We start from the raw sequence: 52,442 nt of genomic DNA, 5'->3' as shown, positions 1-52,442 counted from the left end.
GAGAAAAGCCGCTGTGCGGCTTTTCTCATGATACAGCAGTAGAGAGCTGATTAAGTGGAACGGAAAATAAGAATGATTTGTGCTCTTTTGGTGAGAAGTAAGCAATGAGTAATGATGGGCGATCTGTTGAACCATTCTGTCTCAAGTCAAAAGGGATCACCTCAACCATCGTATGTTTGTGTAAATCCTTTTCGTGTAGCTTCAAAGCTTCGAATTCAGCAGAGACAATAGTAGGATGATCAGCGAGCAGAGATAAATAGTGTGACTGTTCTTTCTTCGTTAAGGAGAACGTCCACCATGTTTTTCGTGGCTTGTGCTTTTGATTCTTAAAGAAATCAACAATCATAAGACTCTGAATGTAAGTGAGCTCAGCCTTTGTTCCATAATGTTCAAGAAATTCATATAAACGCTTGAATAAGTCTTCAAGCTGATGACCGATCTTAGCCCAGCCCTTCGCATCCCAATAATCACCAAAAATCTGGAAAAAATCAAATGGAGAGTCAAACTCGTGTGTGACAAGGTACTCAATTGTACGATCCATTCGGTGATCGTTCCAATATTTTTCTAGTACATCTTCTACTCGTTTTATGCGAATGATTTCATCAAAGGTTAGTACATTATTTTCTAAAATTTCGTACGGAGCATGATCCATATAGACATAGTTATGATCTTTAGCACGAATACGTAAGCCTGTCCCACGTAGCATTTTCAAGAAGCCGAGCTGTAATTCTTCTGGTCGCATCGCAAATACGTCATTAAACGTTCGTCTGAAAGAGTTGTAATCTTCCTCGGGCAATCCAGCAATTAAGTCAAGATGCTGGTCAATTTTTCCACCTTCCTTCACCATTGTTACCGTTCTTGAAAGCTTCTTGAAGTTTTGTCGACGCTGAACAAGCTCGTTCGTTGCATCGTTTGTTGACTGCACACCAATTTCAAAACGGAAAATGCCAGGAGGTGCATGTTTATTTAAGTATTCAAGAACCTCTGGACGCATAATATCTGCCGTTATTTCAAATTGGAAGACACATTGCTTATGATGTTCAATGAGAAATTGAAAGATCTCTAGTGCATAATCACGTTTAATATTAAATGTTCGATCGACAAATTTAATCAGCTTTGCTCCGTTATCAATTAAATAGAGTAAATCGCTTTTAACACGCTCAATATTCACATACCGGACGCCGACTTCAATAGAGGAAAGGCAAAATTGACAGCTATAAGGACAGCCACGACTCGTTTCAAAATAGGTGACCCGTTTAGAGAGCCCGTCTACATCCTCTGGGAAACGATAGGGAGAAGGAAGGTCGTCTAACTTTAATTTCGGTCGAGGTGCGTTAATAAGGATGTCTTCCTCTTTGCGATAAGCAACCCCAAAAACCATATGGTATTTCTGAGTAGTGGTCATTTCTTCAAGCAAATGCTTAAAGGTTTCTTCACCTTCACCGATAATAATAAAGTCAACAGCAAAAAGCTCCTCCATCCATTTCTTCGTATCATAAGAAACTTCTGGACCACCAAGGACGATCTTTGTTTGTGGTAAAACTTTTCTTAGCATATTGATGACTTTGATTGTTTCTTCAATGTTCCAAATGTAACAGCTAAAGCCAATCACATCTGGCTTACGTGCATATAAATCAGAGACGATGTTCATCGTCGGATCTTTAATCGTATATTCTACCATTTCAATGGGAAAATCAGGCTCTGCATAAGCCTTTAAACATCTAAGTGCTAGACAAGTGTGAATGTATTTCGCATTTAACGTCGTAACGACGGTTTTCATGATTCAATCCCTCAATTCTATTCATGTTTGCTCCTAGTGATCATACCATAGAACTGTGTTTGTAAAAAAGGTTGTTCAAGAATGGTGAAAATGATATTTTTCTGTTTCTTACAAAGGAGAGCAGGAAAGTCATCGTGTCTGTCGAAATGGAAAATAGAAGATAGCGAATGGTTGCAAGAGGTAGGAAGTAGGTGAAACAGTGAAAAGTATTTACATCATTACAGGACCAGCTGGTGTAGGAAAGTCCACTATATCAAAGAGATTAGTAGAACAGTTTAACGAGAGCGCATATATAGAAGGTGATTTGATTAATCATATGATTGTTGGGGGTTACCTTCCACCGTGGGAAAGTGAAGAGTTGCTTACATTAACGTGGGAAAATATCGCGAGCTTAGCAACGAATTTTTTACGAGCTAATAAAGACGTCGTCATAGATTATATTGCTTATCCAGAAGATGTGGAAAAAGTCATACAAAAGGTTCGAAGTGAAGGGTGTCTAGCTAAGATTTTCTACGTTGTCCTTTGGGTCGATCATGCTGAATTGTTAAGAAGAGATCAATTACGAGATGAACAATACCAAATGGGGCAACGTTGCCTAGAGCTAGTAGAAGAATTCAAAAGCAAGCAAATCAGTGAACGCTATTATTATCATACTACTGATGTTACGGCTACAGAGGTGGTGGAGAAGATAAGAGAGAAAGACGAATTTATCGTAAATGAAAAAATAGAAAGAACAGATTAATCAATTGGAGATGACATGATGTTGTTGAGAGACTAGTCGAATTGAGTTTGCATGGCTAGATTATAAATTGAATAGTGAAAAGGGGTAAAATGTGTTGAAAGGAGAGAAATATAATTCGACAATATTTACTAGGGGCTGTAACGGTTTTATTATTAGTAGGCTGTGGTGATGATCATCAAGAAAAAGACAGAGGAAGTGAATCTGATCCGCCATTTTCAGTTGAGCGGTATGAGGAGTTTGTTGAACATCTGATGGAGAATGGTGGAATGTCATTTGAACATGCTCAAGAGGAATCTTATCTTGTTCAGTTAGAGGAATTGGCTATCCTAACTCGTGCAAATGAAGTTGGGATTCGTGTTTCTGAAGAAGAAGCACAGGTAGTCATTAATCAAACTAAAGAAGCAATTGAATCAAAGAATGTAGATAATTGGCAAGAAACGAAGGAAAGCATTGATGAACAGATTCAAGAGCTAGGCATTTCAGAAGAAGAATATTGGAATGAATTTCTTATTGAGCCTTATCAACAAACGTTAATGAGGCAGCATTTGATGGAATACGAACAAAAGGAATATCCAAAATTGTCATGGAATGAACGGAGAGAGCAATTGATTGAACAGTTTAAACAGAGAGAAGCAGAGCAAATTGCCGAGTTTAAGGAAGAGGCTGGGCTGTAAGTAATATAATAGAGAAAAAGCACACTTTCAGGCTACGCATTGTAAGTGTGCTTTTTGTTTGGAAGGATCTTTATTTTTAGTTTAGCTCAACCATATATAGCGATCTTACACGAAGGATTTAAGAAACGGCTACATTTTTTTCCTGTCTTTTTCCGACAAAGGCCATTTCTCGCCATTTTCCACTGCGCCAACGTAGATACATTAAAAATCCACGTAACCATTCATCAGCAACCATTCCAAGCCATATACCGACTAAGCCCATATCTAAGTATATACCGAAAAAGTAGGCGACAGGAATACTCACACCCCACATTGAGATAACGCCTAAGTAGACAGGGAACTTCACATCGCCAGCCGCTCGTAAACAGTTAATGACTACGAGATTAAAGGAACGGCCAGGTTCCATAATGACATGAAGTAACAAGAGAATACTTCCTAACGCAATAATATCAGGGTTGTCTGTGAATATGCTTAAAATGGGATTACTTAAGATATAAAAGATTGCTGACATGCCAAGAGAAATCAAAATGGCTAGCTTCAAACTGCGAATACAACGTTTATATGCTGCATCGAGCTGTTTTGCTCCGACCTGATAGCCGACGATAATTTGCGTCCCCTGTCCAACGGCTAATCCGAAAAGGAGAGCAAACATCGTTACATTTTGCACGTATACACGTGTCGTTAACTCTTCAGCTCCAAACATGAGAATAAAGTACATAATGACAAGCTGGGAACCATTATAAAACATATGCTCACCAGCCGTTGGGATACCAATTTTTAATAAATTGCGCAGCTCAACCTTTGGAACACCTTTTAGTAGATAAGGAAAAGGTAAATCGTTAGGAATTCTACGGTATAGTAAGTAAGCAACGATCGCAAGTCCGATACAACGACTGACCGCTGTTGAAATGGCCACACCAGTTACACCTAGAACAGGCATTCCGAAAGCCCCGAAAATGAACAAATAGTTTCCGATAATATTCAAAATATTCATACCGATAGTGACGTACATGACGTCCTTCGTGAATTGATAACTTCTCAAAATCGCACTAACTGTCATCAACAGTGCTTGCACAAATGAAAAGCCTCCGACAATAACCATATACATCGTTGCTTCTTGTAGTAGCTCTTCAGGTAAACCCATCATCATAAGTAAAGGAGCACCAAAAAAGATCAATCCGATACTAAGTAGAAGGCCAATTGCCAAGTTTGCACAAATAGATACGACAGCGACTTGACCAGCTTCTTTTTGTTGTTTTGCTCCTAAGTGTTGTGCCACAAGGACGCTTGTTCCAGTTGCAATAAATCCAAACATGACGATCACAAACATGAAGATTTGATTGGCAACTCCGACGGCTGCAACCGCATCATCTGAATATTGGCTAAGCATTAATGTATCAGCATTACCCATAATCATATGGAGCATAATTTCAATGAAAATTGGCCAGGTCAAGGCGAAAAGGGAAAGCTGTTGAATTTTCTTTTTGTTGTTCTGTTGAATGTCCATTTTCTCACCTCAGGAATAATCATTTGAAGATTATACTTCATAATGATTGATTTGTATGTAAAAAGTTTGAAAATTGTTAAGAAGTTCAATGAAACCTCTAAAAAGTACAGTTTTACTTAGCGGAAAATGCTATAATACAGGTATATAATGTCAGAGAGGGGTACATAAATGCCGCAAAGCAAGTCATTTCGCATTATGTATGCGTTCATCTTAATTTTATTAATCATTTATTTAGGAACGTTAGTAGAGTGGATCTTCAAACCCATTGTCGTTCTAGTACAAACACTGTTTGCTCCTATCGCTTTAGCAGGGGTCTTGTTTTATTTATTGCGACCTTTTGTAAATCTCTTATCAAAAAAAATCCCTCGTGGAATGTCGATTCTCATTTTATATTTAACAGGTGTTTCTCTTGTTACGCTGTTGATTTTGTTAATAGGTCCAGAATTACAGAAGCAGTTTTATAGCTTAGTTGAAACACTTCCGGCATTTACGCGCGAAGTACAAGGCATGTATAATGCCTTGCAAGATAATGAATACATAGCTCGTTTCCAACAAGGAAATGAATTTTCGTTTGAAAATATCATTGCTGATTTTGGTGAATATTTAAATAATTTTGTCACAGCTTTAGGCTCTAACATTGCTAGCTTTCTTGGATTCATTGCTAATGTCGTGATTATATTAGTTGTCATTCCGTTTATCCTTTTTTATATGTTAAAAGAAGGTGAGAAAGCACCGAAGCAAGTGTTACGGTTATTACCTAGTAAGCAACAGCAGGAAGGACGCCGTATTCTAAAGGATATGGACTTTGCCTTAAGCTCCTATATTCAAGGGCAAATTATTGTCAGTATTTGTGTCGGGGTTCTAATGTATATAGGCTATTTGATTATTGGCGTCGAGTATTCGCTTGTGTTAGCTCTAGTGGCGATGTTTACGAATGTCATTCCGTTCGTTGGACCATGGATTGGTACAATCCCAGCAGTAATTGTTGGATTAATTGAATCGCCATTTATGGCTTTACTTGTCATTATCGTTGTTGTCGTAGTACAGCAAATTGAAAGTAATCTCATTTCTCCGCAAGTAATGGGAAGGAAATTAGATATTCACCCGTTAACAATTATTTTGTTGTTATTAGTAGCAGCAAGATTTGCCGGCTTCTTTGGATTATTACTAGCCGTTCCTACTTATGCGGTAGGTAAGGTTATCGTTTCTCATACGTATCGCTTGTGGCGTTTAAGAAGTAAGCCTGTTGATTGACAATTGACTCGTAAACGGGTATCGTATCGTTAACTTATATATGAACTGTGATGAAAGAGGTGCTTGGTAGTTGAGTTATGTAGTTGATGGGATTGAGCAGGTTGATGTAGAGGAATTGGCGTCATTGTTAAAGGAAGAGACGGATACACTTGTCATTGATGTTCGTGAATATGACGAATATGATCAGGGTCATATTCCCGGTATCCCACTTATTCCGATGCAGACGATTCCGCAATATACGGATAAGCTTGATAAAGACCTTTCTTATATTTTTATTTGTCGTAGTGGAGCAAGAAGTCAAAATGTCGCTCTTTATTTGAAGGAACAAGGCTTTGATCACGTAAAGAATTTTGCTGGTGGCATGCTTACGTGGGATAAAGAAGTTGAAACAGGGCTGGAATGGGTTGTCAAAGACGTGAAGGAGTTAAAGAAATCATGAGTGAAAAAACGGATCACCTTAACCTATAGGTGATCCGTTTCTTTTGAATAGGAATGCTCTCCTGCGCGCCTGTTCTTTAATTCTTGTCGATTTTTTTGTTGATTTCTTGCATTGTTGTCTTTTTTCTTTTTGTTGTTATCACCTGTTTGTGACATATTGTTCACCTCATTAAAGTAAGAGTAAGTTATGCTTTATTTTAGCGTAACCAATTGTCAGCGAATTATGAACATACACTTACGATGATGTTTAAAAATTAAACAGAGAGGGAAAGTAAGAACTAATCACAATATATGGGGTGATAGAAATGAAACGAAGGAAAGCATGGTTATTGTTAGCTGGGGCAGCTGGAACGACAACATTGCTTATGAGAAATGAAGAATTTCGCTCGAAGGTAAGAAGAAGCTACGGACAACTAAGAAGCTATTTCAAAGACAGCTCAGTTATGAATAAAGTAAAGGATCGACGCATTGGTCATTCCCATCCACATGATTACGATGATCATAATATGGTCGAAGAAGGGGCTATGACAAGTATTAACTACTATAACAAAGCACAGCAAAAGGATCACCAGTAGGTGGTCTTTTTTGCTATTAGATCAGAGCGTGTGACAGAAGTACACAATTCTTAGAAGACTAATTATAAGGAATAGTGAAAATGAATGAAAAAATCATCATTTTTCTCAATAAGATTGGGAAATGCTATAATTAGGAAAAAGGATGGATAGGAAGTGATTTGAATGATTTTCATTAATAATGAAACGATTGCGGGAGTTCCTACGTTACATGTAGTAGATAGAGAAAAGGAACTAGAGAAGCTCCCAACGGTTTTCTTCTTGCATGGATATACAAGTGCGAAGGAGCACAATTTGCATATTGCTTATATATTAGCAACAAAAGGCTTCCGTGTGCTGTTACCAGATGCTGTTTATCATGGCGAACGTCAAAAAACGGAACAGAACCGTGATTTGAAATTTTGGGAAATTGTTTTAACGTCTATTCATGAACTTGAGCTATTGAAGGAGCATATGGTCAAGAATGGATTAGGAAATGACCAAATTGGTGTGATTGGAACGTCTATGGGAGCGATTACGATGTATGGAGCATTAGCTCGTTATCCCTGGATTACATCAGCTGTGTCATTTATGGGAACGGCCTATTATCAAGTTTTTTTGGAGGAGCAGCTTAAGGCGCTTGAGACAAAGGGAGTTGATTTACACGATCTTCGTCATGAAGTGCTTCATCAAATCAAGCCGTATGATCTGACTGCACAGCTTGAACGCCTAAATGGACGACCACTGATGATTTGGCATGGTAAAGAAGACCAGGTCGTACCGTATCCTTTTTCAGAAAAGCTATTTGGTGAATTAGAGAGGCATTATGAGGAGCATCCTCATCGTTTGAAATTTGTTGCAGAGGATCGTGTCGATCATAAAGTATCTAGAAAAGCGGTCTTATCATCTGTCGAATGGTTTGAACAACATTTGTTAAAGGATCAAATTTCATAATGTCGATTAGAAAAGAGGCAGAAAAAACGGTCGTTATTATTCTCGGGGCACTTATTATAGCCATTGCGTTAAATTTCTTTTTAATACCAGCTAACGTATTTGCGAGTGGCTTTACAGGAGTGGCACAACTTATTGCCGTTGTGCTCCCGTTATCAACGGGAATTATCCTGTTCGTATTAAATATTCCTGTGGCCATTCTTGGGTGGTTAAAGGTAGGGAAGAGCTTTACGTTGTATAGCTTTTTAAACGTTGTTCTTACAACATTCTTTTTAGAAGTCGTGCCAATTAGGCATTTTTCACCGGATATTCTATTGAATGCTGTGTTTGGTGGTGTATTATTAGCAGTTGGTGCTGGTATCACCTTAAAATGGGGAGCTTCTTCCGGAGGACTTGATATCATTGCTCTAATTTTATCGAGAGTGAGTGATCGACCGGTTGGTGTTTATTTCTTTCTTTTAAACAGCATCATTGTCATTACGTCAGGATTTCTATTTGACCCTGAAAAAGCGCTCTATACACTTGTTACTCTCTATGTTTCATCACGTGTGATTGATGCTATTTATACGCGTCACGTGAAGGTAACGGCGATGATTGTCACGAAAAAAGCAGATGATGTCTCTAAAGCGATATATGATTCTATGGTAAGAGGAATTACTCGAATTCCAGCAAAAGGTGGGTATTCTTCAGAAGATAAAGAAGTACTTATGATTGTCCTTACCCGTTACGAACTATATGAACTAAGGGAAGTGATTCAAGGAGTTGACCCAGAAGCGTTTACGAATGTGCTGCAAACCTCAGGAATATTTGGGTTATTTCGAAAAGATTAAGTGAGAGGGGATTCAAATGAAAAAGATATATATATGGGTAGGAATGGTATTATTGCTGATCCTGTCAGCGTGTGGACAAGGCTCAAATTCGCCAACGACAGGTATCGGAGGTGAAGAAGAAGTGAGTGATTGGTCATATGATGTTGAAGTCGATCAAAGAGATGATGAGCTTGATGTGACGATGACGGTGACAAATCATCAAGAAAATGAAAGCAACCTTGACTTTTCATCTGGACAAAAGTATGAAATCACTTTAAGAGATGAGAGTGGAGAAGAGGTCTATCGTTATTCTGAAGGGAAAATGTTTACGATGGCGATCGTCATTGAAACGGTTTCTCCAGGAGAATCATTGTCATTTACGGAAAAGGTTTCTTTAGAAGGATTAGAGGAAGGAGAATATGAGTTAGAGGCTGAATTGCTCATTATCGCGATTGATGGGAAAGAGCTTGAAGATCGTGACATGTTTAAAGAAGTTTTAAAGATTGGAATCGAATAATGTAAGAGGAGAGCACGGGGGAAGTTCGCTTTTAACTTTTTCAATGCTCTCTTTCTTTTAAAAAGCAATAAAGTTATTTCATTAGTAATGAAAATGTATAAAAGTTATATCTGTGCTAAATTGTAGGCGTTAGCATAAGATGATCTATTTTGATGAGGGGAATTGGTCTGTATTAAATGAGACGTCTCAAGCTATTTTTAGTGGACTTTCTCGTGAGGATCGCACCTGCTTTTTTTGAAGGGTATATATGATAGGATAGAAGAAAAGGTAAATCGATAGGTTAGGAGAATACGATGAGCACAAATCAAATGAAACGGAAATGGATGATTCAAGCAGGCATCTGGTTAAATGCAGTGGGATGGGCCTTTATTTTAATTGAGGAAATGCCTACATGGCTTTCGAATGTAGGCATTCCCTTTGCAGTGGGCGGTTGTAGCTTGCTATTGCTATCTAATCTCTTTAGAAGGGAACGTGCTTCCAATTAAGGATAGTGAAAAAGATTAACGATCAAGGTGTTTTTTTTTCACCTCGTCTTGTATGGCTTTTTTTAACGTGTAAAAAGGATGATTTTTTTTTGTAGAATCATTGTTTTTTTTAGGCTGTGCGATATCAATGTCCTTTCCTGTCCAAAAGGTATTGAAAGGTTCCTCTAGCTTCGTCAAAAGTATCACTCCTTATTTGTTTAAATGGATTACGAAAGTTTAACAAGCTCAAGTATTTCATCATTCGAAAGCTCAGTAATTCGTTGCTCACCAGCTGCAAGGATATGATTGGCAAGCTCTTGCTTTTGTGATAACAATCGGTCAATTCGCTCTTCTAATGTGCCAGTTGTCATTAATTTATGAACTGTCACATCTTTTGTTTGGCCTATTCGATATGCGCGATCTGTCGCTTGGTTCTCAACCGCAGGGTTCCACCATCGGTCGTAATGGATAACATGAGAAGCAGCTGTTAAGTTTAATCCCACTCCACCAGCCTTCAAAGATAAAACAAAAAATGGGGTTTTCGCATCTTGCTGAAATAATTCAATCACCTCTGTTCGCTTCGCACGTGTTAAGCTCCCATGTAAAAAAGGTACCTCTTTCGTATAACGTTTCTCTAGCTCCTCCACGATTAAACGTCCCATTTCTTTATATTGAGTAAAAATAAGCACCTTCTCGTTATTGTCATACATATCTTCCACGAGTGAAAGCAAATGATCCCACTTTCCAGATTGATGCTCCTTCGTTGGTTCCTTAAGAAAATGAGCAGGGTGATTACAAATTTGCTTAAGCTTCGTTAAGGTTTGCAAAATATGAGCTCGTCTTTCTAAAGCACTGTCCTCGTTTAGTCGTGTTACCATATCCTCGACCACAGCTTGATAGAGACTAGCTTGTTCTACGCTTAAATAGACAGGATGAACGATTTCATTCTTAGCTGGAAGATTTAAAGCAAGGCTCTCATCTGCCTTTGTCCTTCTTAACAGAAAGGGACGGATTAAAGCTTGTAATTTATGGAGCTGTTCTTGATTTTGTTCCTGCTCAATTGGTTTCATAAAGTTCGATTGAAAGGAGTAATACGATCCTAAAAAGGACGGATTTAGGACGTCTAATAATGACCAAAGCTCTCGCAAGCGGTTTTCGATCGGTGTCCCTGTTAAAGCGATGCGATGAATCGCATCGATTTTTTTGATTGCTCTTCTTTGTTTAGTTTCAATATTTTTAATATGCTGCGCTTCATCTAGCACGAGACCATTCCAACGGATGCTCGCAAATAAATCTTCATCCTTTACCATTAATTGATACGTGGATATGATCAAATCCCATTTCTCTAAATTCTCAATATCTGAGATGCGAGTGGAGCCGTGATGAATGAGAATGGTAAGAGATGGAGCAAATCGTTGACATTCCTCTATCCAATTTTGTAGAAGCGAAGTTGGACAGATTAATAAAAAAGGAGTTCGATTCAATGATTGTTGCTCTTGTTGGTCAATAACATGAAGAAAATAGGCAATCGTTTGAATTGATTTTCCTAAACCCATATCATCGGCTAAACACCCTCCGAATCCGATATGTCGTAAATGGACAAGCCATGATACGCCATCGTGCTGATATGGACGGAGTTCACCGTGTAATCCATCCGAAAGTGAAACCGATGGAGGAGAGTTTGTATATAGCTGATTTAACGCTTTTTCGAGCTCTTTCTGCCATTCAATTTGAACGTCAACATGATCAAATTGGTCATTTAACTCATTCGTTTGGTCGAGCTTCCATGCTTCCAAATATGATGTACGTTGCTTCATTTCCTCCAAGTTCGATTTTAGGGTTTCGGCGAGTGAGCGATCCCATGCGATCCATTCTCCATTTATATAGACAAACGGCTTTTGTTCTTCAACGATTTGTTTAAATTGCTTTTCATCTATTTGTTCATTACCGATCGCTACTTGATACGTAAAGGACGCCACGCTTTGCCAATTAAGGAGAGGCTCTGCGGAGGACTTTTCGATAAGGTCATGGTCTAGAGAAATAGATACTTTTGGTTTTGGACGCTCGCTCATCCACTTTGGAATAATTAGGTGGAAGCCTAATTCTTGTAACATCTCATCCTCATTTGTAAAGAGGTAAAAAGCCTCTTCTGCCGAAAGTGTTAGTGTCGGAGATGAAAGACGTAGAGAATGCAGTAATGGAATACGCTCTCTAAGATTGTGTACATCTTGCTTTAGCTGAGCAATTGGATTCTCATGCCAAGGATGCTCACCTAATTCGAGTTGTTGCATCTTGACCATCCGTGTAGGATGCTTTCGGTCGATCATACAAAGAGAGACTGTCCACTCACCATCCTCTGTCTTAGGTTGTTCAAGTACGAGGCCAGAAAGAAACGGTTTAGCCGTTGTAATTCCTGCTTTCACATTGAAATCTTGTACGGTGATCGTTGACGGTTTCTCTCTATTTGTTTGTAGCTGCTTAATCGACTGTTCAATCGATGGATCTACGATATTAAGCCATTGCAGAAAATAAGGAGCAATCGATGTTCTCTGGACAATCGAACGAATCCACGAGTCGCTAAGCTGTCGAATGAGCTTTTGAAAATCGGTATATGTAAGTCCTTCATGATTGGATTGAATATGAAGGCTAGCGGGTCGAACAGATTTAGCGGCATCAGGTAAGGCATCGTACCATTCCTCAAATGGAAATTGAATAAGTTGCCATTTTCCATTTGGGTCCGGTTCAAAATGACCATCTGCAATCATTTGTTCTACATAAGAAAATAATCGCAGCCATTTTTGAATATCAGGTGTTAGCGTAATGGCACGATCGTGTTGCCAACGCTTAAAAAGCGAAAGATAGAGATAAATCGATTCAAGTGATAGGAGTAGTCCTTCAATGGGAAATGGGTACTCCTTCATTGCAGAGGTAGCCTGATAGATCGTTGTCTCCCCAGCAAATGATTGATACTGTCTTTCCTTAATGGGTACTTTTATGACCGCTTTTCCTTCTTCGATAAATGTTCCATAATAGGAGATCTTATCATTCCGAAAAAGACGTAGCTTTAATTCAAATGGTGAGTATAGAAAAGGGTATTGGAAGTTCCCTTTTTGCTCAAAACGAGAGTTTGGTGAGCACTCTCCCCATATGAAGAAGGTGTTCTCGATCCAACCTCCGTGGACAAAACAGTTAGAGTTCAAATGACTTCAACTCCTCAATGAACGCTTTGTACGTTCGATATTGCTTTTTTAACCGCGTGAGAAATGGTTCGAATTTCTCCGAGGTATTTACTGTTGTATATAATTTCTTTAAATGTGAAACGGCTAATGCAGCATGCTGATAATGCACTCTTGATTTCTTTTCTACTAAGCGAATGATTAATTGATGGTAAATAGGAATAGCTAAATCAGGCCTTTCTTTCTTCATTGCTTCTAATAAGGCTTTTTTTTCTGGGCGAATTTTCACTGGATCAAATTCGTTTAAAAGAAAATGCTCCTGTGCCTGTTCATATTCTTGTGCATATAAGAGTAATTGTTCATATGCTCTAACTGATTCTGTTTGATAAAGTTGATTCTTTAATTTTATTAATAAATGGGCTATTCGTATTTGTTTCTCTTCTTTTGTTAAGTGCTGACTTAATTGAAGGAAGCGTTGGAAATTAGGAGTAACGAGCCAACGCCTCCAAACTACATCCTGTTCTTTTGCCGTTTTGGCGTGCACTGCCTTGTATTCCTCCCAGATCGGTTGAAGAGATCCAAATGTTTGTCTTTGTTTTATAAATAACGTATCAAACCATTGTTTGATCGCAAACCAACGTTGTCGCTCCTGCAATAGTTGAAAATGCGGATAAATGTCAAGTTCAATTAATTGATGTCTTCGAGCTGATAACAAGGAAAGAGCTTGATCCTCTTTTCCATTTAATAAAGAAATATATGAATAAAGAAGAGCAAATGAATACGATATTTCTTCAGCCACATTTGAAAAAGCTTCATATATATACTCAATCTGCCTAGGCTCTAATCGTTTCGTATGTATTTGAAACAGGCGTGGCCAAGGAGAATCGGGAACAGCTGCCTGCTCTACTAGAAGTTTTGTGAATGTAGCCATTGCTTCTTCTGTTAGGTAGGTTTCTTCATTAAAGGAGTCTCGATATAGACCATCAAAAATGAAAAGAAACCTTCTTTCGTATAAATCATAGGTCTTGTCTGCTTGAGAATATTTAGCTAATTGATCAATATAAAATATGGTTAGTAACCATTTTGGTTGAAAGTCAGCTGAATCAATGGTTTGTATCGCTTCTTGTGTGAGCACTTCTAAAGAGCGATTCGTCACATAGCGAGTTGCTGTTAGCTTATTATATAAACGATAAATAGACGAATTTAGTTGTGCTGAATTTATTTCATTCAGTACGTAAGAATGAATCAATGTATGTCACCTCTTCAATGAGTCCATTCTTATATTGTATCGCTTCTTGTGTCAGAAAGAAAGGTGAGAAGGTTGTACGGGGGAAATGGGAAGTGGCTTCCGAAAAAATGCAAGCACAGCTTGTGCTTGCGGTTAGACCTATCAAGTTGAAGGTTAACGCGTGAAGTCTGTCTAATTAAAGGAGTTGCTGCACTTGTTCGCGCCTAGATAATAATCGTCGTAATTTTCGTTTATGTGTCTCGACCATTGATTCATCCGAAGATTCTAATGCTTCGTGTAACTCCATTAAGACATAATCAATTTCAAGGTTCATGACATTATAAATCGTCTTGGCATTTAATGACTTGTCGTTTCCTTTATACTGGATCATCGAGCCATTTTGATTCATCATCACCTTTTCACTCCCATCAATTTCAATCATCGATTCAATATCACCTGACTGATATGAAGTAATATAAAGAGGCCCATCAGTCGAACGTTTGACAATTCCATTTCCCTTTTCATGTTGTAGCAGGCTTTCCAAGGCGCTTGCTAATCCTTCATCATAAATATAAATGGATTCTGCAGACAGCGTAAGGAATTCCGTGTTGCGTAAAAATGGGAGTTCGTGAACAGATTCATCACGTTCGATCATGAGATAAATCGTTTTGGCGTCATAACGCCAATAAAGAGAATAGTGTTGATTCATCATTCTTTTAATAAACTGATGTAGGGAAGCCTTAGATAGTTTGATATAAATATCCGAGAATTCTACATCGATAAAAGAATTTCTCATGATATACACGCTCCTTTAACGCCTTAACATCCTATTCAGTTGGATTGCTATATCTTATGAAGAAGAGGTGAAAAAAAGAAGCGAAATGCCTACTTTCTATGGAATTTGGGTGAGGAAAAAATTATAGGTTATGAAGTAGGGGGGAGTGATGATGTTTTTTATTATTAGGAGTAGTATGAAAGGGGCTTTGGAGTCGATTAGCAATGGATTAACAAGTTACGTGCTTGATACGAGTGGTTTTTCTCATATCAAGCTTTTTTTATGCAATGATGCGCAAAGTGCCCCTATGGATGTATGATGTTGTAATTGAATCTTATGATAAACGGAGAGCGTCTTCTAAATAATGCCCAATCCCATCCTCTTCATTCGAACTCGTAACCTCATTTGCGATCGATTTAAGCGGGGTGATAGCATTGGACATTGCCACTCCTTGCCCTGCGTATTCAATCATTTCAAAATCATTATCCTCATCACCAAAGGCAATAATTCGTTCCTTAGGAATGTTATAATAATCGGCTGCTTTCTTGATTCCGATTGCTTTGTTCATACCGGCACGAATGATTTCAATGATGTGCCAAGGTGCGCCCCACATTCGTTGGTCAATGACTTCAGCGTGTGCATCCTTTAACAATTGACGAAGTTCATCGACATGATGCTCTTCAGGATGAACGAGAATACTCGTTGGGTCATCCTTTAATTGCTTGAGGAGATTTCCGTGTTCAACTGGGTTTTGGCCAGCTAGAAATTCTTTAATAATCACTTCATCAAACGAATGTAAGTAAAAATCATCAATGACCTCAACCATAATATTACTCACTTTAAAGGCTTCACATGTTTGTATAATCGTCTTTGCTGTTTCTAATTTTAACGGATGATGATACGTGCCAAACTTTTTATCGCGCGGGTGATGGACAAAGGCTCCGTTAAAATTGACGATCGCTGTATCTAATTGAAGCTCTTGATAGTAGGCGGCACTTGCACGATAAGGTCTGCCTGTTGCAATCATGACAAGATGTCCATTTTGCCTTGCTTTTGTTAATATTTGTTTCGTGTACGGTGATATCGTTTTATCATCTTTTAACAATGTGCCATCCAGGTCAAGAACGATTAAATGTTGATTTGGATTCATGGAATCTCCCTTTCTGAATTTGTTATAGAGCTGTTCAAAAAGGGGATTTTCCCCTCTGTTGAATGATTTTTTGAACGAGTACTTATAGCAAGTTTATGTAAAGACACCTTATTTTATCATATTAGAGAGAATAGAGACGTATGTAAAGAGCGATAGATGTTATCGAAATTTTGTCCGAATTCGTTCAAATTCTTATAAGACAAGTTATGATATGATACGTGTATGGACATAACTATAGTTTGATGATGTTCCTACTTGAGGAGGAGATCGTGTGTCTTTATTATTTGATACGTTTGGCTTTCGGGCATTGTGGACGCCAGAATTAATCATTCTACTTGCTATTGTTGGATTACTATACATGCTCCTCGTTACGAAATGGCTAGGGCGTTTTGCTGGGGCGAAGCCTGTTCGGGTGAGGCAGAAAGTGTATTTCTTTCTTGGTCTTTTTGCTTTGTACTTAGGGTGGGGAAGTCCGTTATATATTACGGGACATTTGATGATAAGCTTTCACATGCTCCAAATGGTGTTTGCTTATTTTATCGCAACACCGCTTTTTTTATTAGGCTTACCGAAGTGGTTTCTTGAAGCAATCATAAGAAAAGCAAGTAATCCGTTTACCGTTCGCATCTTTCGTGTCATATGGAGTCCAATCATTGCCTTGTTTTTATTTAATGGCTTATTTTCTTTTTATCATGTACCGCTCATGTTTGATTCACTAATGCAAGCACCTGTTTTGCATAGCGTGTATGAATATGCGTTGTTATTTGCTTCCTTTTTAATGTGGTGGCATATGCTAGCGCCATTACCAGTGTTAACTCAGTTACCGCATTTAAAGAGAATCGGTTATATTTTTGGAAATGGTTTATTAATTACACCGGCCTGTGCATTAATTATATTTGCCGGATCAGCGATGTACAGCACGTATACGGATCCGCTCGTTTGGGCGAATGTGATGGCCTATTGCTTACCAAATGGTGTTAGTGTTCCGACTGAAATATTTGCTGGACCGACCTCCTTTTCATTTTTAGAGGCGAGAACAGATCAGCAATTAGCTGGTGTAATGATGAAAGTATTCCAAGAGATTGTGTATGGAATTGCGATTGGTTTTGCGTTTAAGCAATGGCTTGTAAAAGAAAAGCAGCAGGATGGAAAATTAACGATCAGTGATGCCCCGACTGTAAGACCGTAAGTTAAAAGGTGAGGAGATTTTTTTATGAAAAGAATGATGACAATTGTGTTGTGTATGAGTATTCTAACAGGCTGTGGCTGGGTGTATGAAATAGGTGTAAATGGGGAAGAGTCAGGTAGTACGACAGATATGACGGAAGCAGGAAATGAGGTTGAAACGTTTCAGTTTGTTAACGAAACAGGAGAACCATTCGGAACGGAGCAGTTAGCAGGAGGATATTGGGTTGCTAATTTCATCTTCGCGAATTGCCCATCGGTTTGTCCATTAATGACACCGAATATGCTTAGTTTGCAGGATGAAATGATTGCTGCTGATGTTCCTGTTACATTCATTTCATTTACGGTTGATCCAGAGAGAGATACTCCCGAGATATTGCAGGCTTATGGAAGAAATGTTGGAGCGGATTTAGATTCTTGGCATTTTTTAACAGGGTATGATGAAGCTGAAATTTCAGAATTTGCATTAGATAGCTTTTTATCCGTTGTGCAGCCTTCCGAGGATGATATTATCCACCCAACTTATTTCTTTCTTATTGATCCTGATGGATTAATCATCCGAAAATACGATGGATTAACGACTAATCAAGATGCAATCATTGCCGATCTAAAAGAAACTATTCAATAGGACATTCATGACTAGGCTTGCAGCACGTGTGAATAGTTCAAGGGAAGCTATATAATATGCAGTTATATTAATAAGCACGAATGATAAGTAGACTCTTATCATTCGTGCTTATTTTTGTTGTGAAAGTTTCAAAGTGTCTTCTTTTACTTGAGGCAGGCACTTTATTAAAAACAGATTCATACGTTATTTCAGAAAAATAAAGAAGTTTTAAAAATACAGTTGAATTAATTTTTATACATATATATAATGAGTACCAAGAAGAAAGAAGAGAGAAAACAGAAAGAGGGAGAGATTAGGATGAGAGTTGGTATTATTGGAGCGACAGGATATGGTGGAGCGGAATTGCTTCGGTTACTAAACCATCATCCACACGTAACAGATGTTGTATTATACAGTTCATCAAAAGAAGGTATGAATATACATGAGACGTACCCGCATCTTGCATCGGTATATGAGAAATCATTAAAATCATTAACAATTGAAAGCTTGAATGAGGAAGTAGATGCAGTCTTTTTAGCGACACCACCAGGAGTGTCTGCCGAATGGTCGAAGGCGATTCTTGAGTCGAACTGTCAAGTTATTGATCTATCAGGTGATCTACGTTTGAATAGTCGCAAAACGTATTCAGAGTGGTATAAGCGTGAGGCGGCATCAGAGGATTTATTAGAAGAAGCTGTATACGGTTTAACGGAGTGGAACCGTGAGCAAATATCTAAGGCGAAGTTAATTGCCAACCCCGGCTGTTATCCGACGGCAACCTTATTAGGATTAGCACCGCTAGTGAAGGAAGGCTTAGTTGACGTTCATTCAATTATTGTTGATGCGAAGTCAGGTACATCGGGAGCAGGGCGTTCAGCTAGTATGCTGACCCATTATAGTGAGATGAATGAAAATTTCAAAATATATCAAATTAACCAACATAAGCATGTACCAGAAATTGAACAGCAATTACGTGAGTGGGACACAAATGTCGATGCCGTTACCTTTCAACCTCATCTCGTTCCGATGGTTAGAGGAATTATGTCAACGATGTATATGACGGCAAAACGAGAAATGAGTGAGAAGGAATTAAAGGATCTGTATAAGACAGCTTATGCTCATGAACCTTTTGTACGAATTAGGCCAGAAGGACAATTCCCCGCAACAAAAGAAGTGTATGGAAGCAACTTTTGTGATATTGGCTTAACTTATGATGCGAGAACAGGGCGTATCACCGTTGTATCTGTGATCGATAATGTTGTCAAAGGTGCAGCAGGGCAAGCAATTCAAAATTTTAATGTTATGAATGGATTTGAAGAAGGAACGGCGTTAATGAACGTTCCGATGTATCCATAGAGAAAGGTGGAGCAGCATGAAAGATATAGCAACAACTTCAGTAGTAGAAGTAGAGCAAGGAAGCATTGTCACTCCCAAGGGATTTGCGGCGAATGGCATTCATACAGGAATGAAGCGTAAGCGATTTGACCTTGGAGCGATTGTTTGTTCCGTTCCTGCTTCATCTGCTGCTGTTTATACAACAAATCGAATTCAGGCAGCTCCTCTGAAAGTAACGAAGGAGAGCCTAGCTAAGGAAGGGAAGATCCAGGCACTTGTTGTCAATAGTGGAAATGCCAATGCATGTACGGGAGAAAGAGGGCTTGCTGATGCATATGCAATGAGAAAGCAAGGAGCGAGCCATTTTAATGTAGCTGAGCACCATGTAGCTGTCACGTCTACAGGTGTGATTGGTGAATTTTTGGATATGGATAAGTTATTGACTGGAATTGAGCAGCTACAGCCAGTCCAAACAAATGATGGTGCAGAAGCATTTAATCAAGCGATTTTGACAACTGATACGATTAATAAGAAAGCCTGTTTTAAAACGGTTGTGAATGGTGAGACGATTACCGTAGGCGGAGTGGCGAAAGGGTCTGGAATGATTAATCCACAAATGGCCACGATGCTCTCATTTGTCACGACGGATGCTGTCATTGAATCAGAGGTTCTTCAACAAGCGTTAGCGACGATTACGAACGAAACATTTAATCAAATTACAGTTGATGGAGATACGTCGACCAATGACATGGTTGTTGTGATGGCTTCAGGCTTAGCCGAGCATGAACCATTAACTCCTGCTCATCCAGATTGGGAAGGATTCTATGAAGCACTTAAGCTAACGTGTCAGTCACTAGCTAAGCAAATTGCTCGTGATGGAGAAGGAGCGACGAAGCTAATCGAAGTACATGTGAACGGTGCTCTGACGGATGAGGATGCTAGTAAAGTAGCAAAGAAAATTGTCGGTTCGGATCTTGTGAAATCGGCGATTTACGGCACAGACGCAAATTGGGGACGAATTATTTGTGCGATAGGCTATAGTGGCTGTGAAATTGATCCTAATACGATTGATATTGCGATTGGTCCTATTCAAACATTAGAGAAGAGTCAGCCTGTTACGTTTTCGGAGGAAGAGGCGAAGGCTTATATGGAAGAGAATGACACAATCATGATTGAGGTTCATTTGCATGTAGGAGAAGGGAAAGGAAAGGCTTGGGGTTGTGATCTTTCATATGATTATGTGCGAATTAATGCAGGCTATCGAACATAAGCGAATGATCGGAGGAGATGACATAAAAGTGAAAGATATAGTAGTCATAAAATGTGGTGGCAGTACAATTTCTGAGCTATCAGATGCTTTTTTCAAAAGCGTAGTACAAATGAAGAACTCTGGAAAGTATCCAATTGTCGTACACGGTGGCGGTCCGATGATTAATCAATTGCTACAGAAGCTTGAAATAAAGTCTGAGTTTGTTGATGGCTTACGAAAAACAACTGAAGATGTCTTAGAAACGGCAGAGATGGTTCTTTGTGGGAGGGTAAACAAGCAGCTTGTAACGAATATTCAATTAGCAGGGGGGCTGGCAATCGGTCTATCTGGCTGTGACGCTAAGTTAATTGAGGTAAAGCCTATTAACGAAGGAATGCTTGGCTTTGTTGGAGAACCGATTGCTGTTAATACAAGTCTATTAAACTCGTTATTAGAACAGGATATGATTCCGGTTATTGCTCCTATCGGGATCAACAAATTAGGCAAGCATTATAATGTGAATGCTGACAGTGCTGCTGGAGCGATTGCTAAGGCGCTTCAAGCGGATCAACTCGTATTTGTCACCGATGTTGATGGCATTTTGAAAGACGGGGAGTGCTTGCAAACAGTCGTTGCTGAGGAGATTGAAGAGATGGTGATCGATGGAACGATTTATGGCGGGATGATTCCGAAGGTGAATGCAGCAATCGCAACCTTAGCGGATGTCGAATCTGTTATGATTATGAATGGAAAAGATACGACGATTCAAGAGGATGGATCGATTAAAGGTACTGTGATTACGAAATCACACGTACAAACACATGTTTAAAAAGGAGGAATGACAAAATGAGTGCTCTTTTTCCAACATATGCAAAATGGGAAATTCAAGCAAATTCAGGCAATGGTGCAATTTTAAAAGATCAAAATCATAAGGAATATTTGGATTTTATGGCAGGGATTGCTGTTTGTAATTTAGGACACTGTCATCCACGAGTGAATGAGGTTGTTAAGAAGCAATTGGATAAAGTATGGCACGTTTCGAACTTGTTTCATATTGAAGCCCAAGAAAAAGTAGCGCAACTCCTTGTTAACCATAGTGTCGGTGATTATGTCTTTTTTACGAATAGTGGGGCAGAAGCAAATGAAGCTGCAATTAAGCTTGCACGTAAAGCGACTGGTAAGCATCATATTGTTACGTTGAAGCAATCGTTTCATGGTCGCACGCTTGGGACATTAGCAGCTACTGGACAAGAAAAAGTACAAGAAGGCTTTGGTCCATTACTTTCTTCTTTTTCATATGTTGAGTTAAATGATGAAAAAGCTTTGCAACAAGAAGTATCAGATGAAACAGCTGCGATTATGGTTGAAGTGATCCAAGGTGAAGGCGGCGTTCACTTAATGGATGAGTCCTTTAGTGAACAACTTAAAGCGATTTGCCATGAAAAAGGCTGTCTGCTTATTGTTGATGAGGTTCAGACGGGTATAGGACGAACAGGGACGGCTTTTGGCTATGAGCAATGGAATTTATCTCCTGATATTTTCACTCTTGCTAAAGGGTTAGGAAATGGTTTCCCTGTTGGTGCTATGGTCGGCAAAGCTTCATTAAAGAATGCTTTTGGTGCTGGGAGTCATGGCTCAACCTTTGGAGGCAACCCACTTGCTATGGCAGCAGCAGAGGCCGTACTTCAAGAAGTGTTCTTAGAAGAGACGCTTGCTCAAGTGCAGGTTAAAGGCCAGCTGTTGCAGAATGAATTAAAAGATCAGTTAAGTCCTTTAGGAATTGTTAAGGACATTCGTGGTAAAGGCTTAATGATTGGAATTGAATGTAATATTGAAGTGGCTGATATGTTGTATGCTTGTCGGAAGCAAGGGCTACTCGTTTTACCAGCCGGAGCAAAAGTCATTCGTTTGCTACCACCGTTTGTCGTAACGAATGAGCAAATTCGTCAAGCGGTATCAACGTTAGTAGCCGTTTTGAATGAAGCCGATGAAAAACAAAGGGTTAATGTATAGATTGAAATATGGGTGTCACAATGACACCCTGATTTAAAAGTTAAAATGTATAAAAATCAGTACGACAGTATAAGTATTCGTTTGTGGGGTGGAGAAATGAAAGGGTATATTGTATTAGAAAATGGAGCGATATTTGAAGGCACCCTTCAAGGTCAACAAGAAGATGTGCATGCAGAAATAGTATTCTTTACTGGAATGACAGGATATCAAGAGGTAATGACAGATCCTTCCTTCAAGGGACAGATGGTTGTATTTACGTATCCGTTAATTGGGAACTACGGAATCAATGCGAACGATTTTGAAAGTGGTTGTCCACAAGTTGAAGCGGTGATTGTTCGGACGTTGTCAGATGCTGGTTATCATTATGAATCAGAGAAATCATTAACTGAATATTGTCAAGATCATTCTATTCCGTTATTAGCTGATGTTGATACGAGAGCGATTGTGAAACAAATTCGAGAGCATGGAGATATGCGCGCAATTTTGACGACTAAACCAGAGAATGTACAATTTGATGATTATATTTCCTTGGAGCATATGGATGTCATTCCCGATGTGTCGATTAAAGAACATGAAACATATGGAAGTGGAGAGAATCACATTGTCGTTGTCGATTTTGGCTATAAAAAATCCATTGTTAATGCACTTGCCGCACATGGTTGTCGAGTAACAGTGGTCCCTTTTGATACGACATCTGAAGAAATCGATCAGCTCAAACCAGATGGCGTCCTATATTCCAATGGCCCAGGAAATCCAAAGCGTGTACAAGAGCTACTCCCATCGATTAAGCAAGTCGCAAAAACGTATCCAACGATGGGGATTTGTCTTGGACACCAGCTGCTTGCCTTAGCGTTTGGTGCTAATACGGAAAAATTAATATTTGGTCATCGTGGTGCGAATCAGCCTGTTATTGATTTAGAAACGAAGCAAGTATATTTGACTTCACAAAACCATAGTTACGTCGTACAGGAGGATTCGTTAGTCAATACGGGCTTCAAGGCACGTTACATGAACATCAATGATCGCTCGATTGAAGGGCTAAGTCATACCGTTTATCCGATTTTCACAGTACAATTCCATCCAGAAGCACATCCTGGTCCGTCTGATAGTGATCAGCTCTTTCAAGTATTTATCGGAATGCTTCAACATAAAGGGAGAGAGAAAGCTTATGCCTAAATATACACATATTAAAAAAGTACTCGTCATTGGTTCAGGCCCGATTGTCATTGGGCAAGCAGCCGAATTTGATTATGCAGGAACTCAAGCTTGTTTAGCGTTAAAGGAAGAGGGAGTCGAAGTCGTTCTCATCAATAACAATCCAGCAACTGTGATGACAGATGAATCTTGTGCGGATCGTGTTTACTTTGAACCATTAACCGTTGACAGTGTGGAAGCCATTTTACAGAAGGAAAAGCCTGATGGTATCCTAGCAACGTTAGGTGGTCAAACGGGCTTAAACCTTGCAATGGATCTATATGATCATGGTTTGCTAGAAAAATATGATGTTGAGTTACTTGGTACACCGATTGATTCGATTCGAAAAGGCGAAGACCGAGAAGCATTTAGAGCGTTAATGCAAGAGCTAAATGAGCCTGTTCCAGATAGTGATATTGTGACGACTGAGAAGGCGGCTTTAAGCTTTGCAGCGGAAGTTGGTTACCCGATTATCGTTCGACCTGCTTACACATTAGGAGGAGCAGGTGGCGGTATTGCTGATTCAGAGACAGAGCTAAAAAGAATTATTAAAGCAGGCCTATCGCTTAGTCCGATAAGTCAATGCTTAGTCGAAAAGAGTATTGCTGGCTTTAAAGAAATTGAATATGAAGTGATGCGTGATAGTAATGACACGTGTATCACCGTTTGTAATATGGAGAATATTGATCCAGTTGGTGTGCACACGGGGGATTCGATTGTCGTAGCACCTTCGCAAACCTTATCTGATGTGGAATATCAAATGTTACGAACGGTATCGATTAAAATCATCCGTGCACTAGGCATCGTTGGTGGATGTAACATCCAATTCGCGTTGGATCCTAACAGTAAGCAATATTATTTAATTGAGGTCAATCCTCGCGTGAGTCGTTCTTCTGCACTTGCTTCCAAAGCAACAGGCTATCCGATTGCACGTATGGCAGCAAAGGTTAGTATGGGGTATCATTTGCATGAGTTAATTAATCCTGTAACGGGACATACGTATGCGAGCTTTGAGCCAGCTCTTGATTATGTTGTTGTAAAGTTTCCTCGTTGGCCGTTTGATAAGTTTGTTCATGCTGAACGTCAGCTTGGTACACAAATGAAAGCAACAGGCGAAGTCATGGCGATTGAACGTAATTTGGAAGCCGCAATTCAAAAGGCAGTCCGTTCATTGGAGTTGAAGGTAGAAGGTCTACATGTTCCAATTCTTCAACAAAAATCGACGGAGGCGCTATGGGAGCTAGCTAAGCAGCCTGATGATCGCCGATTTTTTGTGTTATTGGAGCTATTAAGACGAGGAGTTAGTAGTGAACAGTTGCATACAGAAACGAAAATTAATTTATTTTTTCTCCATGCATTTGCACGTCTCGTCTCGATTGAGGATGAAATTAAGGCGACATCCTTTACTAAATTAGATCCAAGCTTCCTAAAGAAGATAAAAGAATTAGGTTTTGCTGATCAATGGCTAGCCAATGTTTGGGGTATTAAGGAAAAGGACATTCGTTCGAAACGTAAAGAGCTTTCACTATCGCCTTCCTATAAGATGGTTGATACGTGTGCAGGGGAGTTTTTAGCTTCAACGGCTTACTTCTATTCGAGCTGGCAAGGTGAATCAGATGTACAGCCTGCTTCTGATAAGAAAAAAATACTCTTGCTTGGTTCTGGTCCAATCCGGATTGGGCAAGGAATTGAATTTGATTATTGTTCGGTGCAAGGGATTCAAAGCTTACATCAGCTAGGCTACGAAGCGATTATGATGAACAATAATCCTGAGACGGTGAGTACTGACTATGCAACAGCTGACCGATTATATTTTGAACCACTAACAGTAGAGGATGTCCTGCACGTTGTTGAGCTTGAACAAGTAGAAGGGGTTATTGTCCAGCTTGGTGGTCAAACGGCTATTTCATTAGTGGAAGGGCTTGAGGAAGCGGGTGTGAAGCTGTATGGGACGAACCAAGATACGATTGATCAGCTTGAGGATCGTGGACGCTTCTACTCATTTATGCAGTCAGTAGACGTTCCCCATATCCCTGGTGTTACTGCGTATGAAGAGAAGGATGCATTAAATAAGGCAAATGACATTGGCTATCCTGTTTTAATCCGTCCATCTTACGTCATTGGTGGGCAAGGAATGATGTTATTTGAATCGGAAACGGAATTTGTTGAGTATTTAGAAGATGCAGAGCAAACGATCTCCTTTCCATTATTAATCGATGCGTATTATCCAGGAATAGAGTTAGAAATCGATGCCTTAACAGATGGGAAAGATATTACGATTGCAGGTATGTTTGAGCATGTCGAACGTGCAGGTGTTCATTCAGGTGATAGTATGGCTGTTGTCCCTCCATTTAGTTTGAAAAAAAATGTGAAGGAGCTTGTTTATTCTTATACGAAGAAGATTGCTCAAGGCATGAATTTTACCGGGATCTTTAATATTCAATTTGTGCTATATGAAGGAAGCCTATATGTTATTGAAATTAATCCACGTGCATCACGGACAATTCCAATCTTAAGTAAAATCTCGAATGAACCATTTATTAAGCATACGATTCGCTTGTTATTAGGTGAAAGCTTGCAATCATTGAGCTTGCAAGATGGTCAGGTGTTTGAGCCAAACTTCTATACGGTAAAAGCACCGGTCTTTTCCTATCAAAAGCTTGCTGGTCTCGACCCGTTACTCGAAGCTGAAATGAAATCGACAGGCGAATTAATGAGCATGAGTGATCGTTTAGATGAAGCATTTTTAAAAGCATTCGTATGGTCACAAGCAAAGCCTAAATTCTTTACGCAAAAGGGTTCTATTTTTGTTGATGTAGAGGTGGAGCATGAAGAAGCATTTGCACCGTATCAAACGGAGTTGGAGCAGTTAGGCTTTACAATTACATCCGAGTCATTTACTGAATGGGTACAAAGAGAGGATGCTATTGCGTTAATTAGTTTACCGAAGCTTGGAACGAAGGATGGAAAGCAAAAGCGTCAAGAAGCGTTAAAGCAACGTTGTGCCGTTGTTTCTGAATTAACAACTCTAGAGTGGATGATTAAAGCGATGGCTGTTCAGAAACAACAATATTATGCGATTCAGGATTGGTGGGTTAAAGAAAAAGACCTGATTTCTTAAGGAGTGATTTTCGTGGCAAATGTCGATTTATCATTATTAAGTGGAAAAAGTTTTTTAACATTACTTGATTTTTCACCGTTAGAAATTGATCAGCTGCTTCAGCATTCATTAATGCTGAAGCAAGAAACAAAGGATGGAAAGCAATCAGATTTGCTAAAAGGAAAGTCATTAGGAATGATTTTTGAAAATGCTTCGACAAGAACGCGCGTTTCATTTGAAGTTGGAATGACTCAATTAGGTGGACATGCTTTATTTTTAAGTCCACGTGATATGCAAATCGGTCGAGGCGAGCCTATTAAGGACACGGCTAATGTTCTTTCACGTTATGTCGATGCGATTATGATTCGTACGAATTCCCATGAACTTGTTGAGGAGCTAGCTGAGCATGCGTCCGTTCCTGTAATTAATGCATTAACGGATGGTTATCATCCGTGTCAGGCAATGGCAGATGCATTGACAATCTTAGAGTATAAAGGGAAATTAAAAGGGTTAAAGCTTACGTATATTGGCGATGGCAATAATGTTGCTCATTCATTGCTTGCAGTTGGGGCGAAGGTTGGGATGGACGTGTCGATTGCTACTCCAGAAGGCTATGAGGTTGATCAAGCAATTTTTGCGAAGGCGCAAGAAGCGGCACAAGAAACGGGTGCCACTCTGACACAAACTCATGATCCGAAAGAAGCTGTGCGTGATGCTGATGCTATTTATACAGACGTATGGGCAAGTATGGGATATGAAGCAGAACAGGATGAGCGAACGAACAAATTTTTAGCTTATCAAGTAGATGAATCATTAGCAGAATTAGCAAAAGATGATTATGTCTTTCTGCATTGTTTACCTGCGCATCGTGGGGAAGAGGTTTCAGAAGGTGTAATCGATGGACCTCATTCAGCTATTTATGATCAAGCTGAAAATCGTCTTCATGCTCAGAAGTCCATTCTCGTAGCTTTAATGACCCATTCATGATTCACTCTTCACTTGGCAATACTACCAAGTGAAGGAGGGATATGATTATGGGACAAAATAAGCAATTTGAGCCTGGTCAAAAAGCGCCAAACAATGGTATCTATGTCGAGATTGGTGAAACGGGTAGTATGGTTCAAGATCCAAAGTCTTTGAAAATGGAAGCAGGTGACGTATTTCCTGATACTTCAAACCATGACCGGAAATGGGCACCAAAAAGTAAAAGGAGATCAGGAAATTAAATGAAACTGCTAGTAGTTAAAGCCTTAAAGGTTCTTAAACCTTTGAGGCTTTTTTTCTTTGGAAATATTCAAGTTTCACTCATAGTAATTTTTCAGAAAACGGCTCACATTGATGAAAGGTTACCGAAAAATGATCAAAACAAACTTTTTCAGTGCCCTTGGTGACACGCCCCTTCCGTTTTCATGATTCTTTGCATATGGTAGTAACGATAGAAGGAGAACAATGAAGATAGGAGTAGCTTAGTGATGAGGGATGCACGTTATCAACAAATAGCTCAAAAATGGGGTGTGACCTACCTTCCTGAAAGACCTAATGGATTTGCTGTCTTTCTTTTAGGTGATAACGGTATAATCACGAGAGAAGACGACAGTGACTGGGAGATTCACCCTGAAAAGTCTTTATTTCTAACAGGATTACTTCAACGTGGCTATACCGTTGTTGTACCCCCACTCCATCCATCACATTGGGGCAGTGAAGAGGATTTTAGAATAGTGCTTCACATGTATCATCAGGTGTTAAAGCAGGAAATTTTAAATAGCCGAATTCATTTATTGGCAGAAGGAACAGGTGCTTTATTAGCATTAAGGTGGATAGCTGAGGAGAAGGAATGGCTACGATCCTGTTACCTTATTAATCCATGTTTAGATTTACAAGCCTTTTACCGACAAGAACAAGAGAATAAATGGTTTTTTAAGCGATTGGAAAAGGAATTAGCTGAAGTATATCAGGAAGATAAAAGACGAATAACAAATGACTGGATTAAATTGATTGCACCTTCATATACATTTGACGATGTCCCTCCATTATCCATTCATTGTGATATAAATGAAAAACGCTTTCCTCTTCATATTCATAGTCGACCATTTTTACAGAAGCTAGCTGAATTAAATACGTATGTCAATCTTCGAATTCATGGTAATGAGCAATCATTTTATCGAACAGCACAAGCAGCGTATCCTTTCTTTAAAAAGTATGAAGTAAAGCTTTAAATCTATTTAAATGATTGGCAATAAAACGCCATTCAATATTCCTATAATATTTGGTCGTTATGAACATAAAGTGAAGTTATGGAGGAGGTTACAATGGGTAGAGCACTTGTCACTGGCGGATTAGGTTTTATTGGTTTTCATTTGTGTGAACGATTGTTAAACGAAGGATATGAAGTGATTCTAGTCGATTCAATGAGAGATGATATAGATGTTGAGAAAGAAGAGAAATGGATGAGAATTGGACGGAATGCATCTTTAACCTTTCATAATGAGATGATCGAGAACATGGATTTGAAAAAAATGATGAAAAAAGTTGATATTGTTTTTCACTTAGCTGCTTTAACGCATGCAGATAGTAAGTGGCCAAGATTAACAGAAGTAATTGAAAAAAACGTAACAGTAACGGAACGACTGATTCATGCAAGCACAAGTGAAACAAGATTTGTTTACGCTTCGACTGTTGAAGTATACGGTGAACGTCCGGGAAAAATTACAGAGAAAACATCAACTAATCCTACTTCACCTTACGGCATTACGAAATTAGCAAGTGAGAGGTTAATTATGAGGGAATGTAAAAAAAAGGGGATTCCTTATTATATATTTCGGTTACCAACCGTATACGGCCCGTGGCAACGGAGTGATATGATGTTTCAACAGTTACTGCTAGGTAATGAAAATGCCAATGTTGATCGTTCGACGGCAGATTTGTTATATGTAGAGGATTGTGTAGACGGACTTCTTCTAGCAGCTACAACAAAAAAACATAATGAAGTGTATCACTTATCCACAGGTAGAATAGGTGAATGGTTTTCTGGGCTTACGCTTATTAATAAAGATCATCCTAAGCTAGCTCACAAGCGACCAACTGTTCATGTAAGTAATCATAAAGCTACAGATGATTTAGGCTACCAAGTGAAAACATCTTTACAAGAAGGTATTGCGAAACAAAAGCAACATGTGGAACAATGGCAGAGACAGGTTTTAAGAAATGAAGGGGATGGAATAGAGGAATGAAGGCTTTTATCGGAATTATTATATTTGCTGTTGTGACAATGACAAGCTTTTATGTATTATCGACATTGGTCCGATTGCACGAGGGAGCTAGTGTTATCATCGCACTGATCGTTGGTTTTGCTGTTGAAGTGTTCGTACGTAGGAAATGGCGTTGACGATTAAGAGACTGTGACATAAGTGTTTTAGTCGAATCTCCAGCTCTAATCGCTACTTCGGACATACATCTTACTTTCTACGGGCGGATTGTCTGAAAGTACTCTTCTTTCAGACAATCTTAACTTTTAATCAATCCGCAGATGACATATATAAGAAAATGAGTTATTGTTCGGTTTGTGTATAAGAGTTTTCGTGGAACGTAATGTCCGGATATTTATCGGCTGCTGTTCGCATTTGGAACTCATTTTCAAAAAGGGCGACAATGTGTTGATCACGATCTGTCACTAAATTACGCTGTGTCTTTTTGAACGCTAATAATGCATTTTCATCTCCAGTTACCCAACGAGCAAGTGTAAATGGAAGACGATCGAGTTGAATATCTACTTTGTATTCGTGTTTTAGGCGATATTCTAGCACCTCAAATTGGAGAACACCTACTACGCCAACAATTTGCTGTTCAGCAAATCGGTTATACGTTTTAAAAAGCTGGATCGCTCCTTCCTCTGTTAATTGATGAATCCCTTTTTCGAAGGATTTATGCTTAAGTGCTTCTTTTACTGTAATGACACTAAAAAACTCTGGTGAAAAGTGCGGCATTTCAGCAAATTCGAATGTGCTGTTTTGCACAAGTGTGTCACCAATTCGCAATGTTCCTGGGTCAAATAGCCCGATAATATCACCAGGGTACGCCTTATCGATTATGTTACGGCTTTGTGCTAAAAACTGTGTTGGTTGTGTCAATTTCATTTGTTTGCCTAATCGTACGTGGTTAACAGGCATTCCTCTTTCGAACATTCCAGATGTAATACGGAGAAAGGCAACTCGGTCACGGTGAGCTGGGTTCATATTCGCTTGGATTTTAAAAATGAAACCAGAAAAATCTTCATTTGTTAATGGATCAATTTCACCTGTTGAACTCTTTCGTGGTGAAGGTGAAGGTGAGAGCGTTAAGAAATGCTCTAAAAAGGTTTGAACACCGAAGCTAGAAATCGCACTTCCGAAAAAAATAGGCGTCAGCTCACCTGATTTAATAAGATCCAAATCGTAGGGATCTCCAGCCACATCTAACAATTCTAACTCTTCACGAAATTGCGAAACAAGGGCTTCATCATTAATCGCTTCATCTAACTTAGGGTCATCTGGACCTGATAGTTGAATAATATCAATGTCTTTTGGGTTGTCAGGGTTGTATAATTCAAGCTTTTGGTTTAGTCGGTCATAAACACCTGAAAAGGATTGTCCCATTCCAATCGGCCATCCCATTGGATAAGATCTAATGCCAAGAAGCTCTTCCAATTCCTCCATTAATTCAAATGGGTCACGGCCTTGACGGTCAAGTTTGTTCATAAAAGTGAATATAGGGATTCCACGCATTTTACATACTTTAAACAATTTTTTTGTTTGTGCCTCTACCCCTTTAGCCGCATCAATTAACATCGTAGCTGAATCAGCGGCTGTTAATGTACGATACGTATCTTCACTAAAGTCCTCATGACCAGGTGTATCTAAAATATTAATGTGATAGCCATTATATTTGAATTCTAACACGGAACTTGTGACGGAAATCCCTCTTTGTTTTTCGATCTCCATCCAATCACTTACAGCATGCTTTGTATTTTTCTTTCCTTTTACAGTTCCTGCTTCACGAATTGCTCCACCAAACAACAAAAGCTTTTCAGTTAAAGTCGTTTTCCCGGCATCCGGATGGGAGATGATCGCAAATGTGCGTCGTGACTGGACCGCATAAATATAACTCATTTTGACATTCCTCAATTCTCTCTACTATTTTGTGCATAATCATTATACCAGTGAAGAAGGAAAATTTCATAATACTAAATTAAAATGCTGAGCGAATGTTGAAAAATGACGAACAATGTATAAATATTTTGTAATTCTATGTTACTATGTAGTATGTATAAGACTGTAAGAGGTGTAGACTGTTTCATTAAGAGTGACATATACCGATATTACAGACATGTTACATTTTGTTTAAGTAGTTCAACATTAAAGGAAAAAGGCATATACGTAACGAATAGCTAAGAAGGATTCGTCCGCAACAGCATGTCGAGTTTGGGAAAAATGATATCTTTTTAGAAAGTTTAGGGAGTGTCAACAAGATGAACAACCGTTTTTATCTATTTATTTTAATTTTTTTTGTTTGTTTTCTTTTAGGATGTTCACAGACAGACGAAACATCCGCATCATCTTCAAAGATCGGTTTGTTGTTAGAAAATACGATTGATGACCAAGGTTGGAATAGTAAAGGTTACCAAGGACTTTTGAATATTCATTCGAAGTTCGAAGTAGACGTGGTGTTTAAGGAAAATATTGATTCGGAAGCAAAAGTGGAACGAGCTGTGGAGGAGTTTGCTTCTGAAGGAGTTACACTCGTGTTTGGTCATGGACACTTTTATTCAGAACCGTTTACTGAATTAGGTAAACAATACGAGGACTTGCATTTTGTTAGCTTTAATGGGTCTGTTGAAGGGAATAATGTAACCAGTCTTCATTTTGATGGGTATGCGATGGGTTTTTTTGCGGGCTTAATTGCAGCAAAAATGTCTGAAACTCACCAAGTGGGAGTTATTGCAGCATTTCCTTGGCAATCTGAAGTAGAAGGGTTTTATGAAGGAGCAACACTTGATGAAATGACAACCGTACGAATTGACTATGTTGAAGATTGGGCAAATGAAGAGAAAGCGCTTGACTTCTTTAATGACATGGTAGCTAGTGGGGTGGATGTTTTTTATCCGACTGGTGATGGCTTTCATGTTAGAGTAGTCGAGGAAACGAAAAGAGAAGGACTCTATGTTATTGGATATGTTAGTGATCAATTAGACCTTGGAGGTACGACTGTCTTAACAAGTACGATTCAAAAGGTAGACGGCTTATATGAGTTAATAGCAAACCAATATCAGAAAGGCGAATTGGTTGGTGGGAACTTAATGTATGACTTTGGTGATGGTGTTATTTCTCTTGGACCATTTGGATCTGAGGTGCCAGAAGATGTGCAAATAAAAATGGAGGATGCTGTTAATCACTTTATTGAAACAGGTGAGTTACCGACTAGTTGGATTTTCTAGATAATGTGATACGTAGAGTACGGTGGGAGTGTCTCATTTTTACGTTAGATTAGGAAATTTTGCGGTTTAATGAGGACAGTTTTCTTGCTTTCGTGATTATGTCATAGTATCGTTATGAAGGAAGAAGAGGACAAGAGGTGGATAACATGCAGGAACAGAATATGAAGTTTATGCAAATTGCGATGAAATATTTACCTGAAGGAAAACAAATGTTAGATGAAAAAGGTATCGAATTCAATATGGAAGATTTACAGCCTATGCTTGAGTTGCTTTTAAATGTGATGAATGAAGCCTATGAATTAGGAAAACAAGAAGCTGTTCAAACGGATGAATAGCTGGCAATTCCGGTGACCTTTAAGCAATGTATGAAATCATTTCCTATTTTGAATAGCTTGATACGAGTGGGTTTCTTTTATCAGGCGAGCAACGAGTGATGCCACTGCTTGCCAAATCAAAGGTACTGAAAAGTTGAATTGTACTTTTTCAGTGTTTTTGAATGGATATAGGGGGCTTACCATCTTTATTTGAAACATTAAATTAGTTTTGGAGGTATTTCAAAAGGGTTCCTTTTGGTACCTCTCTTGTTTTTTGTAGAATCAGAATGTCAAAGATAAGTAAAAAAATCTTTAGAAGCTAATCAATGAGGAAGTAGGAAAACTCAAAGAGGAGCGTCGGCTCGTTTGTTACACTTTGATCTGAAAGGAAATCACCTTTAGACAATTAAACCCCTTGTAACGACTACGCATGACGCAATTAAGAAAAGACCGCTGCACGGTTTTTCTTAACAGATTTAATTGTGTGAGGAGTGGGTGTGTTGACACAAGAATCATCGAAGCTACAAGCATTTGCAATGGAAATGAAAAAGGGCTTTGAACTGTTACAAGAAGGTAAATTTGAAGATGCGTTAAGAGCTCTTAAACCATTTATTGAGTTGATGAGGCAGGGTGGTGCTCCTCATATACGTTTATTTGTTTCATATGGAATCGCTCAATTTCGAACAGGAGACATGGAAGGATTCCTTGAGACATATGGAGCTGTTAAAGAAATGAAAACCAAAAATGATGAAGAAGAACGATTAAAAAGTAATTTGGATCAATTGTTTGAGACATTAATGTACGAGCTAGAGAAAGAACAAGAACATCCATAATGGATAAGCTCCATTTTGAACATATTCTCATAGAATGATACTAACCTATGGGAAGGAGTTGCTTCACATGTATCGTCACGCTCATTTGCAAGGGTTTCGCAATCAACCGGGGCATTATCACGGCCAAGATCAACGATTCCCATTCTTGCCTTTTCTAGCAGGATTAGCAGTAGGACCTGTTTTGTTTGGTGGCTTTGGGCGACCTAATGTTTATGCACCGAGCTATGGCCCACAGTTCGGCCCACAATTCGGCCCTAATCTGGGACCACAATATGGTCCGTCATACGGACCCAATTTCGGCCCATCGTATGGTTATCAACCAAAACCTCATTATGTATGGTGATAATTGAAAATCTAGATGACGAATGGACTCAAAGTATTATACTACTTATGAGTCCATTTTTTGGCTGGTGAGACCTCGGATGATCGAAAAAAGTTATTTCTCCTTTTTTGTCTCGTCCTTAGCACCATTATTTCTTTTTGATAACCAATCTTGTACAACCGAAAATAATGGTGCAAGTGATTGGGCAAGTGTAAATATTGCATCTAATTGGTTTGGGGAAGGTTGATAATTCGCCTCCTGTTGTGTTTCCTGTTTGTCTATATTTTCTGTTTCTTCGGGTTCAATTCGTTCTTCATCAGTTGTTTGTTGTTGAGATCGTCCGAACATTAAATCAGAAAAGAAATCGCGTTCCGGTGGTTGTTGATCTGCCATTGGAATACCTCCTTTTTAAGGATAAATAATAACGTTAAATAACCCTTTTAGGTGAGTAGTGGCTCACGTTATATTTTTGTGAAAGGATTTAACGAGTTTTGGAATACTGGTCAGAAATACCCTTCATAAGATTAATTATGTGCTCTTATAAGTTAGTTTATGGTAGAGTAGGCTTCTTGTGTTACGGACGGTAGCCTAAATATCGGTTGAACCTAGACAGATAGAAAGAGTTGCGTTAAAATTAGCAGCAGGTACTAATAGGAACCCTAAAGAGGGAGCTCCGTTGAAGGGGGAATAATTATGACGAAGGCAGGCATTATCGGAATTGGAAGCTACATTCCTGAACATGTGGTAACTAATTTAGATTTAGAGAAAAAAATAGATACGAACGATGAATGGATTCGAACAAGAACAGGGATTGAAGAACGTCGATTTGCATCAGCAGGGGTCGATAGTTCACATATGGCCTTAGCAGCAGCAAAGGAAGCATTAGAGCATGCTGAAATCGCTGCAGAGGATCTAGACTTAATTCTAGTGGCAACTGTTACTCCTGATATGCCGTTTCCAACTGTATCAACGTTAATCCAACATGAACTAGGTGCAAAGAAAGCTGCAGCGATGGACGTAAGTGCCGCATGTGCTGGATTTATTTATGGATTAGTAACTGCCCAGCAGTTCATTGAAACAGGTGTATACAAAAATATTCTAGTGGTCGGTGTAGAGAAGCTTTCTAAGATTACTGATTTTAATGATCGAAATACAGCTGTCTTGTTTGGTGATGGAGCTGGAGCAGCAGTAATGGGTCCCGTTTCAGCTGATAAGGGTATACTATCGTTTGAATTAGGAGCAGATGGTGGAGGTTCGATGCACATTCACCAAAAGGATAAATATTTAGAAATGAATGGTCGTGAGGTGTTTAAATTTGCCGTTCGTCAAATGGGAGAATCATCTGTACATGTGCTTGAAAAAGCGGGTTTGACAAAAGAGGATTGTGATTTCCTCATTCCACATCAAGCGAATATTCGTATCATGGAGGCTGCACGTGAACGGTTAGGCTTAGATAAGGAAAAAATGGCTTTAACGGTTCAAAAATATGGCAACACTTCATCAGCATCTATTCCGATGGCGCTTGTTGATGAATGGAAGGCTGGAAAGATTAAAGATGGAGATGTTATTGTATTAGTAGGTTTTGGTGCTGGATTAACATGGGGTGCTGTAGCTTTAAGGTGGGGGAAATAACAAGATAATAGTAAAAGGGTAAAGGAGAGATAATAATGGATAAGCATCGAGTAGTCATAACAGGAATGGGAACTGTAAATCCGTTAGGGTTAAATGTTGATGAAACGTGGAAACATGCAATAGCAGGTAAATCTGGAATTGGGCCGCTATCCCGTGTGGATGCAGATCAATTCCCGATCCATGTGTCAGCTGAAGTACATGAATTCGATCCTAGTGCATTTATGGATAGGAAAGAAGCACGTAAAATGGACCGTTTTACACAATTTGCAGTCGCATCATCATTAATGGCGTTAAAGGATGCAGATTTGACGATTACAGAAGACATTGCACCTCGAGTAGGGGTTTGGATCGGCTCCGGAATAGGTGGAATGGAAACATATGAAAAGAATTTCCACCAATTTCTTGATAAAGGCTATCGTCGTGTAAGTCCGTTCTTCGTACCGATGATGATTCCAGATATGGCTTCAGGACAAGTGTCAATTATGACAGGGGCAAAAGGCATTAATTCATGTACGGTTACAGCATGTGCATCTGGAACGAATTCAATAGGAGATGCATTTAAAGTGATTCAACGTGGTGATGCAGATATTATGATTACAGGAGGCTCTGAGGCTCCAATTACGAATATGGCTGTTGCCGGCTTTTGTGCAGCAAAGGCCGTTTCAACAAATGAGGATCCTGCAACGGCTTCGCGTCCTTTTGATCAGAACCGTGACGGCTTCGTTATGGGTGAAGGCGCTGGTATCGTGATTTTAGAAAGTTTAGATTCTGCGAAAAAACGTGGTGCGCGTATTTATGCAGAAATTTCAGGCTATAGTGCAACGGGCGATGCTCATCACGTGACAGCTCCAGCTCCAGAAGGTGAGGGAGGGTCTCGTGCAATGAAACAAGCGATTGAAGATGCAGGGTTAAAGCCTTCAGATATCGATTATTTAAATGCACATGGTACAAGTACACCGTATAATGATAAATTCGAAACGATGGCGGCTAAGACGGTGTTTGGTGAACATGCTTACAAATTGGCGATTAGCTCAACTAAGTCGATGACGGGGCATTTACTAGGTGCTGCTGGAGCAGTAGAGGCGATTCTATGTGTTAAAGCCATTCAAGATGGCATCTTACCTCCGACGATTAATTATGAAACGCCTGATCCAGAGTGTGATTTAGACTACGTTCCCAATGAAGCGCGTCAGCAGAAAGTACGTGCTGTTATGAGCAACTCATTAGGTTTTGGTGGTCATAATGCGACGCTAGTATTTAAACAGTACGAAGGTTAATAGAAGAAAAGCGTGACCGAGGGTACTAAAAAGTTTAAGGTTTAACTTTTTTGGTGCCCTTTCAGTAATGTGTGAATCCGTTGTCTGTTTTCTGTTTTGAAAACTTATAGGAGGCTTCCATGTATAAGGCTAGCAGTGAGTGAAGCCATTGCTAGTCAAATCAAAGGTGCTGAAAACGTTGATTTGTCCTTTTTCAGTGGCTTCGCGTGACCGTCTTTCTTTGAATCGTTATTCAAATTGTTTTATTTTGTAGAAGAGGCTGGGACATAACTAGCTTCCAATAATGAGAAAGGTGAATTTGAGCACGCTTGAATTCACCTTTCTCTAGTTTGCGTTCAATGAAATCCATCAACTGCTTGCGGACTTGTTTCGGGTATTTCCGCTCACTCCTTCACTCTTTTCGATCCGCCACTTCAATTTTTGGTCATATTCGGAAATGACATCATCTACTTTTTGAACCATCTGGGCAACGCCTGATGAGGAATACTTTCAATTACATAGTGCATGTAAAAGGCGAAATCGTTCGTTTATCATTTTACTTCTAAATCTAACGGCAAAACTAACTGATTCATGTTATCATTCTTAAACATAAGGACACTTCCTTCTGATTGGATTTGGTGTGGTAAATTAATTTTATGAGAAGTTGTCCTTATTTATTGTGAAAAATAAGCTCCTTTTATAAAGAAAATAATCAAAGCCGGTGAGATTTTACTTGTCGTAAAATTTCATCGGCTTTTCATTTCAGAGGAGGGTTTAGTCCCAGCCTCTTCTACTCAGTCCTTATTTATTTTGCATGAGGAACATTACCCCTTACTCAATTTCTTTTTTAACCATTCAAGAGCTTCTTCTCTCGTGTCAATCTCCCCATCTAGTTGTAAACATGTAAGTTGAAAAAGGATCGATTTAAATAAAGGACCTGGTGTTAAACCATTTGCGATTAAATCATTACCAGTAAGGAGTGGAATGAGCTGGCTCCTTCTTAGCGTATAAGTCCAAATCCATTCATCATCCTCGCGTATACTGTAAAAGAGTAGGCTTTTTTCCTGGATATAGTGTAGCTGTTTATGGGCAGAGCCAAACGAATAAAATGCTTCCTTTTGACTTTCTAGTTCACGAAGCTCATCGAGTAAGCGCTGATGTTCAGATGATAGAGCATATTGACGCAATAGTTCTTCGTTTCGATCTGTTAAGAACACGAGAAGATACAGGTAAACATCTTGTACGCGGTGCTCTTTTAAAGAGTTGAGCATTTTGGTTCGTTTTGCTGTTAAAGTGGTATTGAATAGTTCTTCCCAAATGGATAGTTCATCTAGTTTTTCGATTCCGCGAAAAAGATGATCCTCTAATGCTAATAATTTCAACTCTCGCATCAATCGATGCGGACTAATGAGCTTAACCATATGAGCTGCATCGAAAGCTAATTGCATAGTTTGTTTAGCTAAATCATAGTTGAGTCGAAGAGCAAAGCGAATCGCTCGGAATATCCTCGTAGGGTCCTCAACAAAGCTTAATGAATGTAGGACTCGAATTTGTTTCTTTTGCAAGTCATTTCGCCCTTGAAAATAATCAAGTAATGTTCCAAACTTGGTTTCATTTAATTGAAGAGCAAGTGCATTAATCGTAAAATCTCTTCGACTTAAATCTTCGCGTATATTAGACGCTCTCACACTTGGAAGAGCACCTGGTTTGTCATAATATTCCGTACGGCACGTGACTAAGTCAATTTTGTGATTGTTTTCGGTTATCCATGTCGCTGTACCAAAGTCGTTATGAGCTTTATACGTGCCACCTAATGATTGGACAAGCTGTTCAGCAAATACAATCGCATCCGCTTCGATGACAATATCAATATCTTCGTTTCGTTTTTCAAGTAATAAGTCACGTACTATTCCACCGACTAAATAGATTGGATGCTGCCTATCATCGGCTATTTGACCAATTGCTTTTAGTAGTTGCACGATGGAAGAAGGTAATTGACGATTCATTTTTTTTATCATTGACTTTTGACTAATGAGTTGTTGATCTTTTTCTCTTGGGAGTGATTGATGTAGCTCCTCTATTAAATCAGTTCTTGAAATGATTCCGACTATTTTTCCTTCTTCTGTAATAGGTATTCTTCCTATATTGTGTTTCATCAACGTCGATTGAATCGTCTCAATGGAAGCATCTTTTGGCAATGTTATAATGTTGGTAGACATATATCCTTTGACGGGAGCATGGCCAAGGCCGTGATGGATCGCTTTATCGACATCACGACGAGAGATGACACCAATTAATTGTTTTTTTTCATTTAACACAGGAAAGCCTGTATGTCCGTATTGAAGCATTTGCTCGAGTGTTGATTGAATCGTAACATCTGGATGGACATATTTAACAGGTGAAGTCATCATATCCGCTGCTGTTAATGGTACTTGAAAGATTCTGCTTAACGAGGACTGGACTTGTTTCACTGCATCAGACAGTGAGCTTCTTTTGATCGTTGCAGAGCCGGCTTGAGCGTGACCACCACCACCTAAGCTATGAAGTAAAGGTTGAAAATCAATTCGTTCAGAACTACTTCGAACAACGACATAGACATGTTTGTTCATCTTGACTGTAACAATCACTGCGTCACAATGAGTCATCTCCAATAATTTTCTCGTTAATGTAGCTAGCCCACCTTGATAGTTACTTTGCTCATGCTTGGTCATAAAAAGGCTTAACCCATCCTTTTCAATCTCACTTCCTGTTAGGAGTAATGTTTGAAGTAATTGTCTATCTTCAAGTGATAAATCAGCCTCAGAAAATCTCTCAATTAAAGATAAATCCATTCCGTTTTGCATTAAAAATACCGCTGCTTGTAAATCCTCCGTTCTTGTTTGTGGGTAAGTGAAGTTTCCCGTATCAGTATACAATCCGAGTCCGAATAAGGTTGCTTCGAACGGGGATAATTGGATATGCTGCTTCATCATAAGTTCAATAAAAATCGTAATGGCAGCTCCATATGGCTTAATGATTCGTTGTTCTGTAGGATCAGCTTGCTTTTGTTGATGATGATCATAAATCATCATTTCGTAATTGTGTAATCGCTTAATAGGAACACCTGTTCTGATTAGTGATGACACATCTACGATGATAAATGTGGTGACCTCATCCCATTGAATGTGCTCATAGGCAAAAAAGGACAGCTTATCCCGGTATATAGCTAGAAATGATTTGACCGAGGCTTGCTGCTTATCCGTTAGAGCAACGATCGCATTTGGATGAAGCTTCTTAGCCGCTAACATACAGGCAAGTCCGTCAAAATCTAAATTTACATGTGAAACAATCACTTCCATGAATCGTACCTCTTTCATCCATATAATCTTTCTAATTGGTTTCTTTTACAAGCATAGCGATTCATAAACGGTTGGTCAACGTTGCTCCTCGATCATCAATCCTTTTGTTTGTAGAGTAGGGGGTTCATAAGCATGTTCCATTTTAGTTCGAGAAGGCTTCACCTTTAGGAATGAGTAATACTCTTTTAAAATGAGTGATTTAAACCTACCTATGAGATCGGTCCCTGTATTTTTTGATTCCGTTAAAAAATGTAGTAACTTCATAGTGTTTAGTGTTAAATGGTTGTCTTCGTTAATGTGCAGCCCTATTTCTGAAAAAGGCTCATCATATTGCTGTAAAATGTTATGGATTGCCTCAGTATGGCAAGTCCCTGCAACACGATCATATTGAGAAAGAGCCGTAATGGCGTTGTTGAATTTATGAATAAGCTGCTCTGTTTGATAAATAAAGGTTTCATTCGCATTTAGCTGTTCTATAGCTTTTTTGAGCTCTTGCTCATGATGATAAAATTGCTTAAATTCGTCTTTTAAATCTTGCAAAGCCCGGTAATAACGTTCGTAGGAAAGGATAAAGTTATCGGCAGGGTGTTTTGTTTCATTTGCGATTGGTCGTGTTGCTTCAATCTCTTCAACAGCATGAACGCCTGTCGAGGAGGTAAGGCGATTGACATAATTAGTGCGAATGCGCTCAATACGTGTGCGGTTATAGCTCATTTCCATCCCTCCTTTGGATGAATTGCTTTTCTACTACATATATTCCCTATTTTATGAAATGAAACCTTTATTTAAGGAAAAATAGTTAGGAAAAGCAGGACTTTGACGTTGGATAACGAAAAGTGTATATTCATAGTCATTAATACAACAAAGAAGTTGAGTGAGGAGGTCCTAATGAAGCGTTTAGCGATTGTGTCTGATATTCATGGAAATATCCCAGCACTTGAGGCTGTACTAGAGGACATAGGATTACGGTCAATAGATGAGATCATTTGTCTTGGTGATTTGGTTGGCAAAGGTCCTGAATCAAAAAAATCTGTTGACTTAATTAAACAGCATTGTGACCATGTCGTCATGGGGAACTGGGATGACTTTATCACTAAACCAACTGATTATGTAGTGATTAAGTGGCATCAGGAGCAATTAACTGATGAGGACGTTCAATATTTACGAAGCCTTCCTCATTCATATGAGTTTTGGTTAAGTGGTCAGCTGATTCGTTTCTTTCATGCATCTCCAAGAAGTGTCTACGAGAGAATTCAACCTTGGGACGCGATTGATGACCGCATGAGTTTATTTCAAAATAGTGAATTAACAGCAAATATTGCAGGGGAAACAAAACCGAACATCATTATTTATGGAGATATTCATAATGCTTACATTCAGCATCATAAACGGCAGACGATTATGAATGTAGGAAGCGTCGGTAATCCCCTTGATCAAGTACAAGCATCATATGTGATCCTAGAAGGAATCCGTGATCAATTAGAAGAAGGGGTATTTTCCATTCAATTTATGCGTGTTCCATACGATGTAGAATTGGCGATTCGGCGAGCAAAAGAAATGAATATGCCTGAATTAGAAGAATATACGTTAGAACTTCGGACAGGACAATATCGAGGAGCGAAATGAAAAAAGAACGGTGTCTGTCCTGATTAGGGAACAGACACCTTGTAAGGATAATTTTCTATTCTTGATCAGCAGCAGCGTTTCCTCTCGTCATTTTAGAGATCGTTGTTCGTTCTTTTTTGTTTGCAGGTTGAACAGCATCCTTGCTTTCAATCATGTTACGCTTCGATTTTGAACGTTTACTCATACTAGCAAACCTCCCCTTCATTTGTATTTAATCACCCATATTGTGTCCTAATTCACGTTACTTTATCTAAGGTGAAAAAATTGAGGACACTAATCAACTTTTTCATTGCACTGATTTGTTCAGAGAAGGGCTCGGCTCCGTACGATACACGTATTTTTGAAATAACTCCACTTTTATGGAAGCTCCTTGTAGCGACTACGCATGACGCATTTAAGAAAAGCCGCTTGCAGTTTTTTTATTCAAAAATATAACCGATAGTTTCTAGTGCTTGATCAATAGTCTCCACTGTTACATTTGCTTTATTAGCTAGTTCCTTCAAGGGGTGAACTAATGATTTAGGTCTAATAATGATCGTTGGTTTGTTCATGTTAATCGCTGTAGCCGCATCCATTGCTGTATTCCATTGTTTATACGTTTCTCCGAATAATGCAATAACGATATCAGATTTTCGCATAAGGACCTCGGTCCGGAAATTATTAATATCGGATGCTGCATCATCTCGGTAAACGTTTCCAGGTTGCTTTCCTAATATGTCCTCACCGACACGGTCAGAGCGGTCATGATTCGTTTGAGGTGCAACAAAAGTTAAAGGTAGACCTTGTTGCTTTGCTTTTTGAATGACCTCTTCCCGCCAATGGTCATGAATTTGACCAGCTAAATATACAGTTAGTTCCATCTTTTTACCTCCCGTATGGTTACATATAATTTGTTATTTCCCATTTTGTACGTATTCTAAACATATTTATAGAGGCCGTTCAAAAAGGGCTATTTTTCCCTTTTTGAATCACCTCTTGAACACCTCTTATAAAAGGTATCACATATCACCAATCAACTTTAACGTGTAGGTTTGGAAGTAGTTGGGGCCTTTTGTAGGATAATCCAGATTGTGATCATGACAGTGACTAGAAGGAGAAAGCTGTTCACAAAGTTAATTGTGATCATATACTCCTGAAACTCAAGAAACAAACCCATTAACCAGTGTCGAATATTCGCTATTAGATTAATAATAAGAACGATCGCTAACACACTTCCACCGCCTATTAATCCGAACCGATAGAAGAGAGAGCCTATTAGTAGAAAAGCTGTTAGTAAGAAAAAGCAGACAAAGAAATCAAGAAGTAATGTATAGATCCATGTTTCGTTTAACGTTGTTAATTGAATCGTTGTATATAGTTGAAAGTGATCATTTTGTGTTAAGCGATTGAACAAGGATATCACTTCAGTCATAATAAGAGAAACGGTTGCCATGAATAGTGACAATATGAGATTAAACAACATGACGCTTACAACAAAACTTGAACGTGTTGATCCCATTTTGATCATAAATGGAAAGCTGTCTTTTACCGTTAAGTAACCTGAGAAGCCACAGAAGAAAAAAATGGCCATACTTGGTGAAATAATGATCGTTGTTTCAAGTGAGAACGATAGCGACAATGCAAATAATAGTAATACACTAGCTGTAAAGATAGACCAAAATACAACTAATGAAAAACGAAAATCGTTATAAAGGAAATAAGTATTTGCTCGAATATCACGATACATAAGGCTTTCGCTCCTTTTTGGTCGTCAAATAAACCATTAATTCTTGAATATGACAATGTTCAGCTTCAATACCGGCTTTCTTAGCATCTGTTATCGTTGCATCCCCATATAAAATGGCCGTCTGTTTGCCCATCATTTCAGACTGATGCAAAACATGTTTATTTTTACAAAAAGCCTGAATCGCCGTTTTAGGACCACTAATCTTTAAGCTTTTTGCTTTTAATTGCTCTGCCGTCTCATGTAATAAAATTTGCTGATCTTTTACTAAAATAATCTCTTCGAATAAGTCACTTACTTCATCGATTAAATGGGTAGATAAAATAATCGTTCTTGGCTCAGCTTCATATTCTTCGAGTAAAATGTCATAAAATGTGTAGCGTAAGGAAGCATCTAGTCCAATGTAAGGCTCATCAAAGATGGTGATGGGAGAGCGGCTAGCAAGACCGATAATAATACCTAAAGCTGATTCCATTCCTTTTGACAACCCTTTAACATTTAAATTTTGGTCGAGCTCGAATACGTCAAGTAATCGAATTGCGACATCATTTGACCATTTTGGATAGTAGAAGGATGCAATTTTTAGTGCATGTTTAATTTTGAGGCGTTGTTTGAAATTTCTACTCTCACTAACGAAACAAATTTGGTCTAATGCTTTCTTATTATTAAAAGGCTCTTCGCCATTAATCAAAATTTTTCCTTGATCAGGTAACATATGACCAGATAAAAGCTGGAGCATCGTTGTTTTACCAGCGCCGTTTCGACCGAGTAATCCGTATATTTTGTTTCTCTCAAGTTCTAGGTGAATCTCGTTTAGAGCAACCTTGTTATCATATGATTTTGAAACGTTTTTAAAGGTAATCATGCTTCCTCATCCTCCTTAATAAGTGTAAGTAAAGCTTCGCTTGAAATGCCAATTCTCTTCGCTTCAGCTTTCAATGGAACAATGTACTCATCATAAAATTCATCCTTCCGTTTCTGCAAAATAATCGATCGTGCACCATCTGTAACGAACATCCCAATCCCACGCTTTTTAAAAATAATCGACTGATCGACTAATTGATTAATGCCTTTTCCAGCAGTTGCTGGATTAATTTGATAATATTTTGCCAATTCATTTGTAGAAGGAATACGCTCTCCCTCGACTATTGACCCATCTAGAATACTCTCCTCGATCCTTTCAGCAATTTGCTGAAACAGGGGCTTATCGTCCTCGAAGCTGTTTGACATGTTCTCACCTTCGTTCATTGGTTAGTTACTTATGTAATTAACCATAAAGGTAATGAACGGAAAAGTCAATAGGGTATTTATTTAAATGATAAAAATGCTGATATGTAAGACTTGTATATGGGACAAATTGTAATATGGCAATATAAAATAAACTCTTTCAAAAAGAAAGAGACAGACCGTAGACAAAACGTCTTTGAGAATTTTTTCTCAAAGGCATTTTTACGTTATTTCCTCTATTTTCTATTGGTGACGCTGGAGGGTGGGTGTTTCTACAGTCTCAGTTGGCAGCGCCGTATCGTGGTAACTACTCAAAAAAAGCCTGTCGACTGTCTCGCTTTTGCGAGACTTTGTCGACAGGCTGACTCTTTCAAAAGGAAAGAGAAAATCAAAGGGTGCTAATCAGAGCCCTTAAAAACCCTCTCTTATTGAGGCCACTGAAAAAGTTTGGTTTTAACTTTTTCAGTGGCCTCCTCTTATTACGTTATCGTGCAAAAAAGGGAGAAGGATATATGGAATAAAACCAGTCAATTGAAAAGATAAACTTCTCAATGTCCTTAGTGTGAGTTTTGCTTTATTTCTCAGAAATTTTGGTTCATTACTCACTCACTTTAAATTGTTTCGTTAACTTAGAAAGCGATGACGATAAATCTGTTAATGTTAAACCAATTTGATGAGTAGTCTGTACTTGTTGGATTTGTTCATCACTCGTCGCCATCATTTCTTCTGAACTGGCAGATGTTTCCTGTGATATTGATGTTAAACTATGTGATGTTTGTTCTAAAGCTGGTAGTAAATGATTAAATTGTTCTACTTCCTTTTTCATTTGATCAAGGTTGATACCCACTGATGAGATTTCTTGCATAAGAGAGTCTAATGATTGTTTGGAACTGTTGGCCATTTTTAAGTTCGATTTTGTTTTATCTAGCATTTGATTGAATTCATTATTCGCTTCGAGCGTTTTTGCTTCCATATTGGAGATGGAGTCCGAAATCTGTTCAGTGGCCTTAGAAGATTGTTCAGCAAGCTTGCGAACCTCTGTTGCTACGACTGCAAATCCTTTACCGGCATCACCTGCTCGAGCAGCTTCGATAGTCGCATTTAAAGCTAATAATTTCGTTTGCTCGGCTATTTCATTAATTAAATCAACGACATTCATAATCGAAGAGGAATGTTGCTTAACATCTTTAATGGTTTGCGTTAATTGGGTGAAATCACCTAGAAAAGTATGGAACGTTTGGATAAGGTTAGCGACGGTTTTTTCTCCTTTTTTAGCTGAATCGCCTACTTCATTAGATTGATTAGCTAATTGTTCCATTTTAAGGAGCATTTTTTCAACCTTTTGATTCATTTGTTTAAGGTTAGTTAAATTACTTTCAGAGCTAATGGCGGTTTGTTCAGCGCCTTCCTTGACTACATGAATAGATTCAACTAATTGCTGACTTGATGTAAGGGAATTTTCTGAAGAGGTGCTTAGTTGTGTTCCAGTTACTTCTAATTCATGCGTAGTTTTTTTTAAGTCTGTTACCATCGAACGCATATGCTGAATCATCGCAATATAGCTTTTATGTAAAGATAAGATTTCTGGAATCGTGGTTTTTATTAATGGTGTTTGTTGCAAATCACCCTCTCTTACTGTTCTCATTGTCTGTTGCAAAATAGTTAATGGCTTAGTTATCGTTCGTACTAATAATAACATCAGTAGTGTCGCAATGATAATAATCGTAAAGCCTACAATAATAGATAGCTGGGACATGCGATGAACAGGTGCCATATACGAATGCCTTGGAATGATAATTGCATAAGTTCCATTGATTTCACTCATCTCACGAAACGTAATCGTATAGTCCATACCATCTAACTCGGTATGAATGATTCCGTTAGGCGAATTGCTCATGCTAGATATGATATCTTGAGTGATAGACGGAAGTGTAGTTTCACTCACGTTAAATGGAAACACATTATTCTCAGATACGTAAAGAAAGTCAGCCTCAATTCCTTCCTTTAGAAAGGTTTCATGCTGTTCTCTGATATTAATATTAAGAAGCTGCATAAAATAGTCATGATCACTCACATACAAAAAATGTAGGTTTTCTGCAATATGACCAATTAGCTCAGTCTCTCTTTCTAGTCGATTTTCCATTGAAGCTAAAGTTGTTCGTTCAGCGACAATGTAAGAAATAAGGCCTACTGAAGTGACTGAGATGGTTAATAATGAAAATAAGAGAATAAGCAAGCGTAAACGTAAATTCACTTTTTTCCAGAAAGAATGAAAGAAGTGTTCTTTTTTTTGGTTCTTTTTACTCATTTCTAAATACCCCCTTTGATACAATAAGTTGATTGTATCAAAGGAATGTAAAGGGAATGTAAAGGAGATATATGTTTCATATAAAATTGTAGTATGAGGAGTAATTTAAGAGGAGCTACTATAACCATTGATTTAACTAAAGTGCTTGTAGTTGTTCGTTTCTAAAAACGTGACACAATCGAATCATTTTGCAAGTCATTTTAAGAAATGTTCCGGATTAAGATGAAGATTTCCCTCCACCTAGAATGGATTGCAATAATCCAGAAGGCAGCTTAAATGTTTCATTATTCCAGTCTAGCGATCGCAACGATTCTTCTTCATCTTGAGCAGCTTTAATATTCGTTACTTCCTTATGGATCGTTTCCATTTTATAATCTAATGCTGATGCAGATTCAGCTGCTTCTTTTAATTCATTAACTAGTCTTGTTGGGATCGTTTTGTTGTATTTATAAAAAATCTTATGCTCTAAACTAGCCCAAAAATCCATTGCAATTGTACGTATTTGCACTTCTACATAAACATGAATTTCCCGATCAGACATGAAAACAGGTACTTCAACTATGAGGTGAAGACTACGATACCCATTTGGTTTTGGACTTGCAATATAATCTTTCATCTCTATAACTTGAAGGTCCTTCTGACGTTGTATCATATCACAGATCGTATAAATATCTGATAGAAATGAACAAGTGATGCGTATGCCAGCAATGTCATGTACTTGTTCTTTAATACCATTTAAGGAAAGAGGGATTTTTTTACGTTGAATTTTCGTTAACAGACTTTCAGGTGATTTTAAACGAGAGCTAACATGTTCGATTGGATTGTATTCATGAATATATTCAAATTCTTGCTTTAAAATATCGATTCTTGTATCCATTTTATCAAGAGCAAACTTATACGCCATCATAAACCTTGTCACTTCATGTTTGAACTTTTTTAATTGACTCATATCGATTTTATCTGTATCCATAGCTAATCCCCTCAGCTTTACTTTTTCTACACTATTATTATGACAAAATAATGAAGAAAATCAATGGAAAGGCTTTAATTTTCATGAAGATGACCGAATTATGGAAAACTATCAAAAAAAGAAGAAGATCACTGAAAAGAAATGGACTTTCTTTGTGATCTTCATGAAAGATTTTCTGAATACTAACGGTTATTTTGCAAATACATGGTTTCCAATTCTCGTCGTTTCGGTCCGAGTTGCAATCCAATGATTCGTAGCAATATCTGGATTATAGAAAAATAATGATCCTGCCCCCTGACCTCTAAATGCTAGAGCTTCATCGACTGCCCGTTTTGCTTCATCATCAGCAGAACGATTAATATGACCATTTTGTACTGGAGAGAAGGCATAGTGTCCAGATGGCGCGACTTCATGGATGACATTGTAGATCGAATTCGGAAAATCATCATGATCAACGCGATTTAAAACAACAGTTGCAACGGCTACCTTACCAGAATAAGGCTCTCCTTGTGCTTCTGCGTGAACAAGTCGCGCTAATAAGTCTCTCTCGGTCGATGAAATACTATTAGGAATTTGTAAATGCTCTCCAATATAAATGACATCCGACTGTTTACTATTTGATTTTTTTATATCATGAACAGAAACGCCATATTTTTGTCCTAATAGATAAAGAGTGTCTCCAGATACGACCTCATGTGTTGTTTGTGCTTGTACTCCTTGTGCGCCAATAAAGATCATGGCTGTTGCACATACTGTCATAATTATTTTTTTCATTGTGTGATTACCTCCTAAAAGTTGTTCGTCTACTAACCTAACAAAAAAATAGTAGCTTTTCTTTAGGAGTTATTTTCCATTTGAATGGTTTTAGCTGCTAGATTACTAGTAGCTGTAAAGCTGAGCTTGTTATCTTACATTTGTGTAACGAATGACGAAACACTATTGAAATATAAAATACTAGCTACATATACCTATTTTTTTTCATCCGTAACTAGAATGATATCGAACTGTAACATTTATCCTTTATAATGTTGAATGAGATTATGGTGAATAGGAGGAAAGTATGAGGTTTAGTAAGTTGTTTTTTTGTTTTCTGGCTATGTGTTACTTGTTTATACCTTTACCTATCTATGGTGAAGAACTAGCTTCATTACATAGTGAGACGGCTGTTTTAATGGATGCGACAAGCGGAAACATTTTGTATGAACAGGATAGTCAACAGCAGATGTATCCAGCAAGTATTACAAAGATTTTAACGGCTATAATGGCAATTGAAAAAGGTCATGTAGATGATACAGTTGTGGTACCGAAGGAAGCAACAGAAGTGATTGGAACTAGGGTATATTTATTAGAAGATGAAGAGGTTTCTCTATTAACGTTAATTCAAGGATTACTTATTAACTCAGGTAATGATGCAGGAACAGCCATTGCTCATCATATATCAGGTAGTGAGGAAGCCTTTGCTCTTGAAATGAACCGTTTTATTCATGATGAAATTGGGGTAAGTCGTACGAATTTTACAAACCCGCATGGGTTATTTGATGAGAATCATATAACAACAGCATATGATATGGCGAAGATTACGCAATATGCGTTGGAGAATGAACTTTTTCGTGAAATTGTAGCAATGAAAGAAATGGAATGGAATGGGGAAGGATGGGAAACGATAATCTATAATCACCATCGAATGCTGTGGGATTATGAGGGAACAACTGGTGTGAAAAATGGATTTGTCCGAAAATCTGGTTATACATTAGTAACTTCTGCTGAGCGAGATGGCATGGAGCTAATAGCCGTTACGTTAAACTCTCCATCTGCTTCACATGCATATGAGGATACAGCTGCGTTATTAGATTATGGTTTTGATTCTTATGAATTGCATACGTTAGAGTCCGGCGAAAAATTCAAAACGGATACGAAAAAGGTTTTTCAATTAAACGATGATGTACATTACGTTCAAAAAAAAGGCGAAAAATCCAGTGTATATGTCAATGATTCAGGGTTATTACGTGTAGTTGATGAAAACAATAATCGGTTAATGTCTTCTATATTAGAATTAGTCGAGACTGAAAAGAGCAATGAAGACGTTATAGTAGAAGAAGGAGAGGAAAGTGCAGAAGATTCGAATTCCTTCTTCTATCGAATTTTATCTTATTTTGGATGGGTATCTTAATAGGTATATAGATTGGGTGTGTAGAAAGAGTGAAGAGGGCACTGAAAAAGTTTGGACTTAAGTTTTTGGTGCCTTTTAAGCTGTTGAAACTTCTATAGGAGCATGCTCAAAAACCACCAAAAAATATGAAATTGCTACATTCGCTACGCATCTTGTGAAGAGAAAACGACTCACCACAAGACTTTAAAAGATGTAGCGACTACACTCATTGCTTCTAGGTTATTCAAAAAGGAAGGGAAACAACGCCCATTTTGAACAATCACTATAAATTTTTCAATCGGACTTCTTTTACTTTGTGACCTGCGCCTTTTTTTAAAATCATATCGGCACGATGACGAGTTGGTCTAATGTTTTCTTCAAGATTTATGGCATTAATCGATTGCCAGATTCCTCTTGAAATCTCTTCCGCTTCGTAATCACTTAAATCGCGATATTGATGAAAATAAGATTCGGATTTTTGAAACGCGGTATTTCGCAATAGTTTGAAGCGTTCAATATACCAAGCTTGGATATTGCGCTCATCAGCATCGACATAAATAGAAAAGTCAAAGAAATCAGAAACGAAGACATGAGGAATGTGCTGATTTTTCTTGTTTACTTGGAGCACGTTAATTCCTTCAATGATGACGACGTCAGGGTTATCAATCGTTTGGTGAGTATCTGGCAATACGTCATACGTCAAATGAGAGTATAAAGGAGCTTCGATGCCAGACGTGCCAGATTTCAAATCATATAAAAAGTGAATGAGTCGTTCTATATCATAGCTTTCAGGAAACCCTTTTCTTTTCATTAAATTCTTCTTTTGCAAAATGGCATTTGGATAAAGAAATCCATCCGTTGTAACAAGTTCAACTGAAGGCTTTGATGGCCACCGTTTAATAAGCGCCTGTAATAACCTAGCAGTCGTGCTTTTTCCAACTGATACACTCCCAGCAATGCCAATTATATATGGTGTTTTTTTTGTTTGTTTCTGAAGGAAGCGATTTGTCTTACTATGTAATGATAACGCTTGCTCCATATTTAAATAAAGAAGCTGGGAAAGTGGTAAATAAACATCCGCAACTTCATCAGCAGATATTGTTTGATCGATACTTCCGATTTTTGTTCGTTCTTCGTCTGATAAAATTTCCTTCGTTGCTTCTGATAAAATTGCCCATTCTTGTCTTGTAAAGGTGGTATAAGTAGACAAGGGTGCTTTTTGATGTAGAGTTGACATACAAATCTCCTTTAGTCATGTTAGTAGGTACAATTAATTGATTTAATACTACCATTTCTTTCAGTGAAAATGTAACTAATTCGTTTTATAAGGGTAAGGGTATTGAAAAAGTTTGGTTTTTAACTTTTTCGGTGCCTTTTCGTATTGGGCGTGAATAATGCCTATTTTGAAAACCTGATACGAGTGTTTTTTTTATATCAAGTAACGAATGAAACCGTTGTTTGCCTAATCAAAGGTTGATTTGGAGGTCACTGAAAAAGTCCTTTCTAGTCACTCAAGGAAGAGTAATGGCTCCGCTCGTTGCGCGCCTTGCTATGAGAAACCCACTCATTGCGAGGT

51 protein-coding genes are annotated in these 52,442 nt (G+C 38.5%); 30 read left to right on the top strand and 21 right to left on the bottom strand.

All coding sequences use genetic code 11. The features are described from left to right. Window positions 1-25: 25 nt before the first annotated feature. Window positions 26-1,780, bottom strand: coding sequence for a B12-binding domain-containing radical SAM protein (locus ACERJO_RS18520; RefSeq protein WP_247106170.1), 1,755 nt, complete (start codon window positions 1,778-1,780; stop codon window positions 26-28). 199 nt (window positions 1,781-1,979) lie between these two features. On the opposite strand from ACERJO_RS18520, the gene ACERJO_RS18515 reads away from it, so the two are divergent. Further along, window positions 1,980-2,522, top strand: a complete 543-nt coding sequence (locus tag ACERJO_RS18515; protein WP_247106169.1) for an AAA family ATPase — start codon at window positions 1,980-1,982, stop codon at window positions 2,520-2,522. A 266-nt stretch (window positions 2,523-2,788) separates the two neighbouring features. Then, entirely contained in the window at window positions 2,789-3,196 is a 408-nt protein-coding gene (locus tag ACERJO_RS18510) for a hypothetical protein (protein ID WP_373648458.1), read from the top strand. A 118-nt stretch (window positions 3,197-3,314) separates the two neighbouring features. Here the strand turns inward: ACERJO_RS18510 and ACERJO_RS18505 are convergent, their stop codons facing one another. Further along, window positions 3,315-4,703, bottom strand: coding sequence for an MATE family efflux transporter (locus ACERJO_RS18505; protein ID WP_373648457.1), 1,389 nt, complete (start codon window positions 4,701-4,703; stop codon window positions 3,315-3,317). A 168-nt stretch (window positions 4,704-4,871) separates the two neighbouring features. Here ACERJO_RS18505 and ACERJO_RS18500 point away from each other — a divergent pair, with 168 nt between their 5' ends. Then, the gene (locus ACERJO_RS18500) at window positions 4,872-5,957 is read left to right on the top strand and encodes an AI-2E family transporter (RefSeq protein ID WP_247106166.1); all 1,086 of its coding nucleotides are present in this window, start codon (window positions 4,872-4,874) and stop codon (window positions 5,955-5,957) included. Window positions 5,958-6,027: 70 nt separating this feature from the next. Then, the gene (locus ACERJO_RS18495; RefSeq protein ID WP_247106165.1) at window positions 6,028-6,396 is read left to right on the top strand and encodes a rhodanese-like domain-containing protein; all 369 of its coding nucleotides are present in this window, start codon (window positions 6,028-6,030) and stop codon (window positions 6,394-6,396) included. A 23-nt stretch (window positions 6,397-6,419) separates the two neighbouring features. Here the strand turns inward: ACERJO_RS18495 and ACERJO_RS18490 are convergent, their stop codons facing one another. Beyond that, window positions 6,420-6,551 (bottom strand): DUF3941 domain-containing protein, encoded by a 132-nt coding sequence (locus ACERJO_RS18490; RefSeq protein WP_247106164.1) that lies wholly within the window; start codon window positions 6,549-6,551, stop codon window positions 6,420-6,422. A gap of 149 nt (window positions 6,552-6,700) precedes the next feature. Here ACERJO_RS18490 and ACERJO_RS18485 point away from each other — a divergent pair, with 149 nt between their 5' ends. The 5 genes from ACERJO_RS18485 to ACERJO_RS18465 all read left to right on the top strand — a co-directional run bounded on the left by ACERJO_RS18485 (window position 6,701) and on the right by ACERJO_RS18465 (window position 9,708). Continuing rightward, window positions 6,701-6,970: a hypothetical protein gene (locus ACERJO_RS18485; RefSeq protein ID WP_373648456.1), complete on the top strand. Its 270-nt coding sequence runs from the start codon at window positions 6,701-6,703 to the stop codon at window positions 6,968-6,970. Between the two features lie 162 nt (window positions 6,971-7,132). Further along, window positions 7,133-7,900, top strand: a complete 768-nt coding sequence (yjfP, locus tag ACERJO_RS18480) for an esterase (protein ID WP_247106162.1) — start codon at window positions 7,133-7,135, stop codon at window positions 7,898-7,900. Beyond that, window positions 7,900-8,727: a YitT family protein gene (locus ACERJO_RS18475; protein WP_247106161.1), complete on the top strand. Its 828-nt coding sequence runs from the start codon at window positions 7,900-7,902 to the stop codon at window positions 8,725-8,727. Before yjfP ends, ACERJO_RS18475 begins: the two co-directional genes overlap by 1 nt. 16 nt (window positions 8,728-8,743) lie before the next feature. After that, window positions 8,744-9,223, top strand: coding sequence for a BsuPI-related putative proteinase inhibitor (locus tag ACERJO_RS18470; RefSeq protein ID WP_247106160.1), 480 nt, complete (start codon window positions 8,744-8,746; stop codon window positions 9,221-9,223). Window positions 9,224-9,516: 293 nt separating this feature from the next. Then, a complete protein-coding gene (locus ACERJO_RS18465) occupies window positions 9,517-9,708 on the top strand; it encodes a hypothetical protein (protein ID WP_247106159.1) in 192 nt (63 codons plus the stop codon). Between the two features lie 15 nt (window positions 9,709-9,723). On the opposite strand, the gene ACERJO_RS18460 is transcribed toward ACERJO_RS18465, so the two are convergent. The 5 genes from ACERJO_RS18460 to ACERJO_RS18440 form a co-directional block, all read right to left on the bottom strand. Continuing rightward, the gene (locus ACERJO_RS18460) at window positions 9,724-9,885 is read right to left on the bottom strand and encodes a hypothetical protein (RefSeq protein ID WP_247106158.1); all 162 of its coding nucleotides are present in this window, start codon (window positions 9,883-9,885) and stop codon (window positions 9,724-9,726) included. Window positions 9,886-9,914: 29 nt separating this feature from the next. Then, window positions 9,915-12,887, bottom strand: coding sequence for a DEAD/DEAH box helicase (locus ACERJO_RS18455; RefSeq protein WP_373648455.1), 2,973 nt, complete (start codon window positions 12,885-12,887; stop codon window positions 9,915-9,917). Further along, entirely contained in the window at window positions 12,877-14,112 is a 1,236-nt protein-coding gene (locus tag ACERJO_RS18450) for a hypothetical protein (protein WP_373648454.1), read from the bottom strand. Before ACERJO_RS18450 ends, ACERJO_RS18455 begins: the two co-directional genes overlap by 11 nt. A 175-nt stretch (window positions 14,113-14,287) precedes the next feature. Next, entirely contained in the window at window positions 14,288-14,887 is a 600-nt protein-coding gene (locus tag ACERJO_RS18445; protein WP_247106155.1) for a hypothetical protein, read from the bottom strand. A 313-nt stretch (window positions 14,888-15,200) separates the two neighbouring features. Beyond that, window positions 15,201-16,016, bottom strand: a complete 816-nt coding sequence (locus ACERJO_RS18440) for a Cof-type HAD-IIB family hydrolase (protein ID WP_247106153.1) — start codon at window positions 16,014-16,016, stop codon at window positions 15,201-15,203. A gap of 271 nt (window positions 16,017-16,287) precedes the next feature. Between ACERJO_RS18440 and ctaG the strand changes: the two genes are divergently transcribed. The 13 genes from ctaG (at window position 16,288) to ACERJO_RS18375 (ending at window position 30,084) form a co-directional block, all read left to right on the top strand. Beyond that, window positions 16,288-17,205: a cytochrome c oxidase assembly factor CtaG gene (gene ctaG / locus ACERJO_RS18435; protein ID WP_247106152.1), complete on the top strand. Its 918-nt coding sequence runs from the start codon at window positions 16,288-16,290 to the stop codon at window positions 17,203-17,205. A 24-nt stretch (window positions 17,206-17,229) separates the two neighbouring features. Then, window positions 17,230-17,829, top strand: a complete 600-nt coding sequence (locus ACERJO_RS18430) for an SCO family protein (protein ID WP_373648453.1) — start codon at window positions 17,230-17,232, stop codon at window positions 17,827-17,829. Window positions 17,830-18,126: 297 nt separating this feature from the next. Next, window positions 18,127-19,164 carry an N-acetyl-gamma-glutamyl-phosphate reductase gene (gene argC / locus ACERJO_RS18425; protein WP_247106150.1) on the top strand — a complete coding sequence of 346 codons (1,038 nt, stop codon included), beginning with the start codon at window positions 18,127-18,129 and terminating at the stop codon, window positions 19,162-19,164. Between the two features lie 16 nt (window positions 19,165-19,180). Then, window positions 19,181-20,413, top strand: coding sequence for a bifunctional glutamate N-acetyltransferase/amino-acid acetyltransferase ArgJ (gene argJ / locus ACERJO_RS18420; RefSeq protein WP_247106149.1), 1,233 nt, complete (start codon window positions 19,181-19,183; stop codon window positions 20,411-20,413). 37 nt (window positions 20,414-20,450) lie between these two features. After that, window positions 20,451-21,221: an acetylglutamate kinase gene (gene argB, locus ACERJO_RS18415; RefSeq protein ID WP_373648459.1), complete on the top strand. Its 771-nt coding sequence runs from the start codon at window positions 20,451-20,453 to the stop codon at window positions 21,219-21,221. Between the two features lie 17 nt (window positions 21,222-21,238). After that, window positions 21,239-22,405: an acetylornithine transaminase gene (locus tag ACERJO_RS18410; RefSeq protein WP_247106147.1), complete on the top strand. Its 1,167-nt coding sequence runs from the start codon at window positions 21,239-21,241 to the stop codon at window positions 22,403-22,405. Window positions 22,406-22,501: 96 nt separating this feature from the next. Further along, complete coding sequence (locus ACERJO_RS18405) at window positions 22,502-23,581, top strand: carbamoyl phosphate synthase small subunit (protein ID WP_247106182.1); 1,080 nt, start codon at window positions 22,502-22,504, stop codon at window positions 23,579-23,581. After that, window positions 23,574-26,720 (top strand): carbamoyl-phosphate synthase (glutamine-hydrolyzing) large subunit, encoded by a 3,147-nt coding sequence (locus ACERJO_RS18400; protein WP_373648452.1) that lies wholly within the window; start codon window positions 23,574-23,576, stop codon window positions 26,718-26,720. The genes ACERJO_RS18405 and ACERJO_RS18400 overlap by 8 nt, the downstream gene beginning before the upstream one ends. A gap of 12 nt (window positions 26,721-26,732) precedes the next feature. Beyond that, window positions 26,733-27,686 carry an ornithine carbamoyltransferase gene (gene argF, locus ACERJO_RS18395; RefSeq protein WP_247106145.1) on the top strand — a complete coding sequence of 318 codons (954 nt, stop codon included), beginning with the start codon at window positions 26,733-26,735 and terminating at the stop codon, window positions 27,684-27,686. A gap of 47 nt (window positions 27,687-27,733) precedes the next feature. Beyond that, window positions 27,734-27,925, top strand: coding sequence for a YjzC family protein (locus ACERJO_RS18390; RefSeq protein ID WP_247106144.1), 192 nt, complete (start codon window positions 27,734-27,736; stop codon window positions 27,923-27,925). A gap of 243 nt (window positions 27,926-28,168) precedes the next feature. Further along, entirely contained in the window at window positions 28,169-28,915 is a 747-nt protein-coding gene (locus ACERJO_RS18385; protein WP_247106143.1) for an alpha/beta hydrolase, read from the top strand. A 93-nt stretch (window positions 28,916-29,008) separates the two neighbouring features. Continuing rightward, on the top strand, window positions 29,009-29,929 hold the full coding sequence (locus ACERJO_RS18380; protein ID WP_373648451.1) for an NAD-dependent epimerase/dehydratase family protein: 921 nt from the start codon (window positions 29,009-29,011) through the stop codon (window positions 29,927-29,929). Continuing rightward, window positions 29,926-30,084: a hypothetical protein gene (locus ACERJO_RS18375; RefSeq protein ID WP_247106141.1), complete on the top strand. Its 159-nt coding sequence runs from the start codon at window positions 29,926-29,928 to the stop codon at window positions 30,082-30,084. The genes ACERJO_RS18380 and ACERJO_RS18375 overlap by 4 nt, the downstream gene beginning before the upstream one ends. A gap of 163 nt (window positions 30,085-30,247) precedes the next feature. Here ACERJO_RS18375 and ACERJO_RS18370 read toward each other — a convergent pair whose 3' ends face one another. Beyond that, window positions 30,248-31,843 carry a peptide chain release factor 3 gene (locus ACERJO_RS18370; RefSeq protein WP_373648450.1) on the bottom strand — a complete coding sequence of 532 codons (1,596 nt, stop codon included), beginning with the start codon at window positions 31,841-31,843 and terminating at the stop codon, window positions 30,248-30,250. A gap of 359 nt (window positions 31,844-32,202) precedes the next feature. On the opposite strand from ACERJO_RS18370, the gene ACERJO_RS18365 reads away from it, so the two are divergent. The 4 genes from ACERJO_RS18365 to ACERJO_RS18350 all read left to right on the top strand — a co-directional run bounded on the left by ACERJO_RS18365 (window position 32,203) and on the right by ACERJO_RS18350 (window position 34,658). Further along, window positions 32,203-33,168: a BMP family ABC transporter substrate-binding protein gene (locus ACERJO_RS18365; RefSeq protein ID WP_373648449.1), complete on the top strand. Its 966-nt coding sequence runs from the start codon at window positions 32,203-32,205 to the stop codon at window positions 33,166-33,168. A 146-nt stretch (window positions 33,169-33,314) separates the two neighbouring features. Next, window positions 33,315-33,503: a ComZ family protein gene (locus tag ACERJO_RS18360; RefSeq protein ID WP_247106181.1), complete on the top strand. Its 189-nt coding sequence runs from the start codon at window positions 33,315-33,317 to the stop codon at window positions 33,501-33,503. 479 nt (window positions 33,504-33,982) lie between these two features. After that, window positions 33,983-34,315 carry a hypothetical protein gene (locus ACERJO_RS18355; RefSeq protein ID WP_247106138.1) on the top strand — a complete coding sequence of 111 codons (333 nt, stop codon included), beginning with the start codon at window positions 33,983-33,985 and terminating at the stop codon, window positions 34,313-34,315. A 67-nt stretch (window positions 34,316-34,382) separates the two neighbouring features. Then, the gene (locus tag ACERJO_RS18350) at window positions 34,383-34,658 is read left to right on the top strand and encodes a penicillin-binding protein (protein ID WP_247106137.1); all 276 of its coding nucleotides are present in this window, start codon (window positions 34,383-34,385) and stop codon (window positions 34,656-34,658) included. Window positions 34,659-34,751: 93 nt separating this feature from the next. Here ACERJO_RS18350 and ACERJO_RS18345 read toward each other — a convergent pair whose 3' ends face one another. Continuing rightward, entirely contained in the window at window positions 34,752-35,030 is a 279-nt protein-coding gene (locus ACERJO_RS18345; protein ID WP_247106136.1) for a hypothetical protein, read from the bottom strand. Window positions 35,031-35,330: 300 nt separating this feature from the next. On the opposite strand from ACERJO_RS18345, the gene ACERJO_RS18340 reads away from it, so the two are divergent. Together ACERJO_RS18340 and fabF are read left to right on the top strand one after the other, a co-directional pair. After that, the gene (locus tag ACERJO_RS18340) at window positions 35,331-36,269 is read left to right on the top strand and encodes a beta-ketoacyl-ACP synthase III (protein WP_247106135.1); all 939 of its coding nucleotides are present in this window, start codon (window positions 35,331-35,333) and stop codon (window positions 36,267-36,269) included. A gap of 35 nt (window positions 36,270-36,304) precedes the next feature. Next, window positions 36,305-37,546, top strand: a complete 1,242-nt coding sequence (fabF, locus tag ACERJO_RS18335; protein WP_373648448.1) for a beta-ketoacyl-ACP synthase II — start codon at window positions 36,305-36,307, stop codon at window positions 37,544-37,546. Between the two features lie 803 nt (window positions 37,547-38,349). Here fabF and ACERJO_RS18330 read toward each other — a convergent pair. Together ACERJO_RS18330 and ACERJO_RS18325 are read right to left on the bottom strand one after the other, a co-directional pair. Next, window positions 38,350-40,863 carry a CBS domain-containing protein gene (locus tag ACERJO_RS18330; RefSeq protein WP_373648447.1) on the bottom strand — a complete coding sequence of 838 codons (2,514 nt, stop codon included), beginning with the start codon at window positions 40,861-40,863 and terminating at the stop codon, window positions 38,350-38,352. A 75-nt stretch (window positions 40,864-40,938) separates the two neighbouring features. Then, on the bottom strand, window positions 40,939-41,577 hold the full coding sequence (locus ACERJO_RS18325; RefSeq protein ID WP_373648446.1) for a hypothetical protein: 639 nt from the start codon (window positions 41,575-41,577) through the stop codon (window positions 40,939-40,941). A 174-nt stretch (window positions 41,578-41,751) separates the two neighbouring features. Here ACERJO_RS18325 and ACERJO_RS18320 point away from each other — a divergent pair, with 174 nt between their 5' ends. After that, entirely contained in the window at window positions 41,752-42,489 is a 738-nt protein-coding gene (locus ACERJO_RS18320; RefSeq protein WP_373648445.1) for a metallophosphoesterase family protein, read from the top strand. 55 nt (window positions 42,490-42,544) lie between these two features. Here the strand turns inward: ACERJO_RS18320 and ACERJO_RS18315 are convergent, their stop codons facing one another. The 8 genes from ACERJO_RS18315 to ACERJO_RS18280 all read right to left on the bottom strand — a co-directional run bounded on the left by ACERJO_RS18315 (window position 42,545) and on the right by ACERJO_RS18280 (window position 49,491). Continuing rightward, on the bottom strand, window positions 42,545-42,673 hold the full coding sequence (locus tag ACERJO_RS18315; protein WP_260505917.1) for a hypothetical protein: 129 nt from the start codon (window positions 42,671-42,673) through the stop codon (window positions 42,545-42,547). A 235-nt stretch (window positions 42,674-42,908) separates the two neighbouring features. After that, on the bottom strand, window positions 42,909-43,349 hold the full coding sequence (locus ACERJO_RS18310) for a YtoQ family protein (protein ID WP_247106130.1): 441 nt from the start codon (window positions 43,347-43,349) through the stop codon (window positions 42,909-42,911). Window positions 43,350-43,507: 158 nt separating this feature from the next. Further along, the gene (locus ACERJO_RS18305; protein ID WP_373648444.1) at window positions 43,508-44,215 is read right to left on the bottom strand and encodes a hypothetical protein; all 708 of its coding nucleotides are present in this window, start codon (window positions 44,213-44,215) and stop codon (window positions 43,508-43,510) included. Continuing rightward, window positions 44,205-45,077, bottom strand: a complete 873-nt coding sequence (locus tag ACERJO_RS18300) for an ABC transporter ATP-binding protein (RefSeq protein ID WP_373648443.1) — start codon at window positions 45,075-45,077, stop codon at window positions 44,205-44,207. The genes ACERJO_RS18305 and ACERJO_RS18300 overlap by 11 nt, the downstream gene beginning before the upstream one ends. Beyond that, entirely contained in the window at window positions 45,074-45,442 is a 369-nt protein-coding gene (locus tag ACERJO_RS18295) for a GntR family transcriptional regulator (RefSeq protein ID WP_373648442.1), read from the bottom strand. The genes ACERJO_RS18300 and ACERJO_RS18295 overlap by 4 nt, the downstream gene beginning before the upstream one ends. A gap of 595 nt (window positions 45,443-46,037) precedes the next feature. Then, a complete protein-coding gene (locus tag ACERJO_RS18290; protein ID WP_373648441.1) occupies window positions 46,038-47,747 on the bottom strand; it encodes a methyl-accepting chemotaxis protein in 1,710 nt (569 codons plus the stop codon). 217 nt (window positions 47,748-47,964) lie between these two features. Beyond that, on the bottom strand, window positions 47,965-48,717 hold the full coding sequence (locus ACERJO_RS18285) for a GTP pyrophosphokinase (protein WP_247106125.1): 753 nt from the start codon (window positions 48,715-48,717) through the stop codon (window positions 47,965-47,967). Between the two features lie 189 nt (window positions 48,718-48,906). After that, window positions 48,907-49,491: a cell wall hydrolase gene (locus ACERJO_RS18280; RefSeq protein ID WP_247106124.1), complete on the bottom strand. Its 585-nt coding sequence runs from the start codon at window positions 49,489-49,491 to the stop codon at window positions 48,907-48,909. Window positions 49,492-49,777: 286 nt separating this feature from the next. On the opposite strand from ACERJO_RS18280, the gene ACERJO_RS18275 reads away from it, so the two are divergent. Continuing rightward, a complete protein-coding gene (locus ACERJO_RS18275; RefSeq protein ID WP_373648440.1) occupies window positions 49,778-50,887 on the top strand; it encodes a D-alanyl-D-alanine carboxypeptidase family protein in 1,110 nt (369 codons plus the stop codon). A gap of 262 nt (window positions 50,888-51,149) precedes the next feature. Here the strand turns inward: ACERJO_RS18275 and coaA are convergent, their stop codons facing one another. Beyond that, window positions 51,150-52,103, bottom strand: a complete 954-nt coding sequence (gene coaA / locus ACERJO_RS18270; RefSeq protein ID WP_373648439.1) for a type I pantothenate kinase — start codon at window positions 52,101-52,103, stop codon at window positions 51,150-51,152. Window positions 52,104-52,442 lie beyond the last annotated feature (339 nt).

The organism is Halalkalibacter sp. AB-rgal2, from assembly GCF_041821005.1.
Classification (GTDB): domain Bacteria; phylum Bacillota; class Bacilli; order Bacillales; family Bacillaceae_D; genus Halalkalibacter.
The sequence above is the reverse complement of the archived record's forward strand: the minus strand, read 5'-3'. Positions and strand labels throughout refer to the sequence as shown.

Bases quoted from the DNA above. Each gene is read 5' to 3' on its own strand.
- ACERJO_RS18360 (WP_247106181.1), top strand. From the start codon at position 33,315: ATGCAGGAACAGAATATGAAGTTTATGCAAATTGCGATGAAATATTTA.
- ACERJO_RS18290 (WP_373648441.1), bottom strand. From the start codon at position 47,747: ATGAGTAAAAAGAACCAAAAAAAAGAACACTTCTTTCATTCTTTCTGG.
- ACERJO_RS18475 (WP_247106161.1), top strand. From the start codon at position 7,900: ATGTCGATTAGAAAAGAGGCAGAAAAAACGGTCGTTATTATTCTCGGG.
- ACERJO_RS18305 (WP_373648444.1), bottom strand. From the start codon at position 44,215: ATGTATCGTGATATTCGAGCAAATACTTATTTCCTTTATAACGATTTT.
- ACERJO_RS18320 (WP_373648445.1), top strand. From the start codon at position 41,752: ATGAAGCGTTTAGCGATTGTGTCTGATATTCATGGAAATATCCCAGCA.
- ACERJO_RS18295 (WP_373648442.1), bottom strand. From the start codon at position 45,442: ATGTCAAACAGCTTCGAGGACGATAAGCCCCTGTTTCAGCAAATTGCT.
- ACERJO_RS18470 (WP_247106160.1), top strand. From the start codon at position 8,744: ATGAAAAAGATATATATATGGGTAGGAATGGTATTATTGCTGATCCTG.
- ACERJO_RS18485 (WP_373648456.1), top strand. From the start codon at position 6,701: ATGAAACGAAGGAAAGCATGGTTATTGTTAGCTGGGGCAGCTGGAACG.
- ACERJO_RS18510 (WP_373648458.1), top strand. From the start codon at position 2,789: ATGTCATTTGAACATGCTCAAGAGGAATCTTATCTTGTTCAGTTAGAG.
- ACERJO_RS18500 (WP_247106166.1), top strand. From the start codon at position 4,872: ATGCCGCAAAGCAAGTCATTTCGCATTATGTATGCGTTCATCTTAATT.
- ACERJO_RS18285 (WP_247106125.1), bottom strand. From the start codon at position 48,717: ATGGATACAGATAAAATCGATATGAGTCAATTAAAAAAGTTCAAACAT.
- ACERJO_RS18380 (WP_373648451.1), top strand. From the start codon at position 29,009: ATGGGTAGAGCACTTGTCACTGGCGGATTAGGTTTTATTGGTTTTCAT.
- ACERJO_RS18300 (WP_373648443.1), bottom strand. From the start codon at position 45,077: ATGATTACCTTTAAAAACGTTTCAAAATCATATGATAACAAGGTTGCT.
- ACERJO_RS18330 (WP_373648447.1), bottom strand. From the start codon at position 40,863: ATGGAAGTGATTGTTTCACATGTAAATTTAGATTTTGACGGACTTGCC.
- ACERJO_RS18370 (WP_373648450.1), bottom strand. From the start codon at position 31,843: ATGAGTTATATTTATGCGGTCCAGTCACGACGCACATTTGCGATCATC.
- ACERJO_RS18375 (WP_247106141.1), top strand. From the start codon at position 29,926: ATGAAGGCTTTTATCGGAATTATTATATTTGCTGTTGTGACAATGACA.
- ACERJO_RS18345 (WP_247106136.1), bottom strand. From the start codon at position 35,030: ATGGCAGATCAACAACCACCGGAACGCGATTTCTTTTCTGATTTAATG.
- ACERJO_RS18520 (WP_247106170.1), bottom strand. From the start codon at position 1,780: ATGAAAACCGTCGTTACGACGTTAAATGCGAAATACATTCACACTTGT.
- argC (WP_247106150.1), top strand. From the start codon at position 18,127: ATGAGAGTTGGTATTATTGGAGCGACAGGATATGGTGGAGCGGAATTG.
- ACERJO_RS18350 (WP_247106137.1), top strand. From the start codon at position 34,383: ATGTATCGTCACGCTCATTTGCAAGGGTTTCGCAATCAACCGGGGCAT.
- ACERJO_RS18310 (WP_247106130.1), bottom strand. From the start codon at position 43,349: ATGGAACTAACTGTATATTTAGCTGGTCAAATTCATGACCATTGGCGG.
- coaA (WP_373648439.1), bottom strand. From the start codon at position 52,103: ATGTCAACTCTACATCAAAAAGCACCCTTGTCTACTTATACCACCTTT.
- ACERJO_RS18445 (WP_247106155.1), bottom strand. From the start codon at position 14,887: ATGAGAAATTCTTTTATCGATGTAGAATTCTCGGATATTTATATCAAA.
- ACERJO_RS18505 (WP_373648457.1), bottom strand. From the start codon at position 4,703: ATGGACATTCAACAGAACAACAAAAAGAAAATTCAACAGCTTTCCCTT.
- ACERJO_RS18340 (WP_247106135.1), top strand. From the start codon at position 35,331: ATGACGAAGGCAGGCATTATCGGAATTGGAAGCTACATTCCTGAACAT.
- ACERJO_RS18440 (WP_247106153.1), bottom strand. From the start codon at position 16,016: ATGAATCCAAATCAACATTTAATCGTTCTTGACCTGGATGGCACATTG.
- argJ (WP_247106149.1), top strand. From the start codon at position 19,181: ATGAAAGATATAGCAACAACTTCAGTAGTAGAAGTAGAGCAAGGAAGC.
- ACERJO_RS18390 (WP_247106144.1), top strand. From the start codon at position 27,734: ATGGGACAAAATAAGCAATTTGAGCCTGGTCAAAAAGCGCCAAACAAT.
- ACERJO_RS18410 (WP_247106147.1), top strand. From the start codon at position 21,239: ATGAGTGCTCTTTTTCCAACATATGCAAAATGGGAAATTCAAGCAAAT.
- ACERJO_RS18315 (WP_260505917.1), bottom strand. From the start codon at position 42,673: ATGAGTAAACGTTCAAAATCGAAGCGTAACATGATTGAAAGCAAGGAT.
- ACERJO_RS18465 (WP_247106159.1), top strand. From the start codon at position 9,517: ATGAGCACAAATCAAATGAAACGGAAATGGATGATTCAAGCAGGCATC.
- ACERJO_RS18280 (WP_247106124.1), bottom strand. From the start codon at position 49,491: ATGAAAAAAATAATTATGACAGTATGTGCAACAGCCATGATCTTTATT.
- ACERJO_RS18490 (WP_247106164.1), bottom strand. From the start codon at position 6,551: ATGTCACAAACAGGTGATAACAACAAAAAGAAAAAAGACAACAATGCA.
- yjfP (WP_247106162.1), top strand. From the start codon at position 7,133: ATGATTTTCATTAATAATGAAACGATTGCGGGAGTTCCTACGTTACAT.
- ACERJO_RS18325 (WP_373648446.1), bottom strand. From the start codon at position 41,577: ATGAGCTATAACCGCACACGTATTGAGCGCATTCGCACTAATTATGTC.
- ACERJO_RS18365 (WP_373648449.1), top strand. From the start codon at position 32,203: ATGAACAACCGTTTTTATCTATTTATTTTAATTTTTTTTGTTTGTTTT.
- ACERJO_RS18405 (WP_247106182.1), top strand. From the start codon at position 22,502: ATGAAAGGGTATATTGTATTAGAAAATGGAGCGATATTTGAAGGCACC.
- fabF (WP_373648448.1), top strand. From the start codon at position 36,305: ATGGATAAGCATCGAGTAGTCATAACAGGAATGGGAACTGTAAATCCG.
- ACERJO_RS18400 (WP_373648452.1), top strand. From the start codon at position 23,574: ATGCCTAAATATACACATATTAAAAAAGTACTCGTCATTGGTTCAGGC.
- ACERJO_RS18430 (WP_373648453.1), top strand. From the start codon at position 17,230: ATGAAAAGAATGATGACAATTGTGTTGTGTATGAGTATTCTAACAGGC.
- ACERJO_RS18275 (WP_373648440.1), top strand. From the start codon at position 49,778: ATGAGGTTTAGTAAGTTGTTTTTTTGTTTTCTGGCTATGTGTTACTTG.